The following is a 57,671-nucleotide window of genomic DNA, read 5'->3' as shown; positions in this document are numbered from 1 at the left end:
TTCACGCCTCTCCTTACCCGCTCGAGCCTGGAAGAATACAAACTATCCAGGTACAACTGTTCTTCGATCAATGATTCGGAATAGATCCTGTACCTGCCCGAAAGACGCTCGAACTCGAGTTTCTCTGCACCATCCATCAGGTTATAACCGGTAAGGTCGGGCATTTCGAGTTTGAAGTCGCCATTATAATACAACTGCATAGCGCCCGATTTGGGTCTCCGTGTTTCGATCACCACTACACCATTCGCAGCACGCGCACCATAAATGGCCGTAGAAGCGGCATCTTTTAATAGGGTTACGTTCTCGATACGGTTGATGTCGAGGTCCAGCACCGCCCGCAGGGTCGTTTCAAAACCATCCATGATGAACAGTGGTTGGTTGGGATCGGCAGCAAACTCATTCTGCAATGCCCGGGAGGATATAGACGTTTTACCCCTGATCTCGATCTGGGGCAATTGGTTGGGGTTTGAACCGAGCACATTATTTTCAGTGAGGATGAACGAAGGGTCCAGCGAACGCAAACTCTGAATAACGTTCTGGTTACCGATCGCTTTCAATTGTGTATTGGAGAAGGAAACAGAAGCACCCGTGAAGCTTTCCCGGCGCCTGTTCACGATACCTGTTACCACCATGTCCTGCATATTGATATCGGCAGTAGCCAGGATGATGGCAAGCAGCTGACCATCTTTTACTTTCACCGTTTTTGCCACGAAGCCCACATAGCTGATCACCAGTGTGGCGCCTTCTGTACCAGCATCGATCTCGAAAGAACCATCTGCTTTGGTTACCACACCGATCTTGGTACCTCTTACCACGACACTCGCGCCTACGATCGGCGCACCTTTTTCATCTACCACTTTACCCTTTACAGGTGGTGGCATAGCAACCTCTGCAGCAATCACCGGTGGCAATTCCTTACGCCGCAATACGATCGTGTTGCGGATCGTTTCATAAGTAAATGGCTGGTCTTTAAAGCAAAGCGCGAGTGCGGTAGACAGGCTGGCGCCCTGCACATCAATGGTAACAGGTTGGGCCTGTTGCAGCCAGTCGTTCCGGTAAACAAAAGTGTACCCGGTTTGCTCCTTGATCTTTTTGAAGACTGTTTGGAGCGGTACGTTTTTCTCAGTCAATGTCACTTGTTGTGACATGGTGCCGGCGCTTACATGTAAACAAACACCGAGCAGTAAAATAGCGGTCAATCTCATAGCCAACCCAATTTTGGAGCGGCAGCACAAAACCCGCCTGAAGAGCCCTACAGGCATGGCTTTGCCGTACGCAATTAATTGCATAGTTTTGGTTAGGTTTTGGTGATCAATAACAGTGTCTCAAAAAATTGTTGGAAATCGCCATCCAGCCGGTCATGTTGCCGCATGCCCGGCTTTTTTATGCGATCACCTTAAAACGGTTATCCTTTTGCCGATACGATCAGCTTCTTGTTCTCTATTTTATAGTGAATACCACTTAATTCCAAAATGCGCAATACTTCCGACAACAACAACGTACGGGGGAATTCGCCGCTCATCGCGCCCGGCGGCACGCCATCTTCATACACCACTTCTACATCATACCAACGCTCCAACTCTGCCATCACCACCGGAAAGCTGGTATTGTTGAAATGGAACAACCCTTCTTTCCAGGCAACAACCGCCGCTACATCAACATGCTGGTATCGCTTCAGCTTACCCGCCTGCGCTACCGCCTGTTCACCCGGCTTCAACACTTCCTGCGCACTGCTGCTGCTCATTTTCACTGACCCTTCCAGCAGCGTAGCCGCAATGCCATTTTTGCTGTAGCTGTTTACATTGAAATGCGTGCCCAGTACTTCTATCTTCGCCTCATCGTGGATGTTGACGTGGAATGGTTTTGCCGGGTTCTTCGCCACTTCGAAATACGCCTCTCCTGTTACACTTACCAGCCTTACACTATTCTCAAACCGGGTTGGGTAAGTAATGGATGAGGCCGCATTAAGCCAAACACGCGTACCATCGGGCAATATCACCCTGAACTGGCGCCCGCGGGGCGTATGCATCGTATTAAAGGTCACCGGATCAGCCGCGTTGGACACGGATTCATACACCAGCATGCCGTTTTCGAGGCTGGCTTTGATACCCTGTGCTTTCAACGCGCCGGTATGCGCACTGTCGAGCACAATTCGTTGATCATTGGCGAGGATCAGCACCGCGCCATCCTGTCCGGGCAAAGCATCGTTGATGGGAATTTGCTGCGTCACCACTTCGGCAGGTGAACTTTTTCGTGGCAACCCATAATAAACAGCCGCGCCTGCTATGGCAAGCACGATGGCTGCGGCGGCCCACCACCAAACTGCACGTCTTCGCAGCAGTACAACAGGCGCCGCTGGTTTATCGGCCGTGAGTATGGCATTCAGCAGCGGATCGTACCGCTCCTGGTCATAGGACGGGTCGGCCTGTTGCTGCGCCAGCAGTAAAGCCAGCGTTTCGGAAACAGTTTCCCGATTACTTTCGTCCTGAACATATTGCTGCAACTGCTCCCGTTCCGCTTCTCCTATGCTCCCCAGCAGTTGCTTGCGCATTAATGATTGTAATAATTCCCGTTGCATCGATCAGGTTTAATACCAATAAGACCGGTACACCGACCGTTTATACCAATTCACCTAAAAATATTTTTCAGACCTTGAAAAAAAGGACGGCCAGCACCGAAATGGTGTAGCCCTGACGGGATAAATGATCGCGGAGAAATTCGAGGGAAGCAGAGAGGGTATTGCGAACAGTTTGCACCGATAGATTGAGCTGGCCGGCAATTTCATCCGGACTAAGTCCCTGCTCCCGGTTGAGGCAGTAGATCTTTCTGCGCTGGGGTGATAGCTGTTGTACGCCTTGCTGCAAGGCTGTTTTGAGGAAATTAAGCTGAATGAGATCAAAAGTATCCGAATGGGCATGGGTGCTTTGCAGCTCTACCCTGTCCAGCATCTTCTTTTCGGTCAGGGATCGCTGGAACAATGAATAACAAACATTGCCGGTAATGCGGAATAACCAGGCTTTGGGATCGTTGAGGCCGGGTAGTTTGTCGCGGTTGAGCCAGAATCGTAGGAAGCTCTCCTGGATCACTTCGTCCACGAGCTGGTCGGAATGGGTAATGCTAAAAATAAAGGGCCGTAGCTGTGGCACCAGGTGGCGGTAGAAAGTGGCAAAGGCATCCTCATCGCCCGCAGCTATGCGGGAAAACAAGGAGGGGTCTGCGGGAAATTCGCTTTTCCTCGTTGAAGTGACTGTAGCCTCGTCCATACCGTGGCGCTAAAATTAATTAAAAATCGAAACTGTAAAAGACAGCGGCCACCCCGCCACCGGTAAACAAACGATTGCATGATCTATTTTATTTTAAAAATTTCGCATCCAAGGGCGCCGGGCTAAACTTACATACGGTAGTTTTTGCCTTCATTTTTTATACTTTTACGCAAAATCAAGGAATGGAAGTTAAAATAGGTGATAGCTGGAAGCAAATACTCAGGGATGAATTCAAAAAAGAATACTTTACGGAGATTGTTGGCTACCTGCGCATCGAAAAAGGCAGCGGCAAAACGATCTACCCTCCCGGCAGCCTGATCTTTAACGCCTTCAATCTAACCCCTTTCGACCAGGTTAAAGTGGTACTGATCGGCCAGGATCCTTACCACGGGGCCGGACAGGCGCACGGTCTTTGCTTTTCCGTACAAGACGGCATCAAACCCCCACCCTCTCTTGTCAATATCTATAAAGAGATCAACAACGATATAGGGCTACCCATTCCTAAACATGGTAACCTTACCCGCTGGGCGCAGCAGGGTGTGCTCATGCTCAATGCCTCCCTCACCGTAAGGGCCGGCGAACCCATGAGCCATTCCCGCATAGGCTGGGCCGACTTTACCGATTCTGTGATCCGCAAGGTATCCGAACAAAAAAAGGGCGTCGTTTTTTTGCTCTGGGGTAAATTTGCACAGGCCAAACAGGAGCTGATCGACGAAACCAAACACCAGGTGCTGAAGGCAGCTCACCCCTCCCCCTACTCGGCCGACAGCGGCTTCTTTGGCTGCCGCCATTTCTCCAAAACCAATGAATACCTGACGAAGGAAGGGCTCGACCCCATAGACTGGTCACTGTAATGATTTAACTTGCGCGCATGAAATTCATCAAAGAGATATTGGGACGCCTCTTTGCCCTTTGGGCCATCATCGTATTTACGGTTACCCTCATCATCTTCCTGATTCCCTTTTTACTTTTCACCTGGCATTTGCCCGATCCTAAGAAAAGCTTCCGTTTTGTAGCGCAGGCCCGGATATGGATGGGCGTCTTTTTGCCCCTCATCGGTTGCCCGCTACGGGTAAGGGGCCGCGAAAACTTTGCCCCCGGCGAAAACTATGTGGTGGTCTGCAATCACAACTCGTTTATGGATGTGCCTATCTCTTCGCCCTCCATCCCCGGTGGCAATAAAACCATTGCCAAGATCGAAATGGCCAAAATACCGTTGTTTGGTTTGATCTATAGAACCGGTAGTGTGCTGGTAGACCGAAAGAGCGACAAGAGCCGTAAGGATAGTTTTCAGCACATGAAAAAGGTACTGGGCATGGGCCTGCACATGTGCATCTACCCCGAAGGCACCCGCAACAAAACCGATCAACCCCTCAAGACTTTTCACGATGGCGCCTTCCGACTGGCCATCGATACCGGCAAAGCCGTGATCCCCGGCATTATTTTCAATACCCGCGGCGTATTGCCCGCCAGCAAACCTTTCTTCCTGATGCCGCATCCGCTGCAGATCCATTTTCTGAAACCCATTCCGGTGGAGTGGAACGATACGGTGGATACCCTGAAGAACAGGGTGCACGAAGTGATGGCAGCCTATTATTTAGCCAATAAAAAATAAAAAGCCCGGCAACAGTAACCTGCGCCGGGGCTTTGGGTAAGTTTTTCAAACTCCTTATTTCATTAATAGAAGTATCTCGTTCTATTGATCTTCAGATCGCGCAGGATGCCCGATTTCGGATTGATGGTAATGTTGAAAGTGCGGTACGTACCCACCGGCGTTACGTTGATCGACAACTGCCAGCAGTGCATTTCGCGCGAAATGAACATGGTCAGCATCTGGATCGATGAGGTACGGAAATCATAATACGTATTGGCGCCCATCTTCCACTTGGGGGTAAGGTTGAAGTCGCCGTTCAGGCTGATGTTCGAATTCGTTTGCGTTTCCCAACCCGAATAGTTGGATTTGAAGTTGCGGGTAAAACTAAATGAATAAGAAATATTCAAAGACCAGGGAATATTGAAGTCGGCAAACTCTGCGGGGTTCTGGCGTGCAAACTGCAGTTGCTCCTGCATCTCTTCGGGTGTCATGGGTGGCAGATTAGGGTTCTTGAACTGATCCTCATTTTCTTTCGCCTTTTTTTCGTCCTTCGGTTTACTTTGGAAGGAGGTAGAAACAGCTATATTACCACTCGTGATGCGGCCCGGTGAAAAACTGCCGCCCTTCCAGGCATATTCATCGATACGATATCCCGCCGCATTTACCTTATAAGGATCCAGGTTGGCGCCCGCTGTGATATTGATCTTCTCAAACAGCGTACTCCTCAGGTACAGGCTGATATTCGATAACTTGAATGAATCGGCCAGGAAGTTATATCCACCGTTGAAACCAAAACCATCGATGAGGCGTACTTTCTTGATGCCGCCTTCGCTGGTATCTTTCTTGGAACGCACTTTCGCTTCCAGGTTATTATCAATTCCAAAGCTGATACCGCCAAACTGTCCTTCGCCATAGGGGCCAAAGATGGTTCCGTCATAATAAGAAAAGCGGTACTTGTTTCCCGCGGTATCTACCTGCTCGGTATAATAAGACCCCTTCGACATATCGGGCTTATAGCTGATCGAGAACGTTGGGCGGATCACGTGGCGGATCGCCGTGATCGGGCTATTCGGCCCAAACTTTTCATACTTTCCAAAGAGTGCGGTACTCATACCCAAACTGAAGGAGATATCGCGCGCAGTGTAGAATCCTTTGTTGATGGATGTATCCATCAGTTTGGTCGTCGGATTCCAGGTACGTTTGAATTTCCGGGAATACCATTTCTCGGAATAACTTACACCAGGCGAGATCTGCAGCGGCCCCAATGATGGCAGCGAAAGCTGTATGGGAATATTGTGCTGCGCGCCCCATTGCATGGTATCGAGGATATTGGTAAGGCTGAAATCCTTCTCGTAAATACTGATCTGGTTGGCCACGTTGGTGTTCAAACCAAGACCCAGTTTCTCGTACCATTTCGACTCACCCACCATTTCCTTTTTGGCAAACGGATAAAAGGTGTTCACCGTAAATGCCACGTTGGGCAGGTTCATATTGATGAGTGCCGGTTCGTTATTGTTCTGGTTGTGGTTGGCGCTCGCCGTAAGGTTGAACATACTACCCCAGGTCTTTGAATAGGTGATCGAAGAACTGAGGTTGTTCTGGTAGTTCCGCAAGGGGTTATTGGTCACGTACTGGTTGAACTTCGAAGAACCGGCATTCACGTTGGCCGAAAAGGTTTGTCCTGGCCGGGCGCGGCTATCCACGGTGTGGTTCCAGGATATATTGAACGTCTGTGCCGTGGTGAACTCCTGCTTGGCATCCTCGCTCAGGATACGGGTGCTTTGATAAGCCAGGTTCAACCCCCCATTGTAGCGGTACCGCACGCGGTAAGTAGGCGTCAGGAATGCAGCCCAGCCACCATAGGAGTAAATATTGGTTCGCAGCGTTACATCAAAATAGTCATTGAGCACCTTATAGTAGCCCAATCCTTCGAGCCCCAGGCCAAACTGATCGCTGGCCGTGAACTGCGGCGGCAGCAAGCCTGAGTGCCTGCCCTGCGACAAGGGGAAATATCCCCAGGGCAGGTAAATGGGAACGGGTACCCCCTCAAATTCCGGGTGAATAGGCCCCGTCACTGCCAGTTTCTGGCTCACCATCTTCATCCGCGGCGTACGGAAATTAAAGTGCGGTGTATCGAGATTACAGGTGGTGATGATACCCCGGGAAGCGAAATATTCTGTCGGTGAAATCTTCTTAATGGTACCGCCGTGCACGATCATTTCTCCCTGTGCGGTGATGGTCGATTGGGTAAGCCCCTTCTGGGTCTTCGTATTGAACCGCATGTAGTCGGCATCCATTTTCTGATCGCCCTGCACCATTTTGGGGCGGCCTCTGAGGTTGCCCGCCGAGTCTTTACGGGAAGTAGCGATCACCTCATTCTTGGATTGATCCATTTCAATACTGTCGGCCGTGAGGTCCATATCCTTGTACTTCACATTGCCCTTACTATATAGAATGATGCGTTTATTGGGTACATCCATCACCATCGAGTCGGCAGCGGAATATTGAATCGGGGCATCGATCGAGTCTTTCGACATCTTCACATTGAAGGTATCTGATTTGATACGGGAAGAGTCACCTGCTTTTATAGTAGCAGAATCACGGGTGCGCGGAATGGTATCGACTTTGGGGATCGTGTCCAGGTAAGGCGTTAATGTATTGTCAAAACGCGTAGGGGACGAATAATTACCCAGCACATTCATCGTTACTAAGAACAATGCGACGAGTATTATAGGCAACCCTGGTTGTTTTAGGCTATTTTTGCGTCCGTTAATCATATGCAGTGGTGGGCAAAAATAGTTATTAATGCATTAAGATTATGTGAAGATTGGAAGGCCCAAAAAATCATAACAAAATATGTTGAAAAGGATTACAGGCGTTATAGGTATTGCTTTCGGAATGTTCATGCTGATCGCCTTTACTGCTAAAAGTCCTGTACCACCTAAGCAGCGATCCCCGCTGGGCACCATCATCATCGATCCCGGCCATGGAGGGAGAGATCCCGGTACCATTGGGCAGATCTCGAGAGAGTCGCGCGTATCACTGGCCATCTCACTCAAGCTCGGCAAAGCCATCAAAGCCGCGTTTCCCGATACCAAGGTGTTGTATACCCGCACTACCGATATATTGCCGGGCAATAAAACGTTGAAAGAATCTTATTATTACCGGTCCGATTTTGCCAACTCCGCCAACGGCGACCTCTTCATCAGCATACATTGCAACTCGATAGGCAAGAAACCGGGCGGTTGGTACGAGAAAAAGATCGTTTCCTACAAGAAAGTCACTACCGGCAAGGGCAAAAAAAAGAAGACCAAACAGGTACCCGTCTACAAATCCTATTACGTAAAAAATACCCATAAAGGTACCGAAACCTATATCTGGGCGGCCGACCGGGGCCAGCTGAAAGGCGACGCCATCAACCAACGGCAGGAAGAAAGCGGTGAAAAGGCCGATAGCGCCCTGTCGTTCGACATGAGTTCGCCCGAAGCCCGCATCCGTGCGCAGTTGTATGAGAAGAAGTATTTCGCCAAAAGCCTGTTGCTGGGCAATTTCGTAGAGGAGGCTTTCGAAAAAGGAGGCCGCAACAGCTTCGGCGTAAAACAACGTAATCAGGAAGGCATCTGGGTGCTGCAGGCTACCGGCATGCCGAGCATACTTGTAGAGACCGGTTTCCTGTCGAATACGGAAGAGGAAAAATACCTCAATAGTGAAAAAGGGCAACAGGGCGTTGTCAGCGCCATCGTTTCAGCACTCAAAAAATACAAATCGGCCATCGAGAACGGCAAATAGAAAACTTAATACTGCCGGGAAACCCCTTGGCAGAATATTAACGTATTAATAAGCATCTTCATCCGTTATTTTTGCATCTTTCGTTAAATTCGGCCTTTGCGCCAACATCGATACGGATAATAATATGATTAAAAAGACCACTTATTTCCTGCTGATTGCCACAGCCTTCGCGCTACTGACATCCTTCTATACCAACCCTGGTGCAGAAAAGCAGAAACCGGTGATCAGGACAATCATTGTCGATGCAGGCCATGGCGGATCTGATAATGGCGCCCGTGGCGATTACTCTTTCGAAAAAGACATCTGCCTCGGCGTAGCCCTCAAACTGGGCAAGAAACTGGAACAGGAATTTCCCGACGTAAAGATCTTATATACCCGCACACGCGACGAGTACCCGTCTATCAAGGCGAGGGCCGATTTCGCCAATGCCAATAAGGGTGATCTCTTCGTGTCCATCCACGTGAATGCCGGTGCTAAGATCAGGCACTCCAAATTTTCCGGCTACAAAACCGAGGTCTATTATACCGGCAAAGGAAAAAAGCGGAAGAAACACACCCGGAAAGTACCCAAATACACCTATTATTTTACCGACAATCCCTCCAATGGCACAGAAACCTATATCTGGGCAGCCGACCGCGCCGATGCCAAAGGAGAGTTTGTTTCCGAGCGCATGACGGAAGAGGTGAACGACTCTACGGAATATGCTCCCGATATCAATGACCCGGAGTTCAAGGCCAAATCACTGTTGTGGACCAAACGTTATTTCGATCGCAGCCTCATGCTGGCCACGATGGTCGAAGAAGAGTTTATCAACGGCGGCAGGGCCAGCCGGGGTGTAAAACAACGTAATGAAAAAGGTATCTGGGTGCTGCAGGCAACGGCCATGCCCAGCATATTGGTAGAAACAGGCTTTATCTCTCACCGCCCCGAGGAAGATTACCTCAACAGCAGCAAAGGCCAGGAAGAAGTGGCCAATAATGTACTGGCAGCGATTAAGCGCTATAAAAGCGCCACTGAAGGCAATCCTGAGCCGAAGCAGGGCTTTTAAATGCTGAAAACTGGAATCCCGAAGCTGTAATTCCCTATTTTTGTTGATAATATGCTTTTTTTAGCGGGCCCGTAATTTGCCTGCTGACTAAGTACTATTGTACACAAAATAGCCGGTAAATGAAAATTTCGAACGAAACCAAGGTTGGATCTCTCACTGCTATAGCTATCGTAATATTGATTTTGGGCTTTAATTTTCTGAAAGGAAGGAACCTCAGCGACCGGAGCGACAAGATCTATGCTGAATTTCCCAGTGTGGAAGGATTGCAGGTTTCCAATCCGGTTTTTATCAAAGGATTGCAGGTGGGCAAGATCTACGCCATGAAGGAAAAGGATAAGAACCTCAGTGGCGTCATCGTCACCATCAGCCTCAATAAAGACGTTAACATCGCTAAAAATTCAGTGGCCACCATCAGCAGCGAGTTGCTGGGCACAACATCGGTAAAGATTGCCCTGGGCAATAGCGCCGAGTTTGTGCAGGATGGTGACACCCTGTTGACGGCAAAAACACTGGGACTGGCCGACAAACTGCAAAGCAGCCTCGACCCCACCCTCGCCAGCGTCAATAAAACATTGAGCTCGCTCGATACCGTACTGCTGAACCTCAACAGCGTACTCGATCCACGCACCAAGAACAACCTGCAAAGCATTGTAGCCAACCTCACCACTTCTTCCAAATCGCTGGAAAGGTTGCTGGATGCCCAAACAGGGATGCTGGCCAAAACGCTTAGCAATACGGAGAAGATAACCGGCAACCTGGCGGAGAACAATGATAAGATCAACGCTACAGTCTCCAATCTCGAAAAAGCAACCGGCAAACTCGCCAATGCCAATTTCGATCAGGCAGTCAATTCATTGCAAAGCACCATGAAGAAACTGGAAGCCACGGTTGATAAGATCAATGGCAACCAAAGCTCACTCGGAGCGCTGTTAAATGATCGCAAATTGTACGACCAGTTATTACAAACCAATCGCAGTTTGACTACCTTGCTCGACGATCTGCGGATGCATCCAAAACGTTACGTCAACATATCAGTTTTTGGAAAGAAGGATAAGAAAGGTCCGCTGATGACACCGATTTATGATTCCACTTCTACGCAGAAACCCTGAGAAGATTAAGATGCGAAGGTTATTCAGCCTGATAGTATTACTGCTAATGGCAAGCGCTGGTGCATCTGCCCAGGTAATTACTACCCCACAGCCAGGCGCCGACACCATGAAAAGAGTGCAGCTGATCTATGCCGACCGTGTTCGGATAGAACAAAGGGATTCTGTAACCGAAGTACAGATCCTGGCGGGCAAAGTGCACCTCAAACAGGAAAAAACACAATTCTACTGCGATAGCGCCATCTACAATAAGTTTACGAAGATCGTGGAAGCCTTTGGGCATATCCACATCAATGATGCCGACAGCATCCATACCTACAGCGACTACCTGCTGTATCATGTGGATACCAAGCAGGCCATCCTCACCAAGAACGCCAAACTCACCGATGGCAAGTCTACCCTGCTCACCGATGAGTTGCATTACGACGCCAACCAAAAGATCGGCGAGTATTTCAATGGCGGCAAACTAATCAACAATAAATCGGTGCTCACCAGTAAGGAGGCAACCTACTATGGAGAACTGAAGGACATTTACTTCAAAAAGGACGTAGTACTGGTAGATCCGGCATATACCCTCAAATCGGACTCGTTGTTGTACAATAGCGGTACGGAAGTAGCCACGTTCATCACGAAGACCAATATTGAAGACAGTGCTAAGCGCAGGATCACGACCAAAGAAGGATATTACGACCTGAAGAATAAGAAAGCCAGTTTCGGCAAGCGGCCCATCATCGAAGACATCAAGGCAAGGACCAAGACCATTGCCGACATCATAGATACTGATGATTCGACCGGCATCACCACCCTCATTGGCCGTGCCGTGCACATTGACAGTGCCCAGGGTGTTTCGGTGCTCGCCAATTACATGCAGGTGAACAAGAAAGAAGAAAGTTTTTTTGCTACGCAGAGCCCGCTGATGATCATCAAGCAGGACAAAGACTCTATTTACATCACTGCCGATTCGTTGTTCTCGGGCCGCCTCAGTAAACTGAAGCAGGCAGCCAAATTGGATTCGGCTGCACAACATACCGATAGTGCGAAAGCAATCATGGCCATCAATGCCCACCCGCCCGACAGTTCCGGTGCAGGCATAGTAGCTTTGAATAGGGATTCGGCAGCCGTAAAGATCGACAGCCTCCGGGGTAACGTGGCCATGAAAGTGGATTCGGCAGCCCTCAGGAACGACAGCCTCAAAGAAAACGTGGCTGTCAACGTTGATACAGCCACTGTTAAGGCCGACAGCCTGTTGCGCAAAGTCGCCATCACTGCAAATGATAGTGCTGCCGCCAGGATCGTTGTGGCAGCTAAGCCCCCTGTCGTCAACAAGAAAACGAAAGACAGCGGCAAAGCCAAGCCCACCCCAAAAGGTATTGCCACCAACGCGAAAGTTAAAGAGGCAGGTAAGGTCGATACCCTCAAAGGCACCGTTACGCTCGATACCAAAGAAAAGGCCAAAAGCGATAGTGCAGACCGGTATATCATGGGCTATCACCATGTACGTATATTTTCCGACTCCCTGCAAGCCGTGTCCGATAGTATGTTCTACAGCGGCGCCGACTCTGTGTTTAAGCTCTTCACCGATCCGGTGGCCTGGGCCAATAACAGCCAGATCACCGGAGATACCATGTACCTCTACACCAAAAACAAGAAGCCTGAAAGACTCTATGTATTCGAGAACGGCTTTGCGGTGAATAAGGTAGGTAAGGACATGTACAACCAGCTACGCGGTAACCGGATGAACGGATACTTTTTGGATGGCAATATCGATTACATGCGCTCGAAAGGCAATGCACAGAGCGTTTTCTATGTGATGGATAAGGACAGCGCACTGGTGGGCATCAACAAAGCCGAAGGCGATATCATTGATCTGCGGTTTGCCAATAAGGAACTGAATAAGGTGGTGGTGATCAGCGAACCCAAGGCCACGATGTTCCCGGCTAAGCAGGCTACCGAACAGGATAAGGTGCTGCGCAATTTCCGCTGGCTGGAGTCGAGAAGACCCAAGACCAAGTTTGAGTTGTTTGGGAATTAGTCGGCCTGCGCGCGCTTAACTCAACGTTAAAGCACTCCCCTACCCAACTGCAAAAGCCGCAACCCGTCCACTCTTCACGCAACTTTAACAGGGGTGCATTAATACCATGGCATCATTTTTCGTTCATAAAGGTCAAACCGGACGGAATATGAAAAGCACTTCACTGCTCTTTACAACAACCAGGAATCGTTACACTTTTATCATTGCCCTGTTATGCTGCGGCACATTTCTTTCCAAGCAGTCCGCTGCACAAGACTATAGGCTTGGCCTTGGCGTGAGGCTCAGCAATTCGACGCCTACGATCAACAGTTCATTCAGTGCAAAATATTTCATACACGAGCGAAGTGCTGTAGAAGGATTGGTATCCTGGGGCAGCCGCTTTGGCGTGGGAGCGCTGCTTGAACTGCACCAAAGTTTTGCCGGTGCACAAGGCCTTCGCTGGTTTTATGGCGTGGGACCTTATGTAGGCTGGCAGGATAGTGAAACCTTCCTCGGCCCGATGGGCGTATTGGGATTGGATTATAAATTTCCCAATGCGCCGGTGAACCTCTCGCTCGATTGGAAGCCCGAACTCGACATCATCCCCGAGATCAACTTTGTACCCGACGCCTTTGCCTTGACAGTGCGGTTTACGTTGAAGTAGAGGCGCTCCCGTTCCTGCTGACATTTTCACCGAAACAGCCTCGTAAACGGGCATCACCCGCCCACATTCACCCGAATTGAGTAAGGGCCCCGAGACGATAGGCACCTCCAAACAGGTGCCTCCTTCGCCATTGGAAGGCATATTCGGGACATCAAGACCCATATCCACCTCATTTATGTCGACGGCCACCCTGCAGCAATGCCTGCAAATACGGGACGGCCGTCTTTTTTTATGCACTAAAACCACCCACGCAATCGATTGACTTTGCCGTTATATGTCAATTTATGCAGGATTAAGGAGCCATTAATATCTTTTTTATCAACTTTTTGCCATTTTATGCGACAATCTCCTTACTTTGGAGTCGTCAACCAGGCTAATATGCTTAAAAAAGAACGACAAGCTTACATACTCCGGCAGGTAAACCTGCATAATAAAGTATTGTCTTCCACCCTGAGCACCGAGATCAATGTATCGGAAGATACGATACGCAGAGACCTGCACGAATTGGCAGAAGATGGCAGGATCATCAAGGTACATGGCGGTGCGCTCTCCCACTCTTTTCACGATCTGTATAACCCCTCCGGCAATATCTACCTCCAGGACAGCAAGCGGATCATCGCTGAGAAAGCGGCATCGCTTATTGAGGATGGTATGTATGTGCTGACCAGTGGCGGTACCACGATCCTGGAAATGGCGCGTGTATTGCCGCCCGACCTCCGGGCCACCTTTGTTTCCGGCAGCCTGCCGGCCATTGTGGAATACCTCCACCACCCCAACATCGACGTGATCGTCATCGGCGATAAGATATCCAAGAACAGCCGCATTACCGTAGGCGGAGAAGCGATTTCCAAGATCGGGCATATACGGGCGGACCTGTGCATCCTTGGCGTGGATGCCATATCGATACAACATGGGGTATCCGACAGCGACTGGGATGTGGTGCAGTTGAAGAAGGCCATGATCGAATCGTCGCAGCGCGTGGTTTGCCTCAGTATCGCGGAAAAGACCAATTCGGTAAAGCCGGTGCATGTTTGTCCGGCCAGCAGCATTCACACGCTGATCACCGAATTACCGCCCGACGATCCCCGTTTGCAAGCCTATGCCAACGCCGGCATCGAGGTTATCTGATCAATCGTCATTCATAGCAGTCAACCATAGCCGTACCCTTATTTCATTTTTATCCTTCCCTTATCCGCCCCTAATATCAATGAGGCTCCATACACTTAAATAACAATTTATGAGAAGTTCCAAACCACTATTCCTGCTTCTATTGCTTTGCCTGACGGGCTTTGCGTATGGGCAGACGATTACCGGTTCGGTAGTAGACAAGACTACCCAGTCACCGATCCAGGCAGCGACGGTGACAGCCGGAAAAGGTCCGCAATCTGTCCAGACAAATGCCGAAGGAAAATTCACGATTGATGTAAAGGGTGCGAAGACCATCAGCATATCGATGGTTGGGTTCACCGCACAGACGATTAATGTAACGACAGCTGCCGACTACAAGGTAGAGTTGGAAGTTACCGATGCCTCCTTGCAACAGGTGGTAGTGGTAGGTTACGGTACACAGAAGAAGGCCAACCTTACTGGCGCCGTAGCTACTGTTGACGTAAACAAAACATTTGGATCACGCCCCGTAACGGACGTAGCAAGAGGTTTACAGGGTGCTGTAGCGGGCTTGACCATCACTACAGCTACCGGTGACCTCGGTACCGATCCGAAGATCAGGTTGCGCGGTCTGCAGGGTTCGTTGAACACCGGCGCCGGTGGCGCCAAGCCATTGATCCTGGTCGACAACGTAGAGATTCCCAGCCTCAACCTGATCAACCCCGACGATATTGAAAGCATTTCAGTATTGAAAGATGCTGCTTCTGCTTCTATTTATGGTACACGTGGAGCTTTCGGTGTGGTGCTCATCACGACCAAATCTGGCAAAAAGGGTGCTCCTACAAGGGTTACTTACTCCAACAACTTCGCGTGGAACTCGCCAACGACTACCCCGAAGCTGATGAATGCTGCAGACAACCTGGAAGCTGGTTTAAGGGCTTTTACACGGACCAGCAGCGCGAATTCTTATAAATTACTCGGATCTACTGTAGATTCATTTGCCGTAGTAAAGGCCCGGGAATGGCAAACTAAATATGGTGGCCAGGACCTCGGTGATGAAATGCAACGTGGACGCGACTGGGATACCATTGGCGGCAAGTTATACTTCTACCGTTCCTGGGATCCTGAGAAAAAATACATGGATATGTGGACGCTTCAGCAGCGACACGACATCGGCGTATCTGGTGGCAGCGAAAAAACCACCTACAACCTGGGCCTTGGCTACATGGACCAGGCAGGTATGCTGAAAACAAATCCTGATAAGTTCCAACGCTACAACCTTACACTCGGCATCAATACTGCTGTAAAGGATTGGCTCGATGTACGCGGCAAGGTTTTATACTCGAATACGCTGACCGAAACACCTTTCATCTTCAGCGGCACACAATACGGCCCACTGTATTACCTCTACAGATGGCCAGCCAACTATCCTTACGGTACTGTGGATGGCAAGCCATTCCGTAGTGCAGTAACTGAAGTACAACAGGCGAATATGGACAACAACAAACGTTCCATGTCGCGTATTTCAGTGGGTACAACCATTAAGCCATTTAAAGGTTTTACGGTTGATGCCGACTATACCTACACCAACATCAACCAGCACCTCAAGCAGGTGGGTGGTAATACACAGGCCTATAACTTCTGGGATTACAGCACGACAGTAGGCTTGAACTATTCAGCTTATCAGCCCATCAGCTACAATAAGGCCCGCTACTATTCTTATTGGAATGAGATCAATACCGGAAAGGTATTCGCTACTTACAATAAGACTTTCAATAAGGATCACGTGTTCAAATTCATCGCAGGTGGTGATGTCGAGATCTATAAAGCAACCGATCAGTCATCCGAGCGTGCTTTGTTGATCGATCCTGCCTATGGCGAGCCTTCACTGGCTACCGGTGCCATGACTACCGACAACAGCAATGGGCATTGGTCAACACTTGGTTTCTTTGGCCGTGTCAACTATGCATTCAGGAACAAACTGCTGCTTGAATTGAACGGTCGCTATGATGGTTCTTCCAAGTTCCCGCCCAGTGAACTCTGGGGCTTCTTCCCCTCCGTATCTGCAGGTTATGTACTCACAGAAGAAGATTACATGAACTGGAGCCGCGACGTGCTCAGCTTCCTGAAGGTAAGGGCTTCTTATGGTTCAATCGGTAACCAGGTGGTGGGTAACTACCGCTTCCTTTCGCTGATGAGTTCTTCCAACTCTGGTTGGATCCTCCCCAGTGGCAACACTGTTACCATGAGTACGCCAGGCGCTACCTCACCCAACCTCACCTGGGAAACCATTAACACCCTCGATTTCGGATTGGATGCGCGTTTCATCAACAACAGGCTGGGTGTTAGTTTCGATTGGTTCCGCCGTAACACGCTCGATATGATCACTTCTGGTATCACACTGCCATCTTCATTTGGTACAGGATCGCCTGTACGCAACTTTGGAGAATTGCAAGGTACTGGCTGGGAACTGTCGATCGATTACAACCATACCTTCCACAACGGCCTACATTTCACGGTTACCGGTACATTGTCCGACGCGGTAGAAAAGATCACGAAGTTCGCCAACGTAACCAAATCATTGCCCGGCCCCATTGCTGGTATCAATACCACTTATTATGAGGGCATGACACTCGGAGAAATCTGGGGTTATGAAACAGATCGTCTCTTTACAGCTGATGATTTTGTAAGTGTGGGAACCACTAAGCCAGGCATCCCTTCACAGAAAAAGCTCGAAAGCGGATCATTTGTATATGGTCCCGGCGACGTAAAATACAAGGATCTTAACGGCGACGGTGAGATCTTCCAGGGTACCAACACCGTTGATAACCCCGGCGACAAAAGGATCATTGGTAACTCTACTCCCCGCTACCAATATGGTTTCAGGATCGATGCAGACTACAAAGGATTCGACCTGGGCATTTATGTACAGGGTGTAGCCAAGCGCGACCTGTGGGCAAGTGGCCCCATCGTGTTCCCCGGTTTCAGATCAGCAGAAGTTTGGTTTGCACACCAATCCGACTATTGGAAAAGCGAAGCTGACAAGAATGCATTCTACCCCCGTGCGGTTGAGTACGGAGCTACTATCGACAGGTGGAACTTCCAGCCCCAAACCAGGTATTTGCTGAACATGGCCTATACGAGGATCAAGAATATCAGTGTTGGATACACATTACCTACAGCCATCGTTAAGAAAGCCGGTGTACAAAGGGCTCGCATCTACTTTAGCGGCGAAAACCTGATCACGTTCGACAAGCTCGGCAACATGCCCATCGATCCGGAGATCGATTTCAGCCAAACTCAATTGGACAATGACAGGGCAGGTTTTGGACGTGTATATCCATACCGCAAAACCATCGCTTTCGGATTGCAGGTTACCTTATAAAACATCAAAAAAGATTGTATGAAAAAGATATTATTGTATATAACTCCGGCGTTGATGGCTGTAAGCTGCACGAAAACGGATGATTTCCTTACCAAGCTGCCGTTGGATCAATTGACCGACCAGACATACTGGACCAGCGAAAGCAACGTCAGAACCTTTACCTGGGGCTTTTACCCAACCTATTTCACCGGGTATGCATCTGGCTTCGACCTCTCCTGGGGAGGTTATTTTTCAGGAGAATCATTGAACGATGATTTCGCCCCCACTACACCAACACCATTCACGAAGACCGTACCCTCAACAGGCGGCGGGTGGTCATTTACCAATATCCGCAAAGCCAATCTCTTCATTGAGCGTGTAAAGGGCGTACCCATGGCTGAAGAAGCTGTTAAGAACTGGGTAGGCATCGGTCGTTTCTTCCGCGCCCTGGAATACAGCAGCAAGGTGAGAACCTTTGGAGACTATCCCTGGTACGGATCGGTGATCACTAGTGAGAATGATACAGTTGCGTTGTACAAACAAAGAGATCCCCGTGAACTGGTCATGGACAGTGTATTGCTCGATTTCAAATACGCTGCGGAGAATGTTCGTGATGCCGATGGAGCCACTGGCCCTAAAGGCTTGATCGTGAACAAGGCCGTTGTACTGGCATTCATGTCGCGCGTATTCCTCTTCGAAGGCACCTGGCAGAAATACCAAAAGGGTAATACGACCAAGGCCAACGAATACCTGGAAGCAGCCAAATGGGCTGCCAATGAAGTGATGACAAAGTACACATACACATTGGGCGCCGATTACAGAAAGCTGTTCAACTCCCTCGATCTTTCTACGAACAATGAAATGATCATGTACCGGAGATACGAAGCAGGTACCAACCTACTCACGCATAGCTTGCATAGCTATGTGAACAAAGAAGCGCAAACAGGAGCCTCGAGAAACCTGGTAGAAACTTACCTGGCAAAAGATGGCTTACCAATCGCTGTTTCTCCGCTCTACAAAGGCGACAAAACAATTGCCAATGTAATGGCAGATCGCGATCCACGCCTGAATGCAACCATCGTTCCTGCATTGCGCCTGAATGGTATCGCCAGCAACTATTCTACATCGGGTTATTCAACGTTGAAGTTCTTCAACGATGACATTAAAGACGCCGCTGATGGCAACTCCAATACCAATACAACAGATGCGCCGATCATCCGATTTGGAGAAGTATTGATGAACTATGCAGAAGCTTGCGCCGAGCTGGGCACCCTTACCCAAGCCGACCTGGACAAGTCGATCAACAAGCTGCGTAAACGTACCGGCATCAATATACCCAACCTGGAAGTACAGGGTGGATTGCCTGCTGTTGCTGGTGTAGCTTATGACGACCCAAACAGAGATCCCCTGGTACCGGCTATGATCTGGGAGATCCGCCGCGAAAGAAGGGTTGAGCTCGCTATGGAAGGTTTCCGGAACAACGACCTGAGAAGATGGAAGAAACTGGCTTATACGGACACGAAAACCAATGTAACCATTAACCGTGGTGCATGGGTTAAAAAGTCTGATTATGCAGGTACCCTCAGCGTAACCATCGAAGGTGGTGCTGCAGAAGGCTACCTGGTACCTTCTTCCAAAGCCGAACTGGAAAGACCATTTGTAAGCGACAAAGTATATTTAAGTCCGCTGCCATTGGATCAGATCAAACTGTACAAGGACAGAGGCATAGAATTGAAACAAAACCCAGGTTGGGACTAACCATACCTGATACCAAAAGGATTCATGATGACAAAGGATGCCAGCCGGCATCCTTTGTTCGTTTATACCTATTCGGAAACCTGAAACCATTTTAACCCAATATTATATGTCTTTGAGCACATAATAGCTGTACTGGTATTGACATTCCTATCCCGCTTTCCTATCTTGGGCCGGAGGGTAACATTCAATGAGGGTAACCTGAGCCTGACATTATCCATTAAAATAATCTATGACATTCGCCCATTTCTCAATGATCAAACCAAAGCGGCCATTAGTCGTGATACTACTGTTACTAACTCAATTCTTCGCCAATGGACAGGACTTTGTAGGTTTCTCTGAAATAGGGGAGAAAATGAGTGTTATTAGCCCCAATCCCGAAGAAAGGATAAATAAAATAAGAACTGTCACGAAAACCATTTCTGATTCTGTTGGGACAAGAGTCTTATCCCGATTAACCTATTCACCCGGAGGGTATTTATCAAAATTTACTGAATATTATAATTACCCTTCAACAGACAGTATTGTATACTCATTTCATCGAAGCAAAGCCAATGAGGCTGTCATGACGGCCAATACGTTTAGAGCGACCATAGCGAAGACAATCGAAGGAAACTCACTTCATGCTTTCATTGATGATATTGAGCATCTTGAAAGTGAGGCTGTGGAAATAAAGAAGATCTATTCAAATACGCCAGATTCTAATTTCAAGATCACTACCATGATCAATGGCAAAGTTGTTGACAGTATCGAAATTCCGCAACTCATTAAACTTGAAGCCGAAATAAAAAATCAAAAGCCCGACACGACAAAATACGACTCAACCTACCTCGGTGATACTTTGCTGTTAAAAACAGTAGGTGTAGTAAACAACCTGAGTAATTTAATAAAAAAGTGGCAAATTTCAAGCATTAAAGAACCAGTAAAAGTCGAATCATTTACCTATCGCGGAGACTCACTAATTTACTACGATTTGTACATCAATGAATACGATAACAAGAAAAGACTGATATCACATAGCGAGTTCGGCGGGCCACCGCTCAAACAATTTATTAGCGAAAAGACAGAATATAACGACAAAACAGGTGAAAGAATTGAATATCACGATTCCAATCCCACGTCCGGTCGTCCAAAGCGCATTTGGACTTACAACAGGAAAGGAAAACTTATCAGCGCCATAAGATATTTTGATGGATATGAAAGTGAAGGTCGACTAATTCTTGAATATGACAAGAAAGGGTTATTGGTCAAAGAAACGAATTTCATAAACAACAAACTGGAATCTACTGTTACCTACGGCTATACCTACTACCGGCAACGGTAGTCTTTTGTATCCATTTTTAAGAAGATATTACCTCCAAGCAGTCTGGTCCACCATCCTGGTTGGAGCAAATTGAAGAAAATAATATGAAGATATTCTCCAACAAATTTCGATTTATGATTACTCTTTCCATCTTATCCTGCTCTTGCCAAGAGCAAGGGTCAAAGAGTTTACACCGAAGGAGTATCTAAACATCGCAGTCATAAATAAAGCAGATTATGCCAAAGACAGCATCTATGTAATAAACTATTTCCGTCATCACTTGAAAGAGCAAAAGGAATTCTTCTTTGACAATAAGTATTCATCGGATTCAACCCAAATCACTATTGACACCATTGTTTACAATAACGAATTTACCAAGATGGGGATCCTCCTCATTACACAAAACCCTACCAGCAGACTTTCCATAAAACCAAGTGCTCTGTGGTACTACGAAGGCACATCGTATATCGGGATTCGAAAGAATAATTCTATCCTGTTAACCTGGATGGGGCCATCCTTTACAAAGGCCGAAGACCAGCAGGAGTTGTCCCATGATATCAGAGAATACTTCTTTACAGAACTCGCTGATAAACGGGATAGTTTGCATAAATACAATATGAATGATACCCGCTTCTGGAGTGGCCCCTACTTAATAAAAATAAGCCCATGAAAACGTCTCTTTTATTATGCGGTAACCTCCTATGCTTTCCATTGCTAATAATAATTTATTACCTCACTGCCTATGGCCTGGGCTATGCCACAAGTGCGGGGCATGAAAACGAAGCATCCATCTTGCTGGCCGGTTTCATGGGCATTCAATTAGCTATAAATGTTTTAACACTCTATCTATTCAAAGTGCGGGAGAAGCTGCCTATTATTGCCAGTAATAGCTTGATCCTGATCTTATACGGAACGATGTATTGGGTTTGGCGGTAAGCCGGAGGCGTGAAACTCCATCTGTATAAAAATAAAAAAATGAAGTCTCCCGCAATTTTTAGCCTCCTCCTTTCAGGCATCTCAATACCCTTAGCGGTGTTCACTTATTTTCTATTTAAAACGAATGATGTTGAAATACTCGCCTATACGATTGGACTTTACAGTATCAATGCAATAATAGGTTTAGCGGCCTTTGCCTTCTTTGGTACACTGACAAGGGAAATTAACATTCCGGTAAAGGTTCGATTGCTTTGCTACTTTATACTTTGCGTTATGGTCATGAACTGCTTGCCTTATTATGAGACAAAGAAAATTTTCACCATTGAATTGTTTAAAGATATTGCCTCCCCAAAAGCTGATCCTTTTGCGATCAGCCTTCATATCATTTACATAATAAGTTTTATCCTTGCAAGCCTGATATGTTTTGTCCCTAGAAACAATACTAAAGCAGAGGAGTCATGATTTGAACAACTCAATTTCAAATGCAGCGCATCATCAAAACCTGATAGTTGCTTCCCTTTCCTGTCGCCGAAATTCCCTATCCCTCTTTTGCCAAAGGCGCAACTCAACAGGAGGCAATTCAACCGGAACTGTCTTTCTAAGTCCAGGCACTACTTCTCGCAGGGACTCACACTGCACCCGATAACTAACACGAAGCCTGGTGCAGGGATATTCCTTAATCATTCCGGAACGGCCAGCATATTGTTTACCGAGGTATTCAATAATATCATCCCGCTTCCAGCCATATTTTAACCAGATCCTGGCCTCCCCTACGAGCTTTCGATAGAGTTTCAACTTCCTTCGGAACTTCGGTATCAGCGCATACACAGCAGCGCCTATCGGCGATGCCAGGGCCATCAGGGCAGACGACTGCCTGAACTTTTGGAACGCTGGATCTTTCTTAATTCTTTTCCCGGTAATCGAACTGCGTGAGCGCAAATAAAACTGGTCATACATTTTGTACACTGTTACCGGACCCACAGTACCGGTAAACGGAGGAATGGAGATAAGCCGTGCCATATGATGAATTTTACTTAAAGTTACTTTGGTGCCCTCAATTGCAGAACAGGCCGACACTTAAGCCGTGGCATTCCGTGGCGATCCGTGGCATTTAGTGACTTTCCGTGGCATTTTAACATTTACTGCCTGCTTTGATCGGCTAGAAGCCCTTTGCCTCTCCTGGTTGTTGACAGCAACTTTTTTCAATCGCCCCAGCGATATACCTTGTTCGGTACTTGTTCGTACCTCATCCGGAGTTACCGCGCATGTTGGCTCTGTAACGGCTCCTCAACGCTCCCCCTTCCCTTTGCCCTTCTTTTCATTTGCTTATGATATTCATTGGGTTATCCTCGGCGTGGCCCAAAACAAGGGGCGAATGAGGTACGACTGAAGCAGGAACAAGGACCTGGCCCTGTCTACTCACCCACAACAACAGGAGTCACCCACAAACTTCCTCAAACCCGGGCCAAATCCCGAACAAATCACGCTATTGCCTCAACTCATCACAAAAATCCCGCATATTAACGCCCCGGTTCATTCAACTTACCCACAATTCTGCAAAAAATTTAACAGTTCTGCACCTTTATGCGGCATTTTACCTAATTTGTGCGTGTAACCCAACTAACCGATGCTTAAGAAGGAACGCCAGGCATATATACTGCACCAGGTCAACCTCCACAACAAGGTGTTGTCCTCCAGCCTCAGCCATGAGATCAGCGTATCAGAAGATACCATTCGTCGTGACCTGCAGGAGCTGGCCGACGAAGGCAAAATTATCAAGGTCCATGGCGGCGCTTTATCCCATTCCTTCAACCAGGTTTACTATCCCTCCAACAACGTTTATTCTCACGATCATAAGAAGATAATCGCGCAAAAAGCTGCATCCCTCGTCAGTGACGGCATGTTCGTACTGACCACCGGAGGCACTACCATTATCGAGCTGGCCAGGGCCCTCCCACCCCAGCTCCGGGCGACCTTTATTTCTGGCAGTATCCCTGCCGTTTTGGAATACATGCATCACCCCACCATCGAAGTGATCCTGATCGGCGATAAAGTGTCCAAGAACTCGAAGATCACGGTAGGCAGCGAAGCCATCGCCCAGATCAAAAGGATCCGCGCCGATGTCTGTTTCCTCGGTGTCAACGCCATCAGCATCAAAGACGGCATTACCGATAGCGACTGGGATGTAGTGCACCTGAAAAAAGCCATGATCGAATCCTCCCGCAAAGTTGTTTGCCTTTCCATTGCTGAAAAGATCAATTCTCTTCAGCCCATCCATATCTGTGAAGTGAATAAAATCCATACACTGATCACTGAACTGCCGCCCGATGATCCGATGCTGAAGCCTTACCGTGATGCCGGCATAGAAGTACTTTGAGTTTCCTCCGAACCACCAATAGACTGCAATAACCAAAACCTTACCCAACGAATATCCGTACCACTATTCAACGGACCTTATCCCTATTGAAAACGGCACAATCATCGACTGTTTATAACTAAAAGCACAAAAAACTCGGCTTATGAGAAAGACCCTTCGGCTGCTCCTGGCAGGCCTGTTGCTGCTATGCAGCACCTGGCTCTTTGCACAGGAGAAAAACATTTCGGGAACCGTCCTCGCAGATGACGATGAATCACCCCTGGAAGGCGTAACCATCACAAACCAGCGCACCAAAAAACAAATTACTACAGGAGCCAACGGCACCTACATTATCCTGGCACAAAAAGGCGATGTCATTGCATTCACGTACGTAGGGTACAACAAGATCCAGGTTACAGTTGGAGATGATGCCACCTACCCGGTCAAACTGGTGGCCGCCAAAGGCACCATGCAGGATGTAGTAGTAACGGCCTATGGCCAGAAACGGGGCCGCAAAGAGCTTCCCTATTCCGTAGCGGAAGTAAAAGGAGAGGAGATCGCGCAAACTCGCCGCGATAACTTTCTTAACGCCCTCGCAGGCCGAGTTCCTGGCGCCACCATCACTTCTACTTCAGGATTGCCCGGCGCGTCCTCAACCATCGTACTCAGGGGCGCTACCTCTATCGGTGGTAACAATCAGCCCCTGTTCGTGGTAGACGGTGTTCCTTATGATAACCAAACGCTCAACCAGGAAAACCTGGTAGGCGCCTCCAACCCCAGCGGTATTGGTTTTGCCAACCGCAACGGCGATTACGGAAACCGCGCCATGGATATCAACCCCGAAGACATTGAAACGGTAACGATCCTGAAAGGCCCCGAAGCAACCGCCCTCTATGGTTCGCAAGGTGCAGCAGGCGTGGTATTGATTACCACCAAAAGAGGTAAGGCAGGCAAAGGAACCATCACCTACGATAACAACTTCGGTTTTGCAAAACTCTACCGCTTCCCCGAAGTACAAAAAGTATATGGCCGCGGAACCAACGGCGTAAAAGACAACAACGTGGGCACCTACTTCGGAGAAAAATACCCCGAAGGCACCCAGTTTTACGACAATTTCGACGCATTCTTCCGCACCGGCTTCCAGCAGCAACACTCACTCAGCTTCGAAGGCGGCACACAGGGTACTACTTACCGCCTCTCAGGCAGTTTCCTCGACAACAATGGAGTTGTACCTTCTTCCGCTTTCAAGCGTTCCACGGTTCGCCTCACCAGCAGCACCAAGATTTCCAACAAACTGACTGTGCAGGCTTCCGGTACATATACCAACTCTGTCACCGACAAAGTATCCAAAGGCGCCGGCAGCTATTTCATCTCCTTGATGTACTGGCCCAGCGACAACGATGTTTCTAATTACCTGTTGCCTAATGGCTCTCGTAAAACATTGCGCAACGTGGCTTACGGCAGCGAGGCCGACAACCCATTCTGGGATGTAAACAAGAACAATGGAGAAGACAAGGTGAACAGGTTGCAGGGTAGCGTAAACCTCACCTATGAACCCGTAAAATGGCTTACCATCAATGGTATCGCCGGCTACGATGGCTATAGCACCGAGGGGATCTTTGCTTCCCATCCCCAATCGCAATACGGTTCCTTCACCAATGGTTTCGTATCACTGTACGATCAGATCACCACCAACCTCAACTACCAGGGCCGCATCACCGCCCGTAAGAAATGGGGCGATTTCAACAATACGTTGGTAGCCGGTGCTAATATCGATGACTACAGAACGAAGATCGATGCCTTCAAAGGCGAGCAGTTCTTCGAAGCCGACTTCCTCAATATCAACAACACCAAACCAGAATCCAGGGACGCCCGTACCGGTCTTTTCCGTTCACGCAATGTGCGTTTGTACAGCAACTACGTGTTGAACTATAAATACCTCAACCTTTCGTTAAGCTATACCACGGAAGGCGACTCCAAACTTACCTCTAAGTTCTACCCAGGCAAATCGCCCTGGTTCGACTATGCTTCCATAGGCGCCAACATTGTGCCCACAGATATCCCCGCAGTATCCGAAGCACTACCATGGCTTAGCTTTGCGAAACTGCGTTACAACCGCGCCACTTCCGGCAAAAGCGTGTTTATGCCCTACGCCATCGATTTCGCGTTTGTATCGCAGATCACCACCGGCGGCGGTTATGCACTAGGTGTAACCGGCGGCAACCAGAACCTTCGCCCCGAACAAACCCGTCAGCAGGATATGGGACTCGAAATGAAGTTTCTGAAAAATCGCCTGGGTATCGATTTTACCTACTATACCCTTAGAAGTAGCGATCAGATCCTATCTGCCCGCAGTAGCTACCTCACTGGCTATGTGCTGAAGTTCATCAACGGTGGCCTGGTAGAAAACCGCGGTTTGGAAATTCAATTGACCGGCACTCCCATTCAAACGAAGAATTTCAACTGGGATGTTACCCTCAACTTCGACCGCAACGTAGGTGAGATCCTCGATATGCCTAAGGACCTTCCCTTCTATTACGATTCCGATACCTGGCTCTTTGGCAACGTACGCTCACAGGCTTTCAAGGGTGCCTTCACCGGAAACCTGGCAGGTTATACCTTCCAAAAAAATTCCAATGGCGACCTGCTGATCGATCCGGCTACCGGCTATCCCATCAACCAGAACACCTTCGAGAACATTGCCAACAGGCAGCCCGACTTCAAACTCGGTATCATCAACAATTTCTCATACAAAGGTTTCAACCTCAACTTCAATATCGACATTCGTAAAGGCGGCGATGTATTCAACGCCAACGAAATGTATCTCTATACAAATGGTTTGAGTACAAGAACCCTCGACCGTGAGCAGCCCCGCGTTATTAAGGGTATACTGAAAGACGGTCTGGAAAACAGCGACAAGCCTACACCCAACAGCATTGCGGTAATTCCCTACTACACACAGGGCTACTACAATGCCTCCACTTCGGAAGCAGATTTCATTGAAGAAGTAAACTGGCTGAGAATGCGCGACATCACGCTCTCCTACCGCCTCCCCGATGCATTGCTGAAAAGGATGCGCGTCTTCAAGTCCCTGGCCATTACGGCATCTGCTCAAGACCTGTTTATGATCACCAACTACACCGGGGCCGACCCCAACGTGAACAGTCTTAATGCAACCAGCCGCGGTTTCGGTGGAGCAGGTATCGACTACGGAGCGCTTTCCAATCCACGCAGATTCAATTTTGGTGTTCGCTTCCAACTCTAACCATTTAAACTAAGTGACGTTATGAAAAAGAAATTCTTATGCGCTATACTCCTTGCAACCCTGGCGTCGTCCATTGGTTGTAAGAAATACCTGGATATCAACACCGACGAGGATACCCCCCAGCATCCAGACCCCACGAGTGTATTCCCCACGCAGCTGGCAGGTATCCCCAGGGGTACACAATACGACGCCCGTTACCTGGCCCGTTATATCCAGAACTGGCTCACCGGCAACAACGCCAACAACAATGCCTGGGATCTTCATGGTTATGCTTCCGGCTCAGATGCGGCCGGCGATATCTGGCGTCAATGCTACTATGGATTGGGCAAAAACCTTGTATACATCATCGAAGAAAGTGAAAAGGATAAACGTTGGGATGTAGCCGGTGCCGGCCTCGCTCTACAGGCCATGATGTTCCAGATGACTACCGACTACCATGGTGATATCGGCTTTTACAACCTTTTCCAGGATGACAAGGTATTTTATAAATACACCAGTCAGGACACCGTTTATAAAGGCGTGGATTCCATTTGCCGCAAGGCCATCGATTACCTCGGCCGAACCCTCGAGTCAACAGGTAAAGCTCCCTTGTCAAGAGGCGATTTTTCATATAACGGCGACGTAGTAAAATGGAAAAAATTCGCTTACGGCATCCTGGCCCGCAATTGGAACCACCAGAGCAATAAAAGCACTTATAATGCCGATTCCGTTATCTATTGGTGCAATAACTCCCTGTCTGATCCTGCCGGCACAGATGATCTGCTGATCCCGTTTTCAGCTTCCAAGAATGATGATGCCAACTTTTTCGGTACCTATCGCAACAATATGACCGAAACAGTATCGAGTGTAGCCCACCCCTTGCGGCAGAGCAACTTCATCGTTCGCCTGCTCGATGGTACTACCTTCATCGGCAATAGCCTGGCTGCCTCCCGTGACCCGCGCCTCCGTCACATGCTCAGCGCCTCTGCCGACACGACCAATGGCAATGGCGGGTACCGAGGGGTGAACCCCGGCAGTGGCGATCCCAACTCGGGCAATACCACCGGAGCTGCCGCACGCCGCCGCGTAGCCAGCCTCTGGGGCGACAGCACTTATGGCAACCCAAGTTCAGGTGCATTTACTACCAACGTGGGCAAATACCTGTTTAAGGATAAAGTGGTACATCCGGTAATGACCTATGCCGAGATCCAGTTCATCAAAGCAGAAGCTGCCATGAAGAAGGGCGATAAAACAACTGCCCTGGAAGCATACCGCAATGCCGTTCGTGGTCACATGCGCGCCATCAACCGAGACGTTTATCCGCTGCAGAATGTAGTGCTATACAATACAACAAAGATCACCGATGCAGAGATCAACTACTATATGGATGCTTCAGGCGCCATAAAAACGACAGAAGCCACCTTGACCCTCACGGATATTATGTTGCAGAAGTACATTGCGCTGTGGGGCTGGGGTTTTGTGGAAACCTGGTGCGACCTGCGCCGCTACCATTACATAGCAGATAAAGATCCTCAAACCGGGGAGTCGGTGTACAAAACCTTCACCTTCCCTTCAACATTCTCAACAACAAACGGCGGGCTCGCTGCTCAACGCTTCAGGCCACGTTTCAATTCAGAATATGTATGGAATATCGATGAGCTGGCACGCATTGGCGCGCTGTCTAATAATTACCATACCAAACCCATGTGGTTTTCCGAGCCCTAACTTGTATCACTGAAAAAAACATCTGTTATGAAAATCAACATCAGACATATACTTTGTTCGGCCGTGATCGGAAGCCTCATCGGGTTATCGGCCTGCGAAAAGAATGAACTCAACCTAAGTAACAACATTGACCCTTCCGAGGGAGGATATTTCAAACTGGGCTGGTTCAGCCCCGGCCTCGCCTCCCAGGGTGTTCAGTTAAAGATCAACGGCGTTCGCCTCAGCAACCAGTTGGGTTATGGTTTCACAGCCACCACCACCACAGCCGGTTATGCTATGCCTTATCCCGGCGGCGGTCTCAATACCGGCGGTAATAACAAGAATGATTACCTGGCGGTGGATTCAGGATCTATCCAGGTGTCCCTGAGCGTTCCCAAAAAAGGGACCAACGAAGATTCTATCGAAGTAGTGAAGACTTCCGTTAATATCGGCAAGGGGAAATATTACACCCTGATCGTGTGCGACTCTTTCCCTAACGCGCAGGCTTACGTACTCGACGATAATACAACCTATGCCGACTCCGGATACTATCGCTACAACTTTACAAATTCCATTCCCAACCTGGGCGACGCAGGGGTAGACTTCCTGCTCAGCAACAGCAATGGTGGTGGTATCAAAGTACTGGCAACCGATGTGAAATACAAGCAGTCAACCGGCTTCCAGGCCTTCCCCTGGGTTGGAGGCTCAGACACCCTGCGTATCCGGAAAACAGGCACCACAGCTATCCTGAGCACGTATACAACCAGTTCGATCACCAATAAACGCTGTTTTACCATGGTGGCAAGAGGTTATATTGGTGCTACATCAGTACGCGCACCTTCTATTTCCATAATATTTAACAAATAGTGAAAACTCTCTTCCATTTAAAAAACACCTTGCCTGCCAAGGTGTTTTTTTGTTAAATTACCTGCATGAAAAACAAATACCTTATACCCTTGGTCGCGCTCCTGCTTAACCTGCAAGAGCTAACTGCTCAAGCCCCCGCCTTAACCGGCTTGTCGCAAAAAACTGAGCAGAGCCTGTCTCAGTTTCACGAAAACTATCCGCAGGAAAAAGTATACCTGCAAACCGACAGGAACTATTATGCAGTAGGCGAAACCATTTGGATGAAGGCCTGGATCACCCTCGATGGCCGCCCCACTTACCTCAGCCGCATCCTGTATGTTGACCTGGTAAACGACGAAGGCCGGGTGATAGATAAAAGAATGTACCACCTCGATAGTGCAGGGTCCGTTTCCTGCGAAATGCAGCTGAAACCCGATCTTGTAACCGGCAACTATAGCGTGCGCGCCTATACGCTCTGGATGCTCAACTTCAGGGACTATATTTTTACATCCTCCTTATACATCCTGGGTATCGACCGCAAGGTGGCGAGTGGTACCAAAATAACACCACAGGTCCTCGTACAATTCTTTCCCGAAGGTGGCGACCTGGTAAACGACCTCGAGTCGGTGGTGGCGTTCAAAGCGTATGACCAGTATGGCGAACCGCTTACGATAAGTGGCAGTATCACCGATGTGGCAGGCGCTACAGTAGCCAGCATCACCAGCGACCACGATGGCATGGGCACCTTTCGACTTACACCCGCTGTCGGTAAAAGCTATACCGCAAATATCACCGCAGCCAACGGTCGTACGACAAAAGTGAAATTACCGGAAGCAAAAGCCGAAGGTGTAGTCATGCGCATCAACAACAATTCCTTGAGCCGGCTTTCTGTGATACTTCAGCGCAAGGCAGCGCAGGAATCGGTTTACAACCGTCTGCTCATAGTTGCCCAAATGCACAATACGGTGGTATTTCAGGGAGAAGTAAACTTTGCCGAAGGTGCTTCGGCGGCTTCCATCCCGAAGAAAACCCTGCCTCCTGGCATTATCCAGATCACTATTTTTGACAGCCTGGGTACCCCCCTCGCCGAACGGCTGGCTTTTGTGCGAAGCACCAATATACTCGCACCCGAACTGCTTAAAGAGAAGATTTCGCTCACACGCAAAGCTCCAAACGCACTCAGCATAGACCTTAAAGACATTAAACGCCCCAATCTTTCCGTTTGCGTTACCGATGTATCAGCCGATAACCTGTCGGCTCCTGTCAACATCCTGAGCGCTTCCCTGCTCACATCCGACCTCCGGGGTTTTGTGCACAATCCCAATTATTATCTTTCGGCTGCCGATACCACCACTAATCGTCACCTCGATGCGTTGATGATGACACAGGGCTGGCGCCGCTTCGTTTGGAAAGACATGCTCGCCAATAAGAATCCGGAATTGAAGTATCCTGTAGAATCTTCGATTGCGGTTAAAGGAAAAGCAACGCGGCCCGGCACCGATAACATCATCAAGGAAGGAAAGGTAAACCTTGTACTGAAAGCCCAGGACTCCACCTCCCTGATTTCCGAAGCAAAACTTACCGATAAGGGAGAGTTCATTGTAGACAATCTTCAGTTCAAGAAAAACGCCACAGTTTCTTACATGGCCACGAGCGACAAAAAGGAACTGAGTGTGATCGACGTAAAACTATATCCAAATTATTTCGATACCCTCAAGCTCGCCAGTTTACACAAGCGCGGCCTCTTCGATTACGATCCGGTTAAAGGCAATGATCGACTCAACGAAATACTGCTTAACCAGTTGCATGCCGTAGATACTTTCATGAAAGGACCCGAATATTTGAAAGCGGTAACAGTTACCGGCAAAAAACTATCCCCGGCCGATTCGCTCAACAAAGAATACGCCACCGGCCTGTTCATGTTTGGTGGGCGTAAGCTGGACCCGGGCAAAACACCCTTCTTCAGCATCTGGCAAATGATCCGCACCGTGCCTGGTTTTGTGGTGGAAGGCGACATGAAAAGTCCGCAGGTAAGTCTCTCACGCACCGCAGGAGTAAATGTGTTCAGCAGCAATAGCGGCGGATATGAGGGTGTTACTTTCGCCGATGGAGAAGGTAATGCACCGGCAGTTGGAGCACCCGACTATGTGCAGAACGGCATCGCTTTCTTCCTGAATGAAGTTCCGGTAAGCCGCGAAACGCTCGACAACCTGTCGATGACCGATGTAGCATTCATAAAAACCTATGTAGGGGCCGAGTCCATGTCGGTAGGTCCCTATAATGGAGTGATCTCCGTATACACCCACAAAGGCGCGTCTGTAGGCAGAAGCATTTACGACAAAACCTTTGCCCGCACCACCATTAGTGGTTATGCACCTGTACGGGAATTCTTTACGCCCGATTATACGCAAAGCCCGGCGCTGCAATCACTGCCCGACAACCGGATCACCCTCTTGTGGAACCCCAGGTTATTAATGGACAAACAAGGCAAAGCAGCGATCAAATTCTTCAACAACGATAGCTCAACCAAAATAAAAGTATTGATCCAGGGCCTCGACGCAGACGGCCGTTTCATCTACCGGGAGCAGATCCTTGAATAAGGCCGCTCCTTATAAATACGAAAGCCGGCTGCAGCAGCCGGCTTTCGTATTTATAAACAAAGATATTGTTTTCCATCACCCCCAAGGCCAATTATAAGCCACAATGATCGCCGTAATAATACCTGCCAGATCGGCCAGCAAGGAGGCAGGAATGGCATAACGCGTACGCTTGATACCTACCGATCCAAAATACAGCGCCACCACATAGAAAGTAGTATCGGCAGATCCCTGGAACATACAGCTTAAGCGGCCGATGAATGTATCCGGCCCGTAGGTTTTCATCGCGTCGATCATCAACGCCCTGGAGCCGCTGCCACTGAAGGGGCGCATGAGCGCCGTTGGCAGCGAGGGAACAAAATCAGTATTGAAGCCTAATTGTGCAAACAACCATTGAGCTCCTTGAATGATGTAGTCAAACACCCCACTCGATCGCAGCACACTGATCGCTACCAGCATTCCCACGAGGTAAGGAATGATCTTCACAGCCACTTCGAAACCCTGTTTGGCCCCGTCGATGAACGCATCGTACACAGCAATCTTCTTGTACATACCACCCAGAATGAAAGTAACAAACAGCAGCATGATCAGACCCGTGCTCAATACATTCGAAAATATAGTGGCATTTTCAGGCGTCAGCGATCGCAATAAAACCGCCAATCCTGCCAGGCATGATGAACCGATGATGCTGAACAGACCAATAGCCACCCATTGGCGAGAGGTAAATCTTTGCTTGAAAGCAGTAATGATCATGGCCACCATCGTTGCCACAAACGTACAGATCACGCAGGGTATGAATATATCAGTAGCATTCTTCGATCCTACGATCACCCGCTGCGCGATCACACTCACCGGGATAATGCTAAGGCCGGAGGCATGCAGCACCATGAACATAACCTGGGCATCGGAGGCCGTATCTTTTTGGGGATTCAACTCCTGCAGGCTTTCCATCGCCTTCAAGCCAAATGGAGTGGCAGCATTGTCCAACTGGAGCAGGTTGGCCGAAAAATTCATCATCATATGCCCCATGGCCGGGTGGTTAGGGGGCACGCCGGGGAATAACTTATTGAAGAAAGGCCCCACGATGCGCGATAACACATTGATGGCACCCGCACGTTCGCCGATCTGCATAAAGCCAAGGAACAAACTCATAACACCAATTAGCCCAAGCGAAATATCGACCCCGCCCTTTGCCGAATCAAATACACCGTCCATCATTGTCTTGAATACCTGTGTATCTCCAAGAAAGATCAGTTTGACCAGCGCGACCACAAATGCAATGAGAAAAAATGAGATCCAGAGATAATTCAATACCATATTGGATGGTTAAAGTGCACAATTAAAACGATACTGTTGAAACGTTGAAGATAGAATAAAGTTGTGGAAAACCTTATGGGTTGCCGGTTTGAAACCGCGTGGTATGATCCAGGCACTTCTACGACTTTCTGGTTTTGAAGAGCTCACTTTTGCCCGTGCCGTCCGTGAGGGTGAAATCCAGGCTGTCGCTGTCCAACCTTTCAATCTTCAGGTTAAAGATAATGCTACCCGGCTTCCAGGGCCTGGTTAAACGCAGGTTTTGCTCATTCTTGAACTCATAGAGAAAAGTGTCACGCTCAAGGGGGTTGATACGACGGTAGAAAAGTGTATCCTTTCCAAAGTTGAAAAATGGAACCCTGGTAACCATGTCGGCGTCAGCCGTACCGTTGACGCTGTAGGCATAGGTTTGCCAGCTATAACCGGTTAACTGAGCCTCCGTTGCGGATCCACCTGCTTCCTTTTTAGAACAGGCCAGTGTAAAAACGAAGGCAATGAGCAGAAGTCTTTTCATGCCATAAACTTACTTAATTCCACCTTACGCAGAAAATCAACCATCCCGCAAAAAACGGCAATGCAATGCTCCACACTTTTCAGTCACCCATAAAGGAGAAAGGTCTGCCCAATCAGTCATAAAACCTGGGATTAGCTGATCCACCAGGACAGCCGTCGGGCGTCGGTTAACCAACCATCGTTTAAGATCTTACACCTCCGCAAACTCCGCCGGGTACTGCACGGTACCCGTAACATGCTGCAGACCGCCTTCCACCAGTTCGATCGCCATGTACACATTGGCGGGTACCTGGAAAGGCGGATAGATATGCCATTTACTGGAAGGCAGGAATCCAAAGCGCGGATAATAATATTCATGGCCCAGTACGATCACCGAAGTAAACCCAAGCTCTTTCGCCACAATCAAACCCTGGCCAATTAATTGCCGGCCGATGCCGTGTTTCTGAAAGGCCTTGCTCACCGCCATTGGCGCCAATGCCAGGCTCTCAAACTCATGACCTCCCTGGTCAACGATCTTGATCTTCGTAAAGAGGATATGCCCCACTATTGCTCCGTCGGCCGTAGCGACCAGCGAAAGTCCGGGCACAAAAACGGCATCATTCTTTCTTAAGGCGTCTACCAGCTTTGCTTCTTTATCCTGTCCAAAAGCTTCGCTGTTCATTGCGTATACAGCCGGTATATCGGCAGGTTCCTCCTGCCGGATGATGATCTCTCGTTTCATGGCTTTTTGTTTTCAACCGGTGATGCCCGTGAGCGAAGTACCCACGGCATCCCACCCGGAAATTAATACAATCGCCCGATTGATAAAGAATTTATATTTGAGCCATGGCCCAGTCATCCAAGTCATCTGTTACTATACCAGCATCGGCCCTGCAGTTCCTAAAAAGCCTCGGCAGGCACAACGACCGGGAATGGTTCAATAACCACAAAGACCAGTTCCTCGACGAACAGGCTTCCATTGCCCGGTTTGCCGAAGCCCTGCTACAACAACTCAACACCCATGATGAAATAGAAACGCCATCAGGTAAGGACAGCCTGTTTCGCATATACCGTGACACCCGCTTTTCGACGGATAAAACACCTTACCGCACCAACTGGGCGGGCCGCTTTAAGCGGGCCACCAAATTCAAACGCGGCGGTTATTACTACCAACTGGAACCCGGCAAAAGTTTCCTGGCAGGTGGGTTCTGGGGGCCCAACCCGCAGGACCTGCGGCGCATAAGAGACGAGATCGCCTTCGATGCCGTCACCTTGAGGAAAATATTGAAAAGCAAACCCTTCACAGCCACCTTTGGCGTATTAAAGGGCGAGCAGGTAAAAACGGCGCCCAAGGGATTTACAGCCGATCATGAGTCCATCGATCTGCTACGCTACAAACAGTTCCTGCTGATCAGGAACTTTACTGATGAAGAAGTATTAAGCGGTGATTTTGTAAAGCTGGCCAATCAAACATTCAAGAACATGCGGCCATTCCTCGATTATATGAGCGAGACATTGACTACAGATGCGAATGGATTGGTGCTGTGATGCACACTGGTTATAGCTGCTACAAAAACGTAGGCGTGCCCATATCCAGCTCGCCGCCCGATGGCCACGGCCCATCCGGTATTTTAAGCGCCACATGCGGCCAGGAGGCCCATTGCTTGCGGTCGACCGATGAAGCTGCCACGAGATTTTTTAATACGATCTTTAAGTCATCCATCCGCCACACATCGTCGTTGGGGTCGTTCTCTTTACCCGCACTCGACTCGATGGCCTCCAGACCAACGCGCGACAGCACCAAGGTAGAACAGGGTGCACTCCAGCAGCCCAGTCCCGCTAAAGCGCCATGGAGCGCATTCGCCACATCGGTGCCCCCTACCGAATCCATCGACACAGCGCAGGCAACCGGCTTACCAAAGAAGGCCGGCGTATTTTCGAAAGCCGTACATACTTCGAGGAAGAACTGTAATGGTGAACCCCAGCTGTTCCAATACACGCCGGTTACAATGAGAAAACCATCACAGCTTTTCAGCAGCTCATAAACATCTTTGATATCGGGAATGGGATCGGTAAGCGTAAGGCTAGACACCACCACGCCATGCTCCTGCTGCAAATAAGCGGCAGCCTTTTGGGCAAGCGCCCATGAATTGCCCGAATTACCTCTTATCGAGCCATTGATGATCAAGATCTTTTTTGACGCATTACCCATAGCAGTTCCTGGAATTAATGGCGTAAAATTAATTCCTTTCCCTACACCGCGGTAACCTCATTCTCTATTTACAGTTCGATCTTTGTACCCAGCACCTCCAAAAAGGCAGCGATCCAGTTCGGATGGCCCGGCCAGGCGGGAGAGGTAACCAGGTTGCCGTCCACCACCGCTTCCGTAGCGGGCACATTGACATATTCGCCACCTGCGAGCGTCACTTCGGGCCCCACAGCATAATAGGCAGTAAGCCTTCTGCCGCGCACCACATTGGCCGCCGTAAGGATCTGGATGCCGTGGCACACCGCTGCGATAGGTTTATTGAAATGATTGAAGTGATGCACCAGGTCGATCACCTTTTGCTCCAGGCGAAGGTATTCCGGCGCCCGGCCGCCTGCTATACAGATGGCATCATACTCCGTTGGGTCCACCTCGTCGAATGAGTAATTCAACACAAACAAATGTCCGGGCTTCTCGCTATAGGTTTGCGCCCCGTCGAAGTCATGAATAGCCGTTTGCACTTTTTCACCGGCCTTCTTGCCGGGACATACGGCATGCACCTCATGCCCCACCATGGTTAACATCTGGAAAGGAACCATTGTCTCATAATCTTCGGCATAATCGCCGGTAAGAAACAGGATTTTCTTCTTGCCCATAGTTGCCAGTTTTAGATACTGAAGTTACTTACAAATCAGGACCGCCGAGCTACGGAGGCATTTCCAAATTGTGAAGATTGCCGGCTATTGATCGTACTCCTTCATCATCAATTCGAAGTACTGGATCATCCGCCCAAAGTTGGCGATACTGATGTATTCGTTGTTGTTGTGAATGGATTGCTGTTCGAAATTATTGATGGCCACCGGCATAAACCGGTACACATGATCACTCACCAGCTCGTATTTATAGGCATCGGTGCCACCGATCGTGAGATAGGGAGTTACGATCACACCGGGAAATAGTTTATGGATCGTTCGCTCCATCACCTTATATCCCTGCGATTCGATACCGGATATCCGAGAGGCTTCGCGAGGGGCACCCACATCTTCGATCGTTACTTCAAAGTCCCTGCAGGCGTTCTCCAGATGGGCCTTTACATCGGCCACCGTATTGCCGGGCAGGAGGCGGAAGTTTACCACAAATTCCACCTCGGGCGACAACACGTTACTGGCATCGCTGCCCTTCATCATAGTCAAGGCTGTAGTAGTACGCACCAACGCATTCGTGGTATGGCTCTTCGTAAGTGTCCGAATCAGCACCCCCTGCAATAACCACTGGTTTGCAATCGCCACCTTGCTTTGGAAGGCCATGGAGCCACCAACATTGCGGAAGAACTGGTCGATGACCGGTATCACCATCGGCTTCATCTGTTCATCTTCCAGCCGCTGCATAATAACAGCCGCCCTGCCCATGGCACTTTGCAGGGGTGGCATGGACGAGTGGCCGCCCAGTCCTTTCACCTTTACCCTGGCCGACCAGAAGCCTTTCTCAGCACAACCGATCAACGCTACCGACGCATCGATGCCACTCAAGCTGCCCTTGGTGGATATTATACCGCCCTCATCGTACACCGCATCGAATGCAATACCCTTCTGCTTAAAATCTTTCGCGATCTCCAGCGCTCCCTGCGTGCCGCCTACTTCTTCATCAAACCCAAAGGCAAAATAGATATCGCGCGCGGGCACAAATTTGTCCTGCAGCAAATGTTCGCAGGCCTCCATCAGGGCAAACAGCATATCCTTCATATCGAGCGTACCCCTTCCATAGATCCTTCCCTGCTCCACTGCCCCCGAAAAGGGATAATGATCCCAGGCCTTCGGCATGGCAGCCGCTGGCGGCAGTACTTTATCCTTGGGAACAAAAGCACCCATTACCGAATCTATGCCCTCATAATTTCCCGGCGGCACCACATCGTAATGAGAAAGAAAAAGGATGGGCTTCAAAGCCGGATTGCTGCCCTTCCAACGAAAGACCATTCCCCGCTGATTAATGGTATAGTAATGAAGGCCCGTATACACCGTGGGGTAGGCCTGCCGTAGATAGGTCATGAAGGAATCGAAAGGCGCGTAATTGAAATGACTGTAATCGGCATTGGAAACAGTAGGTATTTGAATGCCCCCGGCAAAGCGCTTCAGTGACAACTCGGCTATGGGCTGATAGTCCACCGCGGCTACCTGGTCTTTCTTATCGGCAGCTCCAAAAGGGTATATGGCCGTTTTAATAACCACAATGACCCCTATGACCACAGCGATAAAAAATACCCCAGTTAGAATTCTCCACATGCCTGAAAGGTTTTGGAAGAAATTAACTGATTAATCAAAGCAATGGGAATCTTGTTGATGTTGCCGTAGTCAGGAAATCAGTGAGTGTCAAACAATACAGGCTGGGTTGCCACAAGCACGCCGAGCGGCTCCAGCGCCAGCGCATCCAATACTGGCTTCAATCGAGCACAGCTGGTAAAATATACTCCGCCATCATCCTGTCTGCCTGCGGATGTGCATAAGGCTGTCCATAAGCGCTGGCCGTGATCACCACCACCAGGGGAAGGTCTTTAAACACGAATACCTTGTTACCGCCATTTCCGGTACAATACCAGGCTTCATAACGTTTACCGTTTATGGTGAATGGCTTGTTCCAGAACAGGTAACCATAAAACTCGTTGGGCCTGCCAGGCAGCGGTAAATAAGGCTGAAAAGTTTCATCCACCCACTGGCGTGGTATCACCTGCTGCCCCTGCCAACGGCCACCGTTCTTATACAACTGGCCATACTTCGCCAGATCGAGCGCACGCAGCCGCAAACCGCCAGCCGTACTGGGCACCCCTTGCGGTGTATACATCCACTGATATCGCTGAATGCCCAGCGTCGTAAACAAGCTCTTGTTGACATATTGCTCCAGGCCACCGGGTACAGACTTATTCAACACATCGCCCAGCAGCATTACGCCTGCGGTAAAATAATGCCAGGTGCCGCGGGGAATCGTCTTCGTTACCGGCAGGTCGAGGGTGAACTTAACCCAATTGTCCGTAGGATACATATTCTCTTCATTGCCCGGCGAATCGCCATCACCATCATCGCCGTCAAACACACTGTTCATGGTCAGCAGGTCTTTGAGGGTAACCGACTCTTTGTCCGGGGAAAAATGAGCATACGACGAAAGCTGGTAAAAATCCTTCAGGGGCTGCTGTACGCCTTTGAGGTATCCGTCACGAATGGCCAGACCAGTCATCGTCGAAGCAAAGGATTTGCCTACCGACCTGGAGTCGTGGAGCGAGTCCCTGCCCGAACCATTGAAATACTCTTCAATGAGCAGCTTTCCGTTCTTCAAAACAACGATGCCATTGATGCGCTTGAATTCATTCAACGCAATCTTGCCCTTCAGCGTCTTGATCTTGTTTTGATCAAAGGGCGCTGTAGAAACATCAATACCGGGATAAGGCTTCACCGGGTTTAACGTCACCCGCGATACATCGATGACCGGTTTACGGTTCACTTGCAAAGCAAGCTCGCCAGCCGCAATAATTTCCCCGGCTACATCATGCACATGTGGCCTGATCTCCATCTTTAACAGGTGGCGACCATCGGTCAGGGCATTGTCGCCGCCATTGGCCAGGAACCGCCCCCAGAAGAACTGCGTCCACCAGGCGCCTTCGCGTCCATTATCGATGAGTGGTTTGTTCAACACTGTTTCAGTATCGCGCACGGCTGGCAAGGGTGCGCCCATGATATCGCTGGTGTAGATTTTCTTATTATCTACATAGAGCGTAAACCGGTAGCCACTGGTGCGGTGCAAACTATCAACTGAAAGCGCCGGCGCCAGCTGCTGCATGTGTTTGGTGAGCGGCTGATCGACAAATGCGGTAATGTATAAATTGCTGTTATTGGTCAGTTCATATTGTTGCAGGTAGGCGTCCGGTGTGGCCGTTCTCCAATTCACGGAGCTGGCCGAAAACAGTATCCTGCCTTTGTTGTGTTGTGGAGGTTGGCTGGTCTGCGCCACACTGATCGATTGAAAGGCCGTCAGCAGGAGCAACACCAGGAGAAAGGCAGGAATAAAGGGGCGTGAGAACATACAATGATTTTTGGCTATACTATTAGCCACAAATCTATGACAAGCGTATGCACCAAAATAGAATGAAATTAACATGGAAAGGGGGCTTACCGCAGAAAACGCCGGTAATGCAAGGGCGTCACGGCATAATGGGCTTTGAAAGAGCGGATGAAATGGCTTTGATCGGCAAAGCCACATTCCAGGGAGATATCGGTCAGCGAAAGGTCTTCCCGGGGCAGCAGCGTAATGGCCCGCTGCAGTTTCACGGTACGCAGGTAATCGCCCAGCGTCATACCGAAGTATTTGGAGAAATGCCGCGACAGATGCACCGGGTGTACGTTGACCGCTTGCGCCAGCGCCGTGAGCGACCAGTCTTCCCGCGATTCGCGCAGCATCGCTTCCAATTGAACCACCCACTTCGGCTTGCGGTCCTTTTCGATGGCCGAAGACTTGCCGAGCAGGGAAAACACTTCCAGCATCAGCGCATCCACGACTACGCCACCTGCCCTGCCCTCCAGCTTCATTTCCCTGACCAGCTGGTACATGCGTTTTTTGATCAATGGGTCGGTAATGCAGAGGCTTCCTTCCGCAATAGTCTGAGCTGGTTCAAAATGGGCCAGCCACTGGTTGCTGATCTCCACATGAAAGCCACGGGTATAATGTCTGGAAGCAATATTGTAGTGTGCATCCTGCCAGTTGTGAAACAGCAGGTCGCCTGCAGCGCACTCATACACGCGCTGTTTATTGACTTCCGTCATGCCCCCTTCGAGGATGAAGGTGAAATAGTTGTTTTCATGAAAATGCCAGGGCACCCGCTCCGCCGTATACTCCGTGTCGGTTAAAGTAATCCCCTGCAGGTCGACCCGCTCATTCGTAGTGCCGTAAAATTGTCCTGTTCCCGAGCATTTCATGGAGGTAAAATACAAAAAAAATGGGCCGCCCACGAAGAGGCAGCCCGCTGGTTGCTGTATGCTAACTATTGAACTGTGATTATTCAATCAATCGTATTAATCTTCCCTTCTTCAGGGCCACCCGCTCCTTACTCAGGAACCAGGTTCTCCCTTTATCATTATTACCCTGGTAAAACAGGTGCAGCTTACCGTCACGGTCCTCAAAAAGATCGGGATGCCCGCTCTCGCTGGCATTCCAGGTACCGGCAGCTCCATTGGGCAGTAATGGCTGGTTCGACAAACGCTTCCAGGTGATACCATCACGGCTACGGGCCATGCCTACCTGCTGTGGTTCGTTGTTATAACCTCCGGCATAGACCATGTACAGGTATTTACCTCTTGCTACACAGCTGGCCGCTTCAATACAATTACGCTCCCAGGGCAACTGAGGCTTCAGTATCGATGAGTCTACCGCCTGCTTCCAGGAATCACTGCCAAAGTCGGAGTTCAGTGATGTTACTGCCACACCTTGTAACTGGATCTTAAAGGAAGTATCGCGTGAAGCGAAATAGAGGAAGTATTGGTTCTTGAACTTTACCACCTCGGCATCGATGGCCCGGCCAACTGTCCACGTACCTGTTGGATGGAATACCGGGTTGCTGGCGTTGCGTGTAAAGTGCAATCCATCGGTTGACCAGGCATGGCAGATCGCATCATTTTTACCGTTGCCGTAGGTTTGATAGAACAGGTGCAGCGTATCGTTACGAACGATCGCGCCGGGGGCGCAGATACCTTTCTGCTCATAAGCGGCAGCGGGCGGCACCTCTCCAACCTTCTTCCAGTCGGTAAGGTTATTACTGGTGGCCACCCCGATGCCCCAGCCCATTTTATCATTGGCCGGGATGGAAAAATACATCCAGTAGGTATTTTTAAAATACACCACTTTAGGGTCTTTCGCCAAAGGGCGACCCAGGCGGGTGCTATCGGCAAAATACATCGCGGGCCTATCCTGGGCAGCAAGGCCGCCTGCGATCAGGCAGGCGGCAACGAGCAGCTTTATTGCTTTACAATATGGTTGGGTCATAACTTATTCAGCCTTTAATAAACGGCAGCCAAACAAGCCTCCTGCCGTTTTACCGGGCAGGGCCTGAAACTTCACCGTTACTTTAGATTTATCTTTCAGTAATGTTGCAGGGATGGGATACTCTATGGAATAAGTACCACTCTGTCCGCGCACCTTCAACTGTTCCGTAGCGATTTTCACACCATCCACCAGGATGTCGAAATCACGACCACCACCATCTCCTTTCCAATAAGCGGTTTGAAGAACAGCTGCCGTGGCCCCTTTCGTTTCGAGCGCAAAAGAGAACCATCCGCCATTCACGGCATCGCGCCAGCGGATACCGTCTACTTCACCGGTATTGGTGCGTTCGCCCGCGAAATCATGGTCGCGCTCGGGTTGCATTTCACCAATGCGCATATTATCGAGCGTTCTTTTATCGAGCGCTTCGGCCGCCCGGCGCTCCTGTTCAAAGGCAACTTCCTGCTCTTTCCACGCTTCCTTCGAAAAGAAATTCCAATATACGGCATAGCGCTCATCATATATGTTGTACAGGGGCGACAACGTAATAGAACGATTACTGGTTTGTACGGCGAAATTATTCACCTTGCTGGGGGCAGGTTTAACCCAGGTGTTCAGGTCATCACTGGCAGCTACAAATACCGGCAGGTCGGTTTTACGTACAGGGTCGGTACCCAGCCGGCCGGCCAATACCAGCGGCCCGTACAGGAAGGCCTTCATACTCTTATTATCGGGCATTGATTCGGTGTATAATCCCATGGGCATCGACAGTTCAATCACATCACCTGCCTTCCAGGCATTGTCCACCACGAGGTAGTGGTCAGCCGTCAGCTTCGCCGTAAATGGTTTATTGTTCACCAGGATACTTACATCATCCTTCGCCCACCAGGGTTTGCGGATGCGGAAGGCCCAGCGTTTGCTGGTGGCTTTGAGCTTGTTGATGCGTACAGTTATTTTCGACTGTTCGGGGTAAGCAGTCACCATCTCCAGTTGCGCCTGCTTTTCTTTCCAGTTCAGGGTAGACGGTATGAACAGGTTTATATACAGATCGCCGTTGTTGGCCTTGTAATAAATATCCTGGCCATATTTGGCGTGGTTTTCCATACCGGTACCGGTACAGCACCAGAAGTCATTGGTAGGACTGTTGAACTTCTTCTGCCCTCCGGAGACCAGGGGCAGGTAATACAGCACCATACCATCCTCGGGATTCTGCGAGGCCAGGATATGGTTGTAGAGCGTGCGCTCATAGAAATCCATATAGTTGGCCTTCGGCTCCAGCTTGAATAGCAGGCGCGTCAGCTTCAGCATATTGTAGCTGTTGCAGGTTTCGGTGGTATTGGTGCTAAGGAAAGCCGATAATTTATCGGGCTCCGGTGCAAAACGTTCGTGGTCGCTATTACCGCCCACTACATAGCTGTAATGATTCACTACCAGGTTCCAGAAATAATCCGACGTGGTATGGTCTTTCTGATCGCCTGTGAGTTCATAACGACGCGCACAACCGATGATCTTGGGTATTTGCGTATTGGCATGCACCCCGTGAATGCCATCCTTTTCCTGCGACAGCGGATCGAGAATACGCTGGTGATGGAACTTGCGCGAGAGGTTCAGGTATTTTACATTACCTGTAATCGAATACAGGTTGGCCAGCGCTTCGTTCATACCGCCGTGTTCGCAATCCAGCATTTTCTGCCATTGTTCGGTAGTAAGGTTGCGGAACTTCACATCGATCCAGTCACTCAGTTTAATGGCTACTTCTTTGGCTTGCTTATTACCAGTATAGGTGTAAGAATCTATCAACCCTGCCAGCACTTTGTGCAAGGTGTACCAGGGTACCCAGCCACCATTGAGGTCGAAGCCCTGAGAGCGGATATTACCGGCCGCCACTTCATTCCAGATCTTGTCTTCATCGGGAATGCTGCCAACATATCCCGTTTTGCGGGCGGCCTGGCATTCGGCCAGTTCTTTCACAATATAGTCGACCTTATCCTTGAATCGCTGGTCGCCGCCGGCTGCATACATCAAAGCGCAGGCCGATAAATAATGTCCCATCGACTGACCCGAAACACCCCGCGATTCCCAGCCGCCATAGATGGCGCCCTTGGGTTGAAAGCCGGCATTGAGCCGGAAACGGTGCAGGAAACGATCCGGCTCCAGGCTCAGCAGCCAGGCCGCATCTTTATCCATGGCATTCTTCAATACACCACCCGTTACCCGAACATCGTTCAGCAAAAAGGGACTTACGGGTTCGGTCACTTTGTCTTTTACCACAAAACCCGTTTGGGCAATAGTTCTTTCAACAGGCAAAGAAGCAATCACTGCCGATAACAGTATAGGCAAACGCATCTGTTCAATATATTTTAGAGTTTACTTACCAGTTTCTTTTCTGATCAGTTCAATTTCTTCCTGTTTGAAGGGAGAACCGTCCTTTCTGAAGACATCGTGGAACCAGATGGGTGGCTCACTGCCGTCGGCGATGGGTGTATCCCACGCATAGATGGTATTGGATTTACCAGCTACCAGTCCCCAGTTGATCGCGATGACCTTGTATTGCTTCAACAACGGCAGGATATTCTCAAAACGGCTACCGCGGGTACGCGCCATATACTCGGTGCAGATGAGCGGGCGGCCAGTCTTTACCAGGAACGAATCGAGCCAGCGCTTGTGCTCCACTTCATTGTGGTAGTTGTGGTAGGTGATCACATCACTATTCTCGAGTTGGAATTTGTTGAGTTCTTTCAGGTTCAATAACCATACACCCGCAGAAAGTGGCTGCACCGGGTTTACTTCCCTGCCCCAGGTAAATACTTTCTTCAGCAAGGCCATGCTTTGATTACCATAGCCGGAGTTGCCGGGCTCGTTGTAAAGATCCCACAGCAGGATGCGCTGGTCTTTTTTGAAGCGGGTCAACACATCCTTTACATATTTTTCGAGCATGATATCGGCGGAGAGGTCCATGAAGATCAGCTTGCCGGGGTCCTGCACCCAGCCCGAATTGTGCGTGCCGGTTTTAGGTGCAGGCTGTTTGCCGATCTTGTACGTATCGTTCCAGCAATCGTCGAAGATGGTGAAGACGGTTTTGATATGATGACGATCGGCGATGGTGAGGTAAGTATTCATTCTCTTCTTAAAACCTTCCTGATCGGCCTGCCAGGCGAGGTGATGCAGGTACACCCGCATAACACCCATGCCGATGCTTTCGGCATAACCAAGCTCTTTATCGATGAGGGAAGAGTCGAAGGTCTCTGCCTGCCACATTTCCAACTGGTTGATGGCGTTGCTGGAGATATAGTTGGCGCCGGCTGTCCACTTCACCTTGGCATACCAGGCGGCCGCTTGTTCTTTGGTCCATGGTGCAGTTCTTTTTTGGGCAGCAGCCGTTCCGGCAGAGCCGGTCATCATCAACAGCAAAGCAATCGGAAGCAATCTTTTACGCATTACAATCATTTTAGGATTTATTAACTGGAGCCGTACGCCGCTCCAATCAACAAACTAAGTGCAAACCAGCAAGAGCGGCTATAGTATCTGTATCATTCTTTCAACAATATGTCTCATTCGGACTTATGCTCCCTTTGCCGGCGCCCCCAGTCGCTCAACTGGTCGAGCACGGGCAGCAGCTCCAGGACCTGGGGCGTCAATTCATATTCTACCCTCGGCGGTACTTCGGCATACACCGTACGCTTAACCAGCCCATCCTGCTCCATCGCCCGCAATTGCAGGCTCAACATACGTTCGGTGATATGCGAAAAGAGCCTGTGCAGATCGCTGAAGCGGAGCTTTTGTCCCTTCAATTCGCTGATGAGCTGCAATTTCCACCGGCCACCGAGCAGGTGAACGGCATAGGTAAGATCACATTCCGTGATGAACTTTTCATTGAGCGAATAGGTTGAATTTTGTTTGCGCACCGCCATTACTTACAAGTTTGATAGTACCCTACAATTGATTCCGTGACCCTAAAAGTAGCAACCCGCTGCTACATTTGACCGTTAAAATTCAGGGGCTGTCAGCAGCCTCGCTCAAACAACAATAGAAGTATTTATGGATCTGTATTTGAAAGGAAAAACAGCCCTCGTAACAGGAGCCAGCCAGGGTATTGGCCGGGCCATCGTGAAGGAATTGGCCCTCGAAGGTGTTCAGGTATTAGCTACCGGACGAAACGAAGCATTGCTCAGCGATCTCCAGTCAGCCATTAAAGCGACAGGCGGTATAGTGCCGTACACCATAGCCCTCGATTTTACGGCCCCCGAAGGACCGCAACGGCTGGCTGAGGCGGCCCTCTCGACATTGGGGCATATCGATATCCTCATCAACAATGCGGGCCGCAGCCAGCCGTTGGAACCGGTTGGCGATGAAGTTACCTGGGCAGCTGCCATGACGCTCGACTTCGAACGGCCCCGCCAGCTTACCCAGCTGCTGTTACCCCATTTTATGGAACGCCGGCAAGGGGCTATCCTCAACCTCGTCAGCTCGTACGAGCTGCGCAGCATCAATGGATCGGCCGTAGCCAAAGCCAGCATAGCTGCCTGGTCAAAAGCCCTCTCGTCTCAACTGGGTCCGTATGGTATTCGTGTCAACTGCCTGCAACCCGGCCTCATCGACACGGAAAATATCCGTCGTTTCTTTCCTGGTGAGGAGCGCCACCGGTTTGCCCAAAGCGAAATACCCCTGGGCGATTTCGGCACACCGGAAGACATGGCCAATATGGCCATCTTTCTCGTTTCTCCGCGGGCCAGTTATGTAACAGGTACGGTGGCCGTAGTAGATGGCGGCATGCGCCGTTACCCGTTTTAACATGCCGTGGTGCATTGCTCCAAATGCTATAGCCGCCAACAAAAAATGGGTGAATGATCCATCAAGGTCATTCACCCATTCGCTCTTCTTAAAGGTCTACATCCTGCCTTACAGGGTGGCTATATCGATCACAAACCGATACCGCACATCCCCTTTTAACATCCTGGCATAAGCGTTCGTAATATCTTTGATGTCGATCATTTCAATATCTGAAACGATATTGTGCTCAGCACAATAGTCAAGCATTTCCTGGGTTTCTTTGATACCACCAATGCCTGAACCAGCCACACTTCTGCGATTACCGAGGAGCGCAAAGGGATGGATCTTCAGTTTCTCGGGTGGAATACCTACGCAGATATGAACCCCGTTCACACGAAGCATACCGAGGTAGAAATCCATATCATGCTCTGCCGATACGGTATCGATGATGAAGTCGAAGGTGTTCTTTACTGCATCCGACTGCTTTTTATCGGACGTAACGACAAAGTGATGTGCGCCCAATGCTTTGGCAGCCGCTTCTTTGGAAGGCGACGTACTCAGCACGGTTACTTCTGCACCGAAGGCAACGCCAAACTTCACCGCCATATGCCCCAGGCCACCCAGGCCCAATACAGCCAGTTTATGCCCTTTGCCCACTTTCCAATGACGCAGGGGTGAATAGGTGGTGATACCGGCACACAGCAGCGGCGCTGTGGCTGCCAGCGACAGTTTTTCCGAGATATGTAATACAAACTCTTCCCTTACCACGATCGTGTTGGAATAACCTCCGTACGTTGGAACACCGGTACGGTCGAGTCCGTTATAGGTTTGGGTGTTGCCATCGAGGCAGTATTGCTCCAGGCCTTCCTTGCAATTCTCGCACACCTGGCACGAGTCTACCATACAACCCACACCGGCCAGGTCGCCCACTTTAAAACCTTTTACATGGTTACCCACTTTAACTACTTTGCCCACGATCTCGTGGCCGGGCACCATCGGGAATATCCCTTTGAACCAGTCGTTCTTGATCTGGTGCAGGTCCGAATGGCAAACCCCGCAGAACTGTATTTCCAGCTGCACATCGTGCGCGCCTACTTCACGGCGTTCAAAATCCCAAAGCGCCAGGTCCGTTTCCGGACTTTGTGCTGCATATCCTTTTGCTTGAATCATGGTTGTATCGATTTATAGTGTGCAAATGTAAAAAGCCGGGCTGACCCGGCTATTAAGAAATTCAAAGTAAATATTACGTAATTCAAACAATCGTCGTAGTGGTCATCTACCTACATGCAACAATCCTGCCCGGTCACTAACCTTCTCTCCCTCCTACCTCACCAATACGAAGCTCCCTTTCTTACTCACCGTTTTGCCCACATAATCGATGCCCTGCACGGCGTATACGTAAGTGCCCGAAGCCTGTTGCACACCGGCAATGCGGCCATCCCAGCCCTTGCCGATCTCGGTGGTGCTGAACACCAGCTGGCCCCAGCGGTTGTACAGGCGGAAGAAGTTTAACTGTTGTATACCTACACAAATTGGCATCAGGAATTCATTGTTGCGATCGCCATTGGGCGAAAAGGCAGAAGGCATGAATATATCGGCCGCTGTTTTAAATATCTTCACCACGACGGTATCGAAGCCTTCACACCCCTCTTCGGTGGTAGCCTTTACCGCATACGCTACCGATGCAGGCGCACTACTGCTGTAGACGGCGACCGGATTGGCAATCACCATGCTGCTCAAACCAAGTCCCGGCGACCAATTGTATTTACCGGTTTCCGGCATATTGGCCGTTGCATGCAGCTGAAGCTGCTGCCCCACAACCGCCACGGTATCCCGGCCGGCATCCACGATCACCGGCTCCGATACATGTATCTGGAAGGTATCTTTAAAAGCATTCGGACAACCCGTATTGAACACCGACAATATTACATCGGTGGTGGCAGCCGGCGTTGCTGTAGCTGATAGCGAATAAGGTAAGGCGCCGGTAATGCCATTGCCATTGTCTTTGATGATGCCGGGCTTACTCCACGTATAATTGGTGCCAACCGAAATGAGGGCATTCAGCGTGGCCGATTTACCGTAACAGATAGTAGACAAATCAGGAGATATCTTCGCCGCCGGATAAGCAACATTGAAATAATTAAGGGCTGCTATGTCGCTGGTATCGGCCGGACAAACACCACTCTTCAATATGGCCCGGTAATAGGTAGTACGGTTCAGCGTTGCGGGTTGATAAGCCGGCTGCTGATAGCCGGGACTCATACCACTCCAGTTTACCTTATCATAAGAGGTTTGCCAGTTCACCACGCTGCCGGTGCTGCCTGATAGTTCAAGGATCGGGTTGATCGTTTGTCCCAGGCAAATATTGGCATTGTTGGGTAGCAGGTCGCCACCGACAGTCTTAGCGTCAACCGTTACCAAAGCGGCCACACTGGTATCGATGCGGCATGAAGCACCGTTCTGTACCAACGCGACATAGCGCGTGGTGGCAGTAAGGTTTTGCGCAGTATACTGCAGGCTGGTATTGCCGAGGGTGGTCCAGTTCGTTCCATCGGTAGAGGAAAGCCAGTTCAATACATTCCCGGTTTCTCCTCCCAGGTTAAGAAATGTCGTATTCGTGCCCGAACAAACTATAGCATCACTGTTTACCTGTCCGGGTATCGTAGGCGGCGTAGTAGTAACCGGGAGCAATCCTTTCAGATCGGTACAACTGTTTACCTGCTGTACCGAAATGGCCCCGCCGGTATTACCGGCCGTAACATGAATGATATTGGAATTGGCGCCGGAGTTGATAGTCCAGCCAGCCGGTACCGCCCAGGTATAGGTAGCGCCAGCCAGCGCCGGGATAGAATACGTGAATTCATTATTGGTACAGGCGGCGCTGATACCACTGATCTCCAGACCAGCACAGGTATTCCGCAAAGCAACATACGCATAGGCAAAGTGCGCTCCCGGCCGGCAGTTATCCGACTCGAAGGTGAGCGTTACCTGTTGACCGCGATAAGGAGAAAGATCGAACACGACTTCTGTCCAGGGTTTGGTCCACACATCGCGCAGCCAGGCACCATTTCCATTTTGCCCGCCGTAGGATAAAAACGGCTCGGGGCTATTGGTAAAGCCATTGGCCAGGGCCGTTGCAGAATCCAGCGTTGCGCCTGAGCCTGCACCACCACCACCCGGCCCGCCACCAGAGCCTGCATCATTGAAAGTAGGCAGGTAGTATTCGGGCGAAGCACAGGCAATCACCCCCGCTTGCGTGGACAGCGTGGCTTTGAACAAGGGCTGCTCGCTCGAGTTGTGCGTGCCGTTCTCCAGCACCATGGCATAAGCGTAGGTCATGGTATAAGGAACGGTGGTAGAACCGGGCGGCACATTGATCGTGTAAGTGATGGCCCGGGTAAAACCACCCGGCGCTCGTTCGCCGTTGTTGAGATCGTGCGAAGTAGCCGTAGAGCCCAGTTTCACCGCATAGTTGTAAGCATAACCATTGATAACAGGGATGGTAGCAAATTTTCCAAAATGATCGATCGTAGAACTGGTGATCACTTCCACACCGGTAGTAGAAATGGTGTATTCAGGAATGGTGGTAAGCCCTGCATTGGTGCCGGTATAAGATTGGGTGTTTCTCGCCACAAGGCCGGTCGTGGCCGTCCAGCTGGACAGGTCGCCCGCGGAGAAGTTGATGTTCATCGGGCAGGCTTGCAATTGTGCATAGCAGGGCATCGCCATTCCGCCAGCAACAATAGGCAGCAGCCATATCAACCACTTTTTTACCATAGCCCGAAAAATATTATTAATTAAGTGTTTACATCAAACACAATCGGCTGCTCCGGAAAAAGAATCGACGAGTGCAAACCTGTTGGTCTGTTACCCGTAGCGAGTGGCTATAGCGTAAGTTTTTTTAGAAGAGATTGGATTAAGACGGTAAGGCAGGGAGGTATTGTGATAGCCATCAAATATAAGGATAATTTGATCCTGCGTCAATGGTACACTAATAAATAATGCCGTGATTTTTATTCCCTTAGCGGGAATATTCAGGCAACCCTTTATGGCATCTTATCGTAGCGCAGATGCTGCACCCGGCCGGCGTTGACCTCGAAGCCTACCACCTTTTGTTTCTTATCGCGGAGGAAGCGGATATGCCCCATCCACCAAAAAGGCAGGGTAAACTGGTCGGGGGCAATATTCTTAAGCGTAACCGTAGCATATTTACGATGTGACAGTTGCAGTGCTCCATCTTTGAACGTGACATAATAGAAAGCTTCTGTTTCCGGATTGAAATATTTGCCGGCAAATGCATCCGTGATGGTTTGAGCAACGGCCGGTTGACGCTTCATGGTGATGGCCGAATTGGGCATTTCTATACGCATGCTCCTGATGGAATCGGCAGCCCGTTCCTTGTCATCAAAAATATAGACGGCGCCGCCCGGTGTTCTATAGCGGCTGTCGGTCTCCTTATAGAACTTCAGTTCGCCAGTGAACCCATTTGGGTTACGGCGGTACAATTGTCCCTCTTTCCAAAAGAATTCGGCCAGGTCGCCCCTTTCGGAATAGAACCGGCCGGTGATCTTTTTCAGCAGCACACTATCTTTAAAGTAATTCTCCGAAGGTTTGGGATCTTCTTTCGGGTCTGTGATGAGGACATCTGCCACCAACGAGGCCAATCGACCTACATCCGCAGACCCCAGATTGCTGAACACGACGATGCCCAACTCTTTTTCGGGATACCGCACCGCAAAGGTGCGATATCCGGCATCAGATCCTCCATGTCCTATCTGTTGCCATCCTTTGTATTTGTTGACGTTCAGGGCGAATGCATAATTGAGTTTGCGGCCATCGTTCAAAACGCCTGTTTGCAGCATCTTCTCCACCAGGTCCTTTCCACCTACCTGTCCGCTCTTGAAATTATTGAGCCATTTCACCTCATCGAGCACGGTAGTGAATAAACTGGTAGCGCCTACAGTAGAGTAACTGAGCACTGCATTGTTGAATCGCTTTTCTCCTCCAGGGTTGTACGAATACGCCCGCCCCGGAACGATCTCCTGGTAGTTGTCGTGAAAATGGGTATCCTTCATCTCCAGCGGTTCGAAGATGTTCTTCTGGGCATACTGGCGCAGCGACAGGCCGCTTACCTTCTTCACGATCTCGGCCAGCAGTGTATATCCTGTATTACAATACATCCACTCTTCACCGGGCGCAAAGTTGAGCGCCTTTTGTTTGGCAACGAGTTTGATCACGTGATCCTGCGTGATCACGTCATCGAGTTGCCAGCCTGCATTGGCCAGCAATTGCCATTGATCGCGCAAACCACTGGTATGGTAAACGAGGTGGCGGATCGTAATGGTGGCGCCCAGGTCGGGCACATAATCGAGGTGCTTCCGGATATCATCATCCAGCGAGAGTTTACCTTCTTTTTCTAATAAGAGTATACAGAACGCCACGTATTGCTTCGACTCGGAGGCTATATGAAAAATGGTTTGCGGTGTATTGGGAATGGCATATTCCAAATTAGCGAGTCCATATCCTTTCTGAAAGGTGACGGCTCCACCCTGTGCTATAGCAACCGCACAGCCGGGTGTAGCGGCCGTAAAGGTTTTGAACACTTCGTCTATTTTGCGAACGGTGGAGTCGGGCAACGATTGTGCCGCAACAGCACAAGGCAACAGGAGGCCCAGCAGCATGCATTTCATGGAACCGGTTGCACCGGGTTTAATAGGTGCTTATGGGAAGTTATGTTATCAGCGGCAAAAAGGCCCATGCTTTTTACCGGCGGCGTGGCCCGATGTTCATTGGTAAGGGAGCCTACTTAAACCTGATGTGCAGCGACACACTATTGGCATTGAGGTCATTACTCCTGGTATAGTGACCGTAGCGTAGCTCCAGCATATTGAAATGCTGCCAGCCCAATACGCCTTTGGGGGGCGCCAGCCTGATACCCGCTCCCAGGAAATGGCTATCAAATGCCGACAGATCATAATTGCTGGTATAATAAGTGCCCGCTCCGCTATGTTCGCCATAGGGTGCAAAATAGTCGACGGCCGATTGATGATAGTATCGATAGAACGGGCTGATCGACACAAAGGGGGTAAGCTTTACCGGCAGCTCCACATTGGCTGTATGCGAACGCACACCCCAATCGTCCTGGTAATACCGGTAATAGGACCGAACGATCACCCGGTCGCCCAGGAAGTAATTGGCCCGTACGGCCAATGGCAACTTAAACCTGCTTGAGGGCAGGTTTTCCTGGTGCACGCTGCCATCATTGAAATACACGCGGTAAAAAGGCATGCTCAGGTAGCCTTCCTGTTTCACCACATCTGCCAGCAACATGACCTGCAGGTTCCTGTTGATCACCTGCGACCACGAAAACGATCCGGCAAACGTCGTTCGCTGGTCGGTGGGATATCCTTTAAAAGCGCCGGGCTCTCTCAATTCAATGGGCGCGATCAGTTTCACCTCATCGAAGTAGGCTTGCAACCTGGCCGAGAACTCACCATTCCTGTCCTTTGTTTTTTTAGTGAAGCCGATATTGACGCCATGCGAGCGGTAATCGACTTCTTTCGAAGCAGAAACACCCAGCGAGAAACCCCTACCGGCTGCATCATGCTCCACACTATAAGTAATAGCAGGTGCAATACGCGTATCATTATAGGAGGCAGATGAATTCGCTTTGAGGTCGATCATATCGGAAGAAGCGGAAGTGTAATGATCAACCGCTAATTCCAGGTCAAGCATGTGCTTGCGGTTCTTCTTATCGAATTTCGCCAGTTTAAGGTCGAATACATTGGCGACATCTGTCAGGCGTTGTGTACCCACCCCGCCCGTTACACCGGCATGATCGCCCGATTGCTGATAATAACTCGATACCAGGTTTATTTCCTCGATACGCAGTTTCCTGCCTACTGAATCGGGTTGCTGCTGGGTGAACGATTTCAACAAAGCCAGCAGTCCCATCGTCGTTAACAATACTTTCTTCATGCAGATCCTTTAAACCATTTATCGATCAAATCAATTACAGCCACATCCCCCGCCGCTTTTTCCCGCATTGGCGCCGGATGCCGCTTCGCGGTACGATTGAGCATTGAGTTCCGTTCGTTCCACTTTGCGGTTGCCCAGGCTCATCTCTGCATCATTCAACTTGCTTTTCTGGTACTCTTTCACGGATGTGCACGATACTGCACACAACACGAAAGCCAGGGCGGTGATTACGCGACCGGAGGTACTCATGATAATCGTATATTTTTTGTAGTGTAGATCTTGTTATAGTCGTCAACGACAATGCAAGCCAGGTGGTTTACCTGGTCGATAAGCCGAATGCCAGCGGGTACACCCATCACCATCACGGGCGTGGCCATCGCATCGGCCAGCTCTGCATAGGGACTGATAATGGTGACACTCTTGACACCGGTTACCGGCATGCCGGTAACCGGGTTGATGGTATGCGAATACCTTTTGCCATCGATGGTCACATATTTCTCATAACTGCCCGAAGTAGCAATGGCCAGGTTGGAGATATTGAGATAAGAGAAGGCAGATTGTGCCTGATCAGGATGCGCGATACCGATGGTCCACGGTTTACCATTTGCCTGCTCGCCCCAGGTGATCAGGTCGCCGGAGGCGTTTACGATGCCATTGGTTACGCCTTCTTTTACGAGGATAGCTTTGGCCATATCGGCCGCATATCCCTTCCCAATGCCGCCAAAACCGATCCGCATACCCTTTGCTTTGAGCATGACGGTTCCCTGCTTTTCATCCAGCAGGATATTGCGGTAGTTGATGAGGCGAACGGAAGCTTTGGCGGTGGCAGGATCTGGCAGTGCCGTCATGGTACGGTCGAAGTTCCATAAGCGTTTGTCGACCGAACCATAGCTGATGTCGAAAGCACCATCGGTAAGGGCTGATATTTTCAGGGATCGTTGTATCAGTGCAAAGACCTCCCGGTCTACCCGTACGGGGCGAATACCTGCCTGCTGGTTGATCTGGTTAACCTGGCTGTCTTCGCTATAGGTGGTCAGTAGCTTTTCGATGCGGCGCACTTCTTCGACCGCCAGCGCGGCTTTAGCCAACGCCCAGGATTCCGAATCACTCACCACGGTAAAATGGAATGTATTGCCCATCAGTCTTTCCGACAGGCTGAACTCGCGCCAGGTTTTCTTAGGGGCGATGACCATGCACCAGGGTTCTTAACTGTTCCAGGAATAGGGTGCTATTATATTGGGGATAACCGTCCCAGCTTTTTATCACCTTTCCGTCGGCCGAGAGCAAAACGGTGAAAGGAAATTTGCCCTGTGGATTGTATTGGCCGGCCAGTTCTTCATTTTGCTGTTGACGCGCCTTCGGCAATTGGTTCTTCCTATTCCGCGGAAAGTCAGCATTGTATAAGATCAGCGAGCTGTCTGCCATAGCCAGGAAAGCTTCGCTCTCAAAAACCTCTTTACGCAACTGAATGCAGGGACCACACCAGTCGGAGCCGGAAAAGCTCAGCAGGATCAGCCTGTCTTTCGCCCTGGCCTGCTGCACAGCAGTTTCGTAATCAGGCTCCCAACCGGGAGTCGACGAGCCCTGGAAGGCCAGTAACAATAAGAGCATCCACTTCATGTGCCGAGGTTTCTGTGATTTTAACAACCCCTATGCCAGTAACTCGCTGAAAAAGACATTTTGCTGGTTAAATGATCTAACATCGATGGCCTGACTTGACATTTCTCAAGTGAATATGCTCTCCAACCGTGTGAACATCGCTCAAGTGCCCGATCGATCGCAGCTTTCTGTAACCTGGCCATCCACCGCATTGGATCAGCTCCGGGCTTCATAAAGCAAAAAGCCCAGGGACTATGCCCCGGGCTCTTCCTGTGAAAAGTAAGCCTCGCCTCTATTTTAGATTTGATCCCGTAATGGTAAAGCTTCCAAGCGGCAGGAAGATATCCTGCACGTTCCTCAGCGCCGCGAAATCTTTCCGTTGAGCTGCCGCGTCCATATACCTGCGATGGCCGTGTTCTACAATCCAGGCCATGGATATTTCAACAGCTGCGTGAGTAGGCAGCAGTTTGCCATCGGGCCCCTGTATTTTTACCTTGAGGTCGCCTTTGTAGTAGGCAGGCAGGGTCACGATCTTTTCGATGTGCTGCGATTCATTGCCGATCTCGATCACGCCGGTATCGAATTTGGCTGCGGAATCATCATTGCGCAGCTGTATGGTTGAACCAACCGGTACGTTTCTGCAATTGACCTGGAATGCAAACTTCTCTTCGGTACCGTCCTGGTTGTAGAACTTGAAGGATTCCTCTGCTTTCTTTTGAGGATCGGTATTGTGCCAGGCCGCTGCACCGTTGTGGGTGATCCAGGTTTGTGAATTCCAGTTGCCTGGTTTCAGGTTCAGCGGATTGTTGTCATCGAAGAAGTCGTAAGAAACCACGGCAATCACGCAAACATGGTCTGCCGATGTAGGATTGAAGAAAAAGGCTTCTGAAGCCCCGCGTACCCCCTGACCCATTGCGCCGGGCTTACCATTCAGCAGAATGACATCGCCATGTGTTTTGCTGCCGCTTTCTGTAAAGCACTGTATCCAGGAAGAAGGTGGCTGGTTGAAGCCTCCCGTAGTATAGAACATTTGTACGGTTGGTGTGATATCGCCCAAAAATCCGAGATTCTGCGTGCGGGTGTAGATATAGTTCTTACCGATCTGAGGTGTTTTCCAGAACTCATTGTTCCAGTTCTCGATCAATTGCTGCGGCTGCAGCGGAGTATTCTCATTACATACGATGTCCAGGCTTTCCGTATAAGAACCCGGTGTAGGGATAATACCTACGTCGGCAATATTTTTACGGCAAAGCATGCCGCGCCATTGCTGAAAAGAGTTTTGGGCCAGCTGATCGGCCAGGCCACGGTCGATGCCCAGGCCCTGTACGAGACTCTTGGAAAGGATGGTATAATCCATTTGCAGACCCGACCAATAAGTAGCTCCGAATACGGCGCCTACTACATTGGAGATGTCCTGGAAAGTTAGTTTGGGGCTCATGCTCTTGTAGATGTCATAGATGGCGGTAGTATCATCGTCACCATCATTGAAGGAGCTGATGGCAGCGTCCCACATTTGCTGAATGTTGCGGATAGAATCGAGCGCTGTGGCCTTTTTGGCTACGCCACCCTTTTTGGAAGCGGCAGAATTGTTTGACATAGTATCTCGG

General features: G+C 49.7%; 46 protein-coding genes (1 of these 46 only partly in view). 21 read left to right on the top strand and 25 right to left on the bottom strand.

Annotation, left to right across the window (positions count from 1 at the left end; all coding sequences use genetic code 11):
* The 3 genes from P2H89_RS30525 to P2H89_RS30515 form a co-directional block, all read right to left on the bottom strand.
* Positions 1-1,205: the beginning of a SusC/RagA family TonB-linked outer membrane protein gene (locus P2H89_RS30525; protein ID WP_275834376.1), read on the bottom strand. Its footprint begins 2,092 nt before the window's first position; 1,205 of the gene's 3,297 nt are visible here — the first part of the coding sequence; the start codon lies at positions 1,203-1,205; its stop codon lies beyond the left edge, outside the window.
* Positions 1,206-1,405: 200 nt separating this feature from the next.
* Complete coding sequence (locus P2H89_RS30520; RefSeq protein WP_275834374.1) at positions 1,406-2,578, bottom strand: FecR domain-containing protein; 1,173 nt, start codon at positions 2,576-2,578, stop codon at positions 1,406-1,408.
* 67 nt (positions 2,579-2,645) lie between these two features.
* On the bottom strand, positions 2,646-3,263 hold the full coding sequence (locus P2H89_RS30515; protein ID WP_275834372.1) for a sigma-70 family RNA polymerase sigma factor: 618 nt from the start codon (positions 3,261-3,263) through the stop codon (positions 2,646-2,648).
* 182 nt (positions 3,264-3,445) lie between these two features.
* Here P2H89_RS30515 and ung point away from each other — a divergent pair, with 182 nt between their 5' ends.
* Both ung and P2H89_RS30505 read left to right on the top strand, forming a co-directional pair.
* On the top strand, positions 3,446-4,117 hold the full coding sequence (ung, locus tag P2H89_RS30510) for a uracil-DNA glycosylase (RefSeq protein ID WP_275834370.1): 672 nt from the start codon (positions 3,446-3,448) through the stop codon (positions 4,115-4,117).
* 17 nt (positions 4,118-4,134) lie between these two features.
* Positions 4,135-4,878: a 1-acyl-sn-glycerol-3-phosphate acyltransferase gene (locus P2H89_RS30505; protein ID WP_275834368.1), complete on the top strand. Its 744-nt coding sequence runs from the start codon at positions 4,135-4,137 to the stop codon at positions 4,876-4,878.
* Positions 4,879-4,940: 62 nt separating this feature from the next.
* Here P2H89_RS30505 and P2H89_RS30500 read toward each other — a convergent pair whose 3' ends face one another.
* Complete coding sequence (locus tag P2H89_RS30500; RefSeq protein ID WP_275834366.1) at positions 4,941-7,595, bottom strand: putative LPS assembly protein LptD; 2,655 nt, start codon at positions 7,593-7,595, stop codon at positions 4,941-4,943.
* A gap of 118 nt (positions 7,596-7,713) precedes the next feature.
* Between P2H89_RS30500 and P2H89_RS30495 the strand changes: the two genes are divergently transcribed.
* The 12 genes from P2H89_RS30495 to P2H89_RS30440 all read left to right on the top strand — a co-directional run bounded on the left by P2H89_RS30495 (position 7,714) and on the right by P2H89_RS30440 (position 22,402).
* Positions 7,714-8,646, top strand: a complete 933-nt coding sequence (locus P2H89_RS30495; RefSeq protein WP_275834364.1) for an N-acetylmuramoyl-L-alanine amidase — start codon at positions 7,714-7,716, stop codon at positions 8,644-8,646.
* A 124-nt stretch (positions 8,647-8,770) separates the two neighbouring features.
* Entirely contained in the window at positions 8,771-9,694 is a 924-nt protein-coding gene (locus P2H89_RS30490; RefSeq protein ID WP_275834362.1) for an N-acetylmuramoyl-L-alanine amidase, read from the top strand.
* Positions 9,695-9,813: 119 nt separating this feature from the next.
* Positions 9,814-10,803 carry an MlaD family protein gene (locus P2H89_RS30485; protein WP_275834360.1) on the top strand — a complete coding sequence of 330 codons (990 nt, stop codon included), beginning with the start codon at positions 9,814-9,816 and terminating at the stop codon, positions 10,801-10,803.
* A gap of 10 nt (positions 10,804-10,813) precedes the next feature.
* On the top strand, positions 10,814-12,832 hold the full coding sequence (locus P2H89_RS30480) for an OstA-like protein (protein WP_275834358.1): 2,019 nt from the start codon (positions 10,814-10,816) through the stop codon (positions 12,830-12,832).
* Positions 12,833-12,980: 148 nt separating this feature from the next.
* A complete protein-coding gene (locus tag P2H89_RS30475) occupies positions 12,981-13,475 on the top strand; it encodes a hypothetical protein (RefSeq protein ID WP_275834356.1) in 495 nt (164 codons plus the stop codon).
* Positions 13,476-13,811: 336 nt separating this feature from the next.
* Positions 13,812-14,603, top strand: a complete 792-nt coding sequence (locus P2H89_RS30470) for a DeoR/GlpR family DNA-binding transcription regulator (protein WP_275834354.1) — start codon at positions 13,812-13,814, stop codon at positions 14,601-14,603.
* Positions 14,604-14,712: 109 nt separating this feature from the next.
* The gene (locus P2H89_RS30465; protein WP_275834352.1) at positions 14,713-17,967 is read left to right on the top strand and encodes a TonB-dependent receptor; all 3,255 of its coding nucleotides are present in this window, start codon (positions 14,713-14,715) and stop codon (positions 17,965-17,967) included.
* A gap of 18 nt (positions 17,968-17,985) precedes the next feature.
* Positions 17,986-19,704, top strand: coding sequence for a RagB/SusD family nutrient uptake outer membrane protein (locus tag P2H89_RS30460; protein WP_275834350.1), 1,719 nt, complete (start codon positions 17,986-17,988; stop codon positions 19,702-19,704).
* 229 nt (positions 19,705-19,933) lie between these two features.
* Positions 19,934-21,025, top strand: a complete 1,092-nt coding sequence (locus P2H89_RS30455) for a hypothetical protein (protein WP_275834348.1) — start codon at positions 19,934-19,936, stop codon at positions 21,023-21,025.
* Between the two features lie 142 nt (positions 21,026-21,167).
* Positions 21,168-21,674: a hypothetical protein gene (locus P2H89_RS30450; RefSeq protein ID WP_275834346.1), complete on the top strand. Its 507-nt coding sequence runs from the start codon at positions 21,168-21,170 to the stop codon at positions 21,672-21,674.
* The gene (locus P2H89_RS30445) at positions 21,671-21,940 is read left to right on the top strand and encodes a hypothetical protein (RefSeq protein WP_275834344.1); all 270 of its coding nucleotides are present in this window, start codon (positions 21,671-21,673) and stop codon (positions 21,938-21,940) included. Before P2H89_RS30450 ends, P2H89_RS30445 begins: the two co-directional genes overlap by 4 nt.
* Before the next feature lie 39 nt (positions 21,941-21,979).
* Positions 21,980-22,402 (top strand): hypothetical protein, encoded by a 423-nt coding sequence (locus P2H89_RS30440; protein WP_275834342.1) that lies wholly within the window; start codon positions 21,980-21,982, stop codon positions 22,400-22,402.
* Between the two features lie 33 nt (positions 22,403-22,435).
* Here the strand turns inward: P2H89_RS30440 and P2H89_RS30435 are convergent, their stop codons facing one another.
* A complete protein-coding gene (locus tag P2H89_RS30435) occupies positions 22,436-22,960 on the bottom strand; it encodes a hypothetical protein (protein ID WP_275834340.1) in 525 nt (174 codons plus the stop codon).
* A 607-nt stretch (positions 22,961-23,567) separates the two neighbouring features.
* Between P2H89_RS30435 and P2H89_RS30430 the strand changes: the two genes are divergently transcribed.
* The 5 genes from P2H89_RS30430 to P2H89_RS30410 all read left to right on the top strand — a co-directional run bounded on the left by P2H89_RS30430 (position 23,568) and on the right by P2H89_RS30410 (position 32,690).
* Positions 23,568-24,317 (top strand): DeoR/GlpR family DNA-binding transcription regulator, encoded by a 750-nt coding sequence (locus tag P2H89_RS30430; protein ID WP_275834338.1) that lies wholly within the window; start codon positions 23,568-23,570, stop codon positions 24,315-24,317.
* 142 nt (positions 24,318-24,459) lie between these two features.
* Positions 24,460-27,561 carry a SusC/RagA family TonB-linked outer membrane protein gene (locus P2H89_RS30425; protein WP_275834336.1) on the top strand — a complete coding sequence of 1,034 codons (3,102 nt, stop codon included), beginning with the start codon at positions 24,460-24,462 and terminating at the stop codon, positions 27,559-27,561.
* Between the two features lie 21 nt (positions 27,562-27,582).
* Complete coding sequence (locus tag P2H89_RS30420) at positions 27,583-29,265, top strand: SusD/RagB family nutrient-binding outer membrane lipoprotein (RefSeq protein WP_275834334.1); 1,683 nt, start codon at positions 27,583-27,585, stop codon at positions 29,263-29,265.
* 27 nt (positions 29,266-29,292) lie between these two features.
* A complete protein-coding gene (locus P2H89_RS30415; RefSeq protein ID WP_275834332.1) occupies positions 29,293-30,111 on the top strand; it encodes a DUF4397 domain-containing protein in 819 nt (272 codons plus the stop codon).
* Between the two features lie 65 nt (positions 30,112-30,176).
* A complete protein-coding gene (locus P2H89_RS30410; RefSeq protein WP_275834330.1) occupies positions 30,177-32,690 on the top strand; it encodes an MG2 domain-containing protein in 2,514 nt (837 codons plus the stop codon).
* A gap of 75 nt (positions 32,691-32,765) precedes the next feature.
* Here the strand turns inward: P2H89_RS30410 and P2H89_RS30405 are convergent, their stop codons facing one another.
* The 3 genes from P2H89_RS30405 to P2H89_RS30395 all read right to left on the bottom strand — a co-directional run bounded on the left by P2H89_RS30405 (position 32,766) and on the right by P2H89_RS30395 (position 35,235).
* Positions 32,766-34,004 carry a spore maturation protein gene (locus P2H89_RS30405; RefSeq protein WP_275834328.1) on the bottom strand — a complete coding sequence of 413 codons (1,239 nt, stop codon included), beginning with the start codon at positions 34,002-34,004 and terminating at the stop codon, positions 32,766-32,768.
* A gap of 118 nt (positions 34,005-34,122) precedes the next feature.
* The gene (locus tag P2H89_RS30400) at positions 34,123-34,515 is read right to left on the bottom strand and encodes a hypothetical protein (protein ID WP_275834326.1); all 393 of its coding nucleotides are present in this window, start codon (positions 34,513-34,515) and stop codon (positions 34,123-34,125) included.
* A 189-nt stretch (positions 34,516-34,704) separates the two neighbouring features.
* Entirely contained in the window at positions 34,705-35,235 is a 531-nt protein-coding gene (locus tag P2H89_RS30395; RefSeq protein WP_275834324.1) for an N-acetyltransferase, read from the bottom strand.
* A 104-nt stretch (positions 35,236-35,339) separates the two neighbouring features.
* Here P2H89_RS30395 and P2H89_RS30390 point away from each other — a divergent pair, with 104 nt between their 5' ends.
* A complete protein-coding gene (locus P2H89_RS30390; RefSeq protein WP_275834322.1) occupies positions 35,340-36,041 on the top strand; it encodes a DUF2461 domain-containing protein in 702 nt (233 codons plus the stop codon).
* A 19-nt stretch (positions 36,042-36,060) separates the two neighbouring features.
* Here the strand turns inward: P2H89_RS30390 and P2H89_RS30385 are convergent, their stop codons facing one another.
* From P2H89_RS30385 to P2H89_RS30345, 9 genes are all read right to left on the bottom strand, one after another.
* Positions 36,061-36,705, bottom strand: a complete 645-nt coding sequence (locus tag P2H89_RS30385) for an NAD(P)H-dependent oxidoreductase (protein WP_275834320.1) — start codon at positions 36,703-36,705, stop codon at positions 36,061-36,063.
* Between the two features lie 68 nt (positions 36,706-36,773).
* Positions 36,774-37,355 (bottom strand): DJ-1/PfpI family protein, encoded by a 582-nt coding sequence (locus tag P2H89_RS30380; protein ID WP_275834318.1) that lies wholly within the window; start codon positions 37,353-37,355, stop codon positions 36,774-36,776.
* Positions 37,356-37,439: 84 nt separating this feature from the next.
* Entirely contained in the window at positions 37,440-38,978 is a 1,539-nt protein-coding gene (locus P2H89_RS30375; protein ID WP_275834316.1) for a M20/M25/M40 family metallo-hydrolase, read from the bottom strand.
* Positions 38,979-39,135: 157 nt separating this feature from the next.
* Positions 39,136-40,767 (bottom strand): serine hydrolase, encoded by a 1,632-nt coding sequence (locus tag P2H89_RS30370; protein ID WP_275834314.1) that lies wholly within the window; start codon positions 40,765-40,767, stop codon positions 39,136-39,138.
* A gap of 86 nt (positions 40,768-40,853) precedes the next feature.
* Positions 40,854-41,657 (bottom strand): AraC family transcriptional regulator, encoded by an 804-nt coding sequence (locus P2H89_RS30365; protein WP_275834312.1) that lies wholly within the window; start codon positions 41,655-41,657, stop codon positions 40,854-40,856.
* Positions 41,658-41,736: 79 nt separating this feature from the next.
* Positions 41,737-42,720, bottom strand: a complete 984-nt coding sequence (locus P2H89_RS30360; RefSeq protein ID WP_275834310.1) for a family 43 glycosylhydrolase — start codon at positions 42,718-42,720, stop codon at positions 41,737-41,739.
* A 3-nt stretch (positions 42,721-42,723) separates the two neighbouring features.
* A complete protein-coding gene (locus P2H89_RS30355) occupies positions 42,724-45,063 on the bottom strand; it encodes a glycoside hydrolase family 127 protein (protein WP_275834308.1) in 2,340 nt (779 codons plus the stop codon).
* A gap of 21 nt (positions 45,064-45,084) precedes the next feature.
* Positions 45,085-46,155: a 1,4-beta-xylanase gene (locus P2H89_RS30350; RefSeq protein WP_275834306.1), complete on the bottom strand. Its 1,071-nt coding sequence runs from the start codon at positions 46,153-46,155 to the stop codon at positions 45,085-45,087.
* A gap of 113 nt (positions 46,156-46,268) precedes the next feature.
* Positions 46,269-46,628 carry a helix-turn-helix domain-containing protein gene (locus P2H89_RS30345; protein WP_275834304.1) on the bottom strand — a complete coding sequence of 120 codons (360 nt, stop codon included), beginning with the start codon at positions 46,626-46,628 and terminating at the stop codon, positions 46,269-46,271.
* Between the two features lie 127 nt (positions 46,629-46,755).
* Between P2H89_RS30345 and P2H89_RS30340 the strand changes: the two genes are divergently transcribed.
* Complete coding sequence (locus tag P2H89_RS30340) at positions 46,756-47,508, top strand: SDR family oxidoreductase (RefSeq protein ID WP_275834302.1); 753 nt, start codon at positions 46,756-46,758, stop codon at positions 47,506-47,508.
* Positions 47,509-47,616: 108 nt separating this feature from the next.
* Here P2H89_RS30340 and P2H89_RS30335 read toward each other — a convergent pair whose 3' ends face one another.
* The 8 genes from P2H89_RS30335 to P2H89_RS30300 all read right to left on the bottom strand — a co-directional run bounded on the left by P2H89_RS30335 (position 47,617) and on the right by P2H89_RS30300 (position 57,661).
* Positions 47,617-48,657, bottom strand: coding sequence for an NAD(P)-dependent alcohol dehydrogenase (locus P2H89_RS30335; RefSeq protein WP_275834300.1), 1,041 nt, complete (start codon positions 48,655-48,657; stop codon positions 47,617-47,619).
* Positions 48,658-48,810: 153 nt separating this feature from the next.
* Positions 48,811-51,264 carry a gliding motility-associated C-terminal domain-containing protein gene (locus tag P2H89_RS30330; RefSeq protein WP_275834298.1) on the bottom strand — a complete coding sequence of 818 codons (2,454 nt, stop codon included), beginning with the start codon at positions 51,262-51,264 and terminating at the stop codon, positions 48,811-48,813.
* Positions 51,265-51,533: 269 nt separating this feature from the next.
* Entirely contained in the window at positions 51,534-53,177 is a 1,644-nt protein-coding gene (locus tag P2H89_RS30325; RefSeq protein ID WP_275834296.1) for a serine hydrolase domain-containing protein, read from the bottom strand.
* 112 nt (positions 53,178-53,289) lie between these two features.
* On the bottom strand, positions 53,290-54,465 hold the full coding sequence (locus tag P2H89_RS30320; protein ID WP_275834293.1) for a DUF3570 domain-containing protein: 1,176 nt from the start codon (positions 54,463-54,465) through the stop codon (positions 53,290-53,292).
* A 30-nt stretch (positions 54,466-54,495) separates the two neighbouring features.
* Positions 54,496-54,714 carry a DUF4266 domain-containing protein gene (locus P2H89_RS30315; protein WP_275834291.1) on the bottom strand — a complete coding sequence of 73 codons (219 nt, stop codon included), beginning with the start codon at positions 54,712-54,714 and terminating at the stop codon, positions 54,496-54,498.
* The gene (locus tag P2H89_RS30310) at positions 54,711-55,658 is read right to left on the bottom strand and encodes an FAD:protein FMN transferase (protein ID WP_275834289.1); all 948 of its coding nucleotides are present in this window, start codon (positions 55,656-55,658) and stop codon (positions 54,711-54,713) included. Before P2H89_RS30310 ends, P2H89_RS30315 begins: the two co-directional genes overlap by 4 nt.
* On the bottom strand, positions 55,642-56,085 hold the full coding sequence (locus P2H89_RS30305; protein WP_275834287.1) for a thioredoxin family protein: 444 nt from the start codon (positions 56,083-56,085) through the stop codon (positions 55,642-55,644). The genes P2H89_RS30310 and P2H89_RS30305 overlap by 17 nt, the downstream gene beginning before the upstream one ends.
* 271 nt (positions 56,086-56,356) lie before the next feature.
* On the bottom strand, positions 56,357-57,661 hold the full coding sequence (locus P2H89_RS30300; protein WP_275834285.1) for a hypothetical protein: 1,305 nt from the start codon (positions 57,659-57,661) through the stop codon (positions 56,357-56,359).
* Positions 57,662-57,671: the final 10 nt, after the last annotated feature.

The sequence above is a fragment of the Paraflavitalea sp. CAU 1676 genome, assembly GCF_029223285.1.
GTDB lineage: Bacteria > Bacteroidota > Bacteroidia > Chitinophagales > Chitinophagaceae > Paraflavitalea.
Note: the sequence above shows the minus strand (reverse complement) of the source record. Positions and strands in the feature narration are given on the sequence as shown.

Coding starts and splice junctions, on each gene's coding strand:
- P2H89_RS30520 (WP_275834374.1), bottom strand. CDS start 2,578: ATGCAACGGGAATTATTACAATCATTAATGCGCAAGCAACTGCTGGGG.
- P2H89_RS30515 (WP_275834372.1), bottom strand. CDS start 3,263: ATGGACGAGGCTACAGTCACTTCAACGAGGAAAAGCGAATTTCCCGCA.
- ung (WP_275834370.1), top strand. CDS start 3,446: ATGGAAGTTAAAATAGGTGATAGCTGGAAGCAAATACTCAGGGATGAA.
- P2H89_RS30505 (WP_275834368.1), top strand. CDS start 4,135: ATGAAATTCATCAAAGAGATATTGGGACGCCTCTTTGCCCTTTGGGCC.
- P2H89_RS30495 (WP_275834364.1), top strand. CDS start 7,714: ATGTTGAAAAGGATTACAGGCGTTATAGGTATTGCTTTCGGAATGTTC.
- P2H89_RS30490 (WP_275834362.1), top strand. CDS start 8,771: ATGATTAAAAAGACCACTTATTTCCTGCTGATTGCCACAGCCTTCGCG.
- P2H89_RS30485 (WP_275834360.1), top strand. CDS start 9,814: ATGAAAATTTCGAACGAAACCAAGGTTGGATCTCTCACTGCTATAGCT.
- P2H89_RS30480 (WP_275834358.1), top strand. CDS start 10,814: ATGCGAAGGTTATTCAGCCTGATAGTATTACTGCTAATGGCAAGCGCT.
- P2H89_RS30475 (WP_275834356.1), top strand. CDS start 12,981: ATGAAAAGCACTTCACTGCTCTTTACAACAACCAGGAATCGTTACACT.
- P2H89_RS30470 (WP_275834354.1), top strand. CDS start 13,812: ATGCGACAATCTCCTTACTTTGGAGTCGTCAACCAGGCTAATATGCTT.
- P2H89_RS30465 (WP_275834352.1), top strand. CDS start 14,713: ATGAGAAGTTCCAAACCACTATTCCTGCTTCTATTGCTTTGCCTGACG.
- P2H89_RS30460 (WP_275834350.1), top strand. CDS start 17,986: ATGAAAAAGATATTATTGTATATAACTCCGGCGTTGATGGCTGTAAGC.
- P2H89_RS30455 (WP_275834348.1), top strand. CDS start 19,934: ATGACATTCGCCCATTTCTCAATGATCAAACCAAAGCGGCCATTAGTC.
- P2H89_RS30445 (WP_275834344.1), top strand. CDS start 21,671: ATGAAAACGTCTCTTTTATTATGCGGTAACCTCCTATGCTTTCCATTG.
- P2H89_RS30440 (WP_275834342.1), top strand. CDS start 21,980: ATGAAGTCTCCCGCAATTTTTAGCCTCCTCCTTTCAGGCATCTCAATA.
- P2H89_RS30435 (WP_275834340.1), bottom strand. CDS start 22,960: ATGGCACGGCTTATCTCCATTCCTCCGTTTACCGGTACTGTGGGTCCG.
- P2H89_RS30430 (WP_275834338.1), top strand. CDS start 23,568: ATGCTTAAGAAGGAACGCCAGGCATATATACTGCACCAGGTCAACCTC.
- P2H89_RS30425 (WP_275834336.1), top strand. CDS start 24,460: ATGAGAAAGACCCTTCGGCTGCTCCTGGCAGGCCTGTTGCTGCTATGC.
- P2H89_RS30420 (WP_275834334.1), top strand. CDS start 27,583: ATGAAAAAGAAATTCTTATGCGCTATACTCCTTGCAACCCTGGCGTCG.
- P2H89_RS30415 (WP_275834332.1), top strand. CDS start 29,293: ATGAAAATCAACATCAGACATATACTTTGTTCGGCCGTGATCGGAAGC.
- P2H89_RS30410 (WP_275834330.1), top strand. CDS start 30,177: ATGAAAAACAAATACCTTATACCCTTGGTCGCGCTCCTGCTTAACCTG.
- P2H89_RS30405 (WP_275834328.1), bottom strand. CDS start 34,004: ATGGTATTGAATTATCTCTGGATCTCATTTTTTCTCATTGCATTTGTG.
- P2H89_RS30400 (WP_275834326.1), bottom strand. CDS start 34,515: ATGAAAAGACTTCTGCTCATTGCCTTCGTTTTTACACTGGCCTGTTCT.
- P2H89_RS30395 (WP_275834324.1), bottom strand. CDS start 35,235: ATGAAACGAGAGATCATCATCCGGCAGGAGGAACCTGCCGATATACCG.
- P2H89_RS30390 (WP_275834322.1), top strand. CDS start 35,340: ATGGCCCAGTCATCCAAGTCATCTGTTACTATACCAGCATCGGCCCTG.
- P2H89_RS30385 (WP_275834320.1), bottom strand. CDS start 36,705: ATGGGTAATGCGTCAAAAAAGATCTTGATCATCAATGGCTCGATAAGA.
- P2H89_RS30380 (WP_275834318.1), bottom strand. CDS start 37,355: ATGGGCAAGAAGAAAATCCTGTTTCTTACCGGCGATTATGCCGAAGAT.
- P2H89_RS30375 (WP_275834316.1), bottom strand. CDS start 38,978: ATGTGGAGAATTCTAACTGGGGTATTTTTTATCGCTGTGGTCATAGGG.
- P2H89_RS30370 (WP_275834314.1), bottom strand. CDS start 40,767: ATGTTCTCACGCCCCTTTATTCCTGCCTTTCTCCTGGTGTTGCTCCTG.
- P2H89_RS30365 (WP_275834312.1), bottom strand. CDS start 41,657: ATGAAATGCTCGGGAACAGGACAATTTTACGGCACTACGAATGAGCGG.
- P2H89_RS30360 (WP_275834310.1), bottom strand. CDS start 42,720: ATGACCCAACCATATTGTAAAGCAATAAAGCTGCTCGTTGCCGCCTGC.
- P2H89_RS30355 (WP_275834308.1), bottom strand. CDS start 45,063: ATGCGTTTGCCTATACTGTTATCGGCAGTGATTGCTTCTTTGCCTGTT.
- P2H89_RS30350 (WP_275834306.1), bottom strand. CDS start 46,155: ATGCGTAAAAGATTGCTTCCGATTGCTTTGCTGTTGATGATGACCGGC.
- P2H89_RS30345 (WP_275834304.1), bottom strand. CDS start 46,628: ATGGCGGTGCGCAAACAAAATTCAACCTATTCGCTCAATGAAAAGTTC.
- P2H89_RS30340 (WP_275834302.1), top strand. CDS start 46,756: ATGGATCTGTATTTGAAAGGAAAAACAGCCCTCGTAACAGGAGCCAGC.
- P2H89_RS30335 (WP_275834300.1), bottom strand. CDS start 48,657: ATGATTCAAGCAAAAGGATATGCAGCACAAAGTCCGGAAACGGACCTG.
- P2H89_RS30330 (WP_275834298.1), bottom strand. CDS start 51,264: ATGGTAAAAAAGTGGTTGATATGGCTGCTGCCTATTGTTGCTGGCGGA.
- P2H89_RS30325 (WP_275834296.1), bottom strand. CDS start 53,177: ATGAAATGCATGCTGCTGGGCCTCCTGTTGCCTTGTGCTGTTGCGGCA.
- P2H89_RS30320 (WP_275834293.1), bottom strand. CDS start 54,465: ATGAAGAAAGTATTGTTAACGACGATGGGACTGCTGGCTTTGTTGAAA.
- P2H89_RS30315 (WP_275834291.1), bottom strand. CDS start 54,714: ATGAGTACCTCCGGTCGCGTAATCACCGCCCTGGCTTTCGTGTTGTGT.
- P2H89_RS30310 (WP_275834289.1), bottom strand. CDS start 55,658: ATGGTCATCGCCCCTAAGAAAACCTGGCGCGAGTTCAGCCTGTCGGAA.
- P2H89_RS30305 (WP_275834287.1), bottom strand. CDS start 56,085: ATGAAGTGGATGCTCTTATTGTTACTGGCCTTCCAGGGCTCGTCGACT.
- P2H89_RS30300 (WP_275834285.1), bottom strand. CDS start 57,661: ATGTCAAACAATTCTGCCGCTTCCAAAAAGGGTGGCGTAGCCAAAAAG.